At 51.6% G+C, this 57671-nt stretch carries 55 protein-coding genes (2 of these 55 cut by a window edge); 22 read left to right on the top strand and 33 right to left on the bottom strand.

Features of this window, described 5'->3' with window-relative positions:
• From pdxB to BMY09_RS06685, 5 genes are all read left to right on the top strand, one after another.
• On the top strand, nucleotides 1-243 hold the final stretch of the coding sequence (gene pdxB, locus BMY09_RS06705) for a 4-phosphoerythronate dehydrogenase PdxB (protein ID WP_091355694.1). 903 nt of this gene lie to the left of the window's left edge; only the last 243 of its 1146 coding nucleotides appear in the window; the start codon falls outside the window, past its left edge; its stop codon occupies nucleotides 241-243.
• 107 nt (nucleotides 244-350) lie between these two features.
• Nucleotides 351-1073: a flagellar brake protein gene (locus BMY09_RS06700; protein WP_091355692.1), complete on the top strand. Its 723-nt coding sequence runs from the start codon at nucleotides 351-353 to the stop codon at nucleotides 1071-1073.
• Nucleotides 1074-2186, top strand: coding sequence for an ATP-NAD kinase family protein (locus tag BMY09_RS06695; RefSeq protein ID WP_091355689.1), 1113 nt, complete (start codon nucleotides 1074-1076; stop codon nucleotides 2184-2186). It begins immediately after the preceding gene.
• A gap of 96 nt (nucleotides 2187-2282) precedes the next feature.
• A complete protein-coding gene (locus BMY09_RS06690) occupies nucleotides 2283-2534 on the top strand; it encodes a hypothetical protein (RefSeq protein ID WP_091355686.1) in 252 nt (83 codons plus the stop codon).
• A gap of 185 nt (nucleotides 2535-2719) precedes the next feature.
• Nucleotides 2720-3286 (top strand): hypothetical protein, encoded by a 567-nt coding sequence (locus tag BMY09_RS06685; RefSeq protein WP_091355684.1) that lies wholly within the window; start codon nucleotides 2720-2722, stop codon nucleotides 3284-3286.
• Between the two features lie 240 nt (nucleotides 3287-3526).
• Here BMY09_RS06685 and BMY09_RS06680 read toward each other — a convergent pair whose 3' ends face one another.
• Nucleotides 3527-4111 (bottom strand): HupE/UreJ family protein, encoded by a 585-nt coding sequence (locus tag BMY09_RS06680; RefSeq protein ID WP_091355682.1) that lies wholly within the window; start codon nucleotides 4109-4111, stop codon nucleotides 3527-3529.
• A gap of 407 nt (nucleotides 4112-4518) precedes the next feature.
• On the opposite strand from BMY09_RS06680, the gene BMY09_RS06675 reads away from it, so the two are divergent.
• Nucleotides 4519-7254: a bifunctional acetate--CoA ligase family protein/GNAT family N-acetyltransferase gene (locus BMY09_RS06675; protein ID WP_091355679.1), complete on the top strand. Its 2736-nt coding sequence runs from the start codon at nucleotides 4519-4521 to the stop codon at nucleotides 7252-7254.
• Between the two features lie 124 nt (nucleotides 7255-7378).
• Here BMY09_RS06675 and BMY09_RS06670 read toward each other — a convergent pair whose 3' ends face one another.
• Complete coding sequence (locus tag BMY09_RS06670) at nucleotides 7379-7687, bottom strand: ArsR/SmtB family transcription factor (protein WP_091355677.1); 309 nt, start codon at nucleotides 7685-7687, stop codon at nucleotides 7379-7381.
• Between the two features lie 207 nt (nucleotides 7688-7894).
• Here BMY09_RS06670 and BMY09_RS06665 point away from each other — a divergent pair, with 207 nt between their 5' ends.
• The 3 genes from BMY09_RS06665 to BMY09_RS06655 are packed head-to-tail and all read left to right on the top strand — an operon-like array spanning nucleotide 7895 to nucleotide 12628.
• Entirely contained in the window at nucleotides 7895-10453 is a 2559-nt protein-coding gene (locus BMY09_RS06665) for an efflux RND transporter permease subunit (protein ID WP_091355675.1), read from the top strand.
• Nucleotides 10446-11252, top strand: coding sequence for an outer membrane lipoprotein-sorting protein (locus tag BMY09_RS06660; RefSeq protein ID WP_091355671.1), 807 nt, complete (start codon nucleotides 10446-10448; stop codon nucleotides 11250-11252). Before BMY09_RS06665 ends, BMY09_RS06660 begins: the two co-directional genes overlap by 8 nt.
• Before the next feature lie 38 nt (nucleotides 11253-11290).
• Nucleotides 11291-12628, top strand: coding sequence for a DUF1302 family protein (locus BMY09_RS06655; protein ID WP_245756517.1), 1338 nt, complete (start codon nucleotides 11291-11293; stop codon nucleotides 12626-12628).
• 67 nt (nucleotides 12629-12695) lie between these two features.
• Here the strand turns inward: BMY09_RS06655 and BMY09_RS06650 are convergent, their stop codons facing one another.
• From BMY09_RS06650 to BMY09_RS06640, 3 genes are all read right to left on the bottom strand, one after another.
• Complete coding sequence (locus BMY09_RS06650) at nucleotides 12696-13253, bottom strand: DUF5610 domain-containing protein (protein ID WP_091355669.1); 558 nt, start codon at nucleotides 13251-13253, stop codon at nucleotides 12696-12698.
• A gap of 117 nt (nucleotides 13254-13370) precedes the next feature.
• On the bottom strand, nucleotides 13371-14648 hold the full coding sequence (locus tag BMY09_RS06645) for a GGDEF domain-containing protein (protein WP_091355667.1): 1278 nt from the start codon (nucleotides 14646-14648) through the stop codon (nucleotides 13371-13373).
• A gap of 192 nt (nucleotides 14649-14840) precedes the next feature.
• Nucleotides 14841-15245: a YgaP family membrane protein gene (locus BMY09_RS06640; protein WP_091355662.1), complete on the bottom strand. Its 405-nt coding sequence runs from the start codon at nucleotides 15243-15245 to the stop codon at nucleotides 14841-14843.
• 239 nt (nucleotides 15246-15484) lie between these two features.
• On the opposite strand from BMY09_RS06640, the gene BMY09_RS06635 reads away from it, so the two are divergent.
• Nucleotides 15485-16420: a universal stress protein gene (locus BMY09_RS06635; protein ID WP_091355659.1), complete on the top strand. Its 936-nt coding sequence runs from the start codon at nucleotides 15485-15487 to the stop codon at nucleotides 16418-16420.
• 107 nt (nucleotides 16421-16527) lie between these two features.
• Here BMY09_RS06635 and xthA read toward each other — a convergent pair whose 3' ends face one another.
• Nucleotides 16528-17337, bottom strand: coding sequence for an exodeoxyribonuclease III (xthA, locus tag BMY09_RS06630; protein ID WP_091355656.1), 810 nt, complete (start codon nucleotides 17335-17337; stop codon nucleotides 16528-16530).
• 230 nt (nucleotides 17338-17567) lie between these two features.
• On the opposite strand from xthA, the gene gorA reads away from it, so the two are divergent.
• The gene (gene gorA / locus BMY09_RS06625) at nucleotides 17568-18923 is read left to right on the top strand and encodes a glutathione-disulfide reductase (RefSeq protein ID WP_091355654.1); all 1356 of its coding nucleotides are present in this window, start codon (nucleotides 17568-17570) and stop codon (nucleotides 18921-18923) included.
• A gap of 60 nt (nucleotides 18924-18983) precedes the next feature.
• Here gorA and BMY09_RS06620 read toward each other — a convergent pair whose 3' ends face one another.
• Complete coding sequence (locus BMY09_RS06620) at nucleotides 18984-19997, bottom strand: GGDEF domain-containing protein (RefSeq protein ID WP_091355651.1); 1014 nt, start codon at nucleotides 19995-19997, stop codon at nucleotides 18984-18986.
• A 252-nt stretch (nucleotides 19998-20249) separates the two neighbouring features.
• Here BMY09_RS06620 and BMY09_RS06615 point away from each other — a divergent pair, with 252 nt between their 5' ends.
• The gene (locus BMY09_RS06615) at nucleotides 20250-21908 is read left to right on the top strand and encodes a SulP family inorganic anion transporter (RefSeq protein ID WP_091355648.1); all 1659 of its coding nucleotides are present in this window, start codon (nucleotides 20250-20252) and stop codon (nucleotides 21906-21908) included.
• Here BMY09_RS06615 and BMY09_RS06610 read toward each other — a convergent pair.
• Nucleotides 21901-22503 carry a YigZ family protein gene (locus BMY09_RS06610; protein ID WP_091355645.1) on the bottom strand — a complete coding sequence of 201 codons (603 nt, stop codon included), beginning with the start codon at nucleotides 22501-22503 and terminating at the stop codon, nucleotides 21901-21903. The genes BMY09_RS06615 and BMY09_RS06610 overlap by 8 nt on opposite strands.
• A gap of 15 nt (nucleotides 22504-22518) precedes the next feature.
• Complete coding sequence (locus tag BMY09_RS06605; RefSeq protein ID WP_091355642.1) at nucleotides 22519-23682, bottom strand: cation diffusion facilitator family transporter; 1164 nt, start codon at nucleotides 23680-23682, stop codon at nucleotides 22519-22521.
• 416 nt (nucleotides 23683-24098) lie between these two features.
• Here BMY09_RS06605 and BMY09_RS06600 point away from each other — a divergent pair, with 416 nt between their 5' ends.
• On the top strand, nucleotides 24099-25004 hold the full coding sequence (locus tag BMY09_RS06600) for a bile acid:sodium symporter family protein (RefSeq protein WP_091355638.1): 906 nt from the start codon (nucleotides 24099-24101) through the stop codon (nucleotides 25002-25004).
• Here the strand turns inward: BMY09_RS06600 and queE are convergent.
• The 14 genes from queE to ccoN form a co-directional block, all read right to left on the bottom strand.
• Nucleotides 24987-25628 (bottom strand): 7-carboxy-7-deazaguanine synthase, encoded by a 642-nt coding sequence (queE, locus tag BMY09_RS06595; protein WP_091356242.1) that lies wholly within the window; start codon nucleotides 25626-25628, stop codon nucleotides 24987-24989. The two genes, BMY09_RS06600 and queE, sit on opposite strands and share 18 nt — an antisense overlap.
• Before the next feature lie 140 nt (nucleotides 25629-25768).
• A complete protein-coding gene (rdgC, locus tag BMY09_RS06590; protein ID WP_091355636.1) occupies nucleotides 25769-26683 on the bottom strand; it encodes a recombination-associated protein RdgC in 915 nt (304 codons plus the stop codon).
• Nucleotides 26684-26856: 173 nt separating this feature from the next.
• Complete coding sequence (locus BMY09_RS06585; RefSeq protein WP_091355633.1) at nucleotides 26857-27399, bottom strand: adenine phosphoribosyltransferase; 543 nt, start codon at nucleotides 27397-27399, stop codon at nucleotides 26857-26859.
• Between the two features lie 78 nt (nucleotides 27400-27477).
• The gene (gene fnr / locus BMY09_RS06580) at nucleotides 27478-28257 is read right to left on the bottom strand and encodes a fumarate/nitrate reduction transcriptional regulator Fnr (RefSeq protein ID WP_091355632.1); all 780 of its coding nucleotides are present in this window, start codon (nucleotides 28255-28257) and stop codon (nucleotides 27478-27480) included.
• Between the two features lie 87 nt (nucleotides 28258-28344).
• Complete coding sequence (hemN, locus tag BMY09_RS06575) at nucleotides 28345-29736, bottom strand: oxygen-independent coproporphyrinogen III oxidase (RefSeq protein WP_091355629.1); 1392 nt, start codon at nucleotides 29734-29736, stop codon at nucleotides 28345-28347.
• A gap of 67 nt (nucleotides 29737-29803) precedes the next feature.
• Nucleotides 29804-30478 (bottom strand): sulfite exporter TauE/SafE family protein, encoded by a 675-nt coding sequence (locus BMY09_RS06570; protein WP_091355628.1) that lies wholly within the window; start codon nucleotides 30476-30478, stop codon nucleotides 29804-29806.
• Entirely contained in the window at nucleotides 30475-30669 is a 195-nt protein-coding gene (gene ccoS / locus BMY09_RS06565; protein ID WP_091355625.1) for a cbb3-type cytochrome oxidase assembly protein CcoS, read from the bottom strand. The genes BMY09_RS06570 and ccoS overlap by 4 nt, the downstream gene beginning before the upstream one ends.
• 28 nt (nucleotides 30670-30697) lie before the next feature.
• Nucleotides 30698-33169, bottom strand: a complete 2472-nt coding sequence (locus tag BMY09_RS06560) for a heavy metal translocating P-type ATPase (RefSeq protein WP_091355623.1) — start codon at nucleotides 33167-33169, stop codon at nucleotides 30698-30700.
• A 6-nt stretch (nucleotides 33170-33175) separates the two neighbouring features.
• Nucleotides 33176-33682: a FixH family protein gene (locus BMY09_RS06555; protein ID WP_091355620.1), complete on the bottom strand. Its 507-nt coding sequence runs from the start codon at nucleotides 33680-33682 to the stop codon at nucleotides 33176-33178.
• A gap of 85 nt (nucleotides 33683-33767) precedes the next feature.
• Nucleotides 33768-35183, bottom strand: a complete 1416-nt coding sequence (gene ccoG / locus BMY09_RS06550; protein ID WP_091355617.1) for a cytochrome c oxidase accessory protein CcoG — start codon at nucleotides 35181-35183, stop codon at nucleotides 33768-33770.
• A gap of 166 nt (nucleotides 35184-35349) precedes the next feature.
• The gene (ccoP, locus tag BMY09_RS06545; RefSeq protein WP_091355614.1) at nucleotides 35350-36234 is read right to left on the bottom strand and encodes a cytochrome-c oxidase, cbb3-type subunit III; all 885 of its coding nucleotides are present in this window, start codon (nucleotides 36232-36234) and stop codon (nucleotides 35350-35352) included.
• On the bottom strand, nucleotides 36231-36419 hold the full coding sequence (locus BMY09_RS06540) for a cbb3-type cytochrome oxidase subunit 3 (protein ID WP_091355610.1): 189 nt from the start codon (nucleotides 36417-36419) through the stop codon (nucleotides 36231-36233). Before BMY09_RS06540 ends, ccoP begins: the two co-directional genes overlap by 4 nt.
• A gap of 5 nt (nucleotides 36420-36424) precedes the next feature.
• On the bottom strand, nucleotides 36425-37045 hold the full coding sequence (ccoO, locus tag BMY09_RS06535; protein ID WP_091355607.1) for a cytochrome-c oxidase, cbb3-type subunit II: 621 nt from the start codon (nucleotides 37043-37045) through the stop codon (nucleotides 36425-36427).
• 20 nt (nucleotides 37046-37065) lie between these two features.
• Nucleotides 37066-38496, bottom strand: coding sequence for a cytochrome-c oxidase, cbb3-type subunit I (ccoN, locus tag BMY09_RS06530; RefSeq protein ID WP_091355604.1), 1431 nt, complete (start codon nucleotides 38494-38496; stop codon nucleotides 37066-37068).
• Nucleotides 38497-38871: 375 nt separating this feature from the next.
• Between ccoN and BMY09_RS06525 the strand changes: the two genes are divergently transcribed.
• Both BMY09_RS06525 and rlmM read left to right on the top strand, forming a co-directional pair.
• Nucleotides 38872-39483: an alpha/beta fold hydrolase gene (locus BMY09_RS06525; RefSeq protein ID WP_091355601.1), complete on the top strand. Its 612-nt coding sequence runs from the start codon at nucleotides 38872-38874 to the stop codon at nucleotides 39481-39483.
• Nucleotides 39484-39494: 11 nt separating this feature from the next.
• Nucleotides 39495-40562 (top strand): 23S rRNA (cytidine(2498)-2'-O)-methyltransferase RlmM, encoded by a 1068-nt coding sequence (gene rlmM, locus BMY09_RS06520; RefSeq protein WP_091355598.1) that lies wholly within the window; start codon nucleotides 39495-39497, stop codon nucleotides 40560-40562.
• 92 nt (nucleotides 40563-40654) lie between these two features.
• Here the strand turns inward: rlmM and BMY09_RS06515 are convergent, their stop codons facing one another.
• A complete protein-coding gene (locus tag BMY09_RS06515; RefSeq protein ID WP_091355595.1) occupies nucleotides 40655-40936 on the bottom strand; it encodes an antibiotic biosynthesis monooxygenase family protein in 282 nt (93 codons plus the stop codon).
• Nucleotides 40937-41090: 154 nt separating this feature from the next.
• On the opposite strand from BMY09_RS06515, the gene tusA reads away from it, so the two are divergent.
• Both tusA and BMY09_RS06505 read left to right on the top strand, forming a co-directional pair.
• Nucleotides 41091-41330 (top strand): sulfurtransferase TusA, encoded by a 240-nt coding sequence (gene tusA / locus BMY09_RS06510; RefSeq protein WP_091355593.1) that lies wholly within the window; start codon nucleotides 41091-41093, stop codon nucleotides 41328-41330.
• Between the two features lie 76 nt (nucleotides 41331-41406).
• On the top strand, nucleotides 41407-41856 hold the full coding sequence (locus BMY09_RS06505; protein WP_091355590.1) for a ProQ/FINO family protein: 450 nt from the start codon (nucleotides 41407-41409) through the stop codon (nucleotides 41854-41856).
• A 65-nt stretch (nucleotides 41857-41921) separates the two neighbouring features.
• On the opposite strand, the gene BMY09_RS06500 is transcribed toward BMY09_RS06505, so the two are convergent.
• The 5 genes from BMY09_RS06500 to BMY09_RS06480 all read right to left on the bottom strand — a co-directional run bounded on the left by BMY09_RS06500 (nucleotide 41922) and on the right by BMY09_RS06480 (nucleotide 48937).
• Nucleotides 41922-43859 (bottom strand): bifunctional diguanylate cyclase/phosphodiesterase, encoded by a 1938-nt coding sequence (locus BMY09_RS06500; RefSeq protein WP_091355587.1) that lies wholly within the window; start codon nucleotides 43857-43859, stop codon nucleotides 41922-41924.
• Nucleotides 43860-43890: 31 nt separating this feature from the next.
• On the bottom strand, nucleotides 43891-44463 hold the full coding sequence (locus BMY09_RS06495; RefSeq protein WP_091356239.1) for a transglutaminase-like cysteine peptidase: 573 nt from the start codon (nucleotides 44461-44463) through the stop codon (nucleotides 43891-43893).
• Nucleotides 44464-44690: 227 nt separating this feature from the next.
• Nucleotides 44691-45770, bottom strand: a complete 1080-nt coding sequence (locus tag BMY09_RS06490; RefSeq protein WP_091355585.1) for a DUF3080 family protein — start codon at nucleotides 45768-45770, stop codon at nucleotides 44691-44693.
• Nucleotides 45746-47113, bottom strand: a complete 1368-nt coding sequence (locus BMY09_RS06485; RefSeq protein WP_245756515.1) for an MATE family efflux transporter — start codon at nucleotides 47111-47113, stop codon at nucleotides 45746-45748. Before BMY09_RS06485 ends, BMY09_RS06490 begins: the two co-directional genes overlap by 25 nt.
• 81 nt (nucleotides 47114-47194) lie before the next feature.
• Nucleotides 47195-48937 carry a PHA/PHB synthase family protein gene (locus BMY09_RS06480; protein ID WP_091355582.1) on the bottom strand — a complete coding sequence of 581 codons (1743 nt, stop codon included), beginning with the start codon at nucleotides 48935-48937 and terminating at the stop codon, nucleotides 47195-47197.
• Nucleotides 48938-49372: 435 nt separating this feature from the next.
• On the opposite strand from BMY09_RS06480, the gene BMY09_RS06475 reads away from it, so the two are divergent.
• Nucleotides 49373-49615: a glutaredoxin family protein gene (locus BMY09_RS06475; protein WP_091355581.1), complete on the top strand. Its 243-nt coding sequence runs from the start codon at nucleotides 49373-49375 to the stop codon at nucleotides 49613-49615.
• Here the strand turns inward: BMY09_RS06475 and BMY09_RS06470 are convergent.
• Complete coding sequence (locus BMY09_RS06470) at nucleotides 49612-50427, bottom strand: TatD family hydrolase (RefSeq protein WP_091355579.1); 816 nt, start codon at nucleotides 50425-50427, stop codon at nucleotides 49612-49614. The genes BMY09_RS06475 and BMY09_RS06470 overlap by 4 nt on opposite strands.
• A gap of 14 nt (nucleotides 50428-50441) precedes the next feature.
• Nucleotides 50442-52481, bottom strand: coding sequence for a transglycosylase SLT domain-containing protein (locus BMY09_RS06465; RefSeq protein ID WP_175483457.1), 2040 nt, complete (start codon nucleotides 52479-52481; stop codon nucleotides 50442-50444).
• A 223-nt stretch (nucleotides 52482-52704) separates the two neighbouring features.
• Here BMY09_RS06465 and BMY09_RS06460 point away from each other — a divergent pair, with 223 nt between their 5' ends.
• Nucleotides 52705-54591 (top strand): ATP-binding cassette domain-containing protein, encoded by a 1887-nt coding sequence (locus BMY09_RS06460; RefSeq protein ID WP_091355575.1) that lies wholly within the window; start codon nucleotides 52705-52707, stop codon nucleotides 54589-54591.
• Between the two features lie 33 nt (nucleotides 54592-54624).
• Here the strand turns inward: BMY09_RS06460 and BMY09_RS06455 are convergent, their stop codons facing one another.
• Entirely contained in the window at nucleotides 54625-55065 is a 441-nt protein-coding gene (locus tag BMY09_RS06455; RefSeq protein WP_091355572.1) for a universal stress protein, read from the bottom strand.
• Between the two features lie 95 nt (nucleotides 55066-55160).
• Here BMY09_RS06455 and BMY09_RS06450 point away from each other — a divergent pair, with 95 nt between their 5' ends.
• Both BMY09_RS06450 and BMY09_RS06445 read left to right on the top strand, forming a co-directional pair.
• Nucleotides 55161-55667, top strand: coding sequence for a hypothetical protein (locus BMY09_RS06450; protein WP_091355570.1), 507 nt, complete (start codon nucleotides 55161-55163; stop codon nucleotides 55665-55667).
• 18 nt (nucleotides 55668-55685) lie between these two features.
• Nucleotides 55686-55904, top strand: coding sequence for a DUF1653 domain-containing protein (locus tag BMY09_RS06445; RefSeq protein WP_091355568.1), 219 nt, complete (start codon nucleotides 55686-55688; stop codon nucleotides 55902-55904).
• 3 nt (nucleotides 55905-55907) lie between these two features.
• Here the strand turns inward: BMY09_RS06445 and BMY09_RS06440 are convergent, their stop codons facing one another.
• Nucleotides 55908-56639 (bottom strand): hypothetical protein, encoded by a 732-nt coding sequence (locus tag BMY09_RS06440; protein ID WP_091355565.1) that lies wholly within the window; start codon nucleotides 56637-56639, stop codon nucleotides 55908-55910.
• A 204-nt stretch (nucleotides 56640-56843) separates the two neighbouring features.
• Between BMY09_RS06440 and topA the strand changes: the two genes are divergently transcribed.
• A protein-coding gene (topA, locus tag BMY09_RS06435) for a type I DNA topoisomerase (protein ID WP_091355560.1) crosses the window boundary here: on the top strand, nucleotides 56844-57671 show its 5' end (the start). 1827 nt of this gene lie beyond the right edge of the window; only the first 828 of its 2655 coding nucleotides appear in the window; the start codon lies at nucleotides 56844-56846; the stop codon falls past the right edge of the window.

The raw sequence follows: 57671 nt of genomic DNA, 5'->3' as shown, positions 1-57671 counted from the left end.
GACATTCAGCTGGATGGATCGGAGACGCTGACCGATATCGTTCACGCTATCTATCAGCCAGAGGCCGATTTTCAGCGCTTTATGGACTCGCTGGTGGATACTGACCTGCAACCGCAGGCGTTTGATCTGCTAAGGAAAAACTACCCGGTGCGCCGGGAGTTTGTCGCGGCAACGTTGTCTGGCGTCAAGCCCTCACCTGAGCTTGCAAAGCAGTTGACGGCGGTGGGGTTTTGTCCGGACTGAGCAGTCTGCTGAGAAAACTTTCATTTATAAGCGTTGATGGGTTAGTTTAGCAAGCTGACTGATCTGTATAATATTTTCTTAATAATCCGCAACACGATAAGGCTCTGATGGCGCTGAAACTGGAACCCATTCAAACGGACAAAAAACTGGCTGATCTGCGTTTGCAGGTGGGCGAGCCGGTTCGGGTAGAGATCCGTGTTCCCCGGGTAAAATATACCGCTAAACTGCTGGGCTATGCAGAGAACGGTGGGGTTATGATCTCAGCGCCACCGCCGAAAAGTGGTGTGCCGACACTGATAAATGAGGGCAATCTCGCCAGTCTGCGTCTGATCAGTGGTAACCGCATCTGCAACTTCACCAGTAAGATACTGAAACAATACGATCAGCCGTTCAGTTACTGGCTGCTGGAATACCCCGCAACCATTGAGCTGAGACGGATCAGGGAGCACAGCCGGATTCCCGTGAGTCTCAGTTGCTCTATTGATGATTACGATGAGATGGCGGAGAGTGACGGCCTTCCGGTAAATGCGCTCTGTGTTGATATCAGCCGCGAGGGCGTCTGTCTGCAGTTGCCCTACGCCCTGGGCAGTGTGGGAGATCGCTTTTATCTGACGACACGCTTACAGATCGGTGATATCGATCAGGTTTTACTGGTGCCGGTTGAGTTAAGAAATATGCACAGCAGTGCGGCTGAGACGAGCAGTGTGCTCAATCATGGTTTTAAGTTTCTCGATCTGGATGAAGATACCCGTTTGATTATTACCGCATTTGTTTATCAGCAGTTTCTGGTTGAGACGGGCAATCTCGATCAGACCGGACAGGAGTTGTAGATGTTTCGTCTTGGCTTGATTGTGAATCCGCTGGCAGGTGTGGGGGGCAGCGTAGGCCTTAAAGGCAGTGATGGTGAAGCGACCGCATTGAAAGCGCTGGCACTGGGGGCCGAACCAAAAGCCAATCTGCGCACCCAGCAGGCACTGGAACCCCTGGCAGGGCTGGAGATTGAACTGATTACCTATCCCGGCGAGATGGGCGAGGACAGCGCTCGTATCGCTGGTTTTAAGCCACGGGTGATCGGAACTATTACTGCGGGTCACACCTGTGCTGAAGATACCGAGCGTGCGGCCCGGGAGATGGCGAAGCAGGGGGTTGATCTGATTCTGTTTGCCGGCGGTGATGGCACTGCCCGCAATATCTGTCACGCGATTGGCGATGCTACCCCGGTGCTGGGGATTCCGGCTGGCGTCAAAATTCACTCCGGGGTGTACGCGGTGACCCCGAAAGCGGCCGGGGATGTCGTCGCCATGCTGGTGCGGGGTGAGCTGGTGACACTGGCGGATCAGGAGGTGCGGGATATCGACGAAGAGGCGTTTCGCGCGGGCCGGGTCCGGGCTAAGTATTACGGCGAGCTGCTGGTACCGGAGGAGGGGCGCTTTCTTCAGCATGTCAAAAATGGCGGTCGTGAAGTTGAAGAGCTGGTGCTGGATGATATCGCCGCCGACTTCACTGAAAACATGCAGGATAACGTGCGCTATATCATGGGGTCTGGCTCCACTGTTCAGGCGATTATGGATCATCTGGGGCTGGACAATACCCTGCTGGGCGTGGATCTGATCGAGAACGGTCAACTGATCGGCAGCGATCTGACCGCGCAGCAACTGCTGGAGCTGACCGATGGATACGATACCCGGCTGGTGATCACCGTGATTGGTGGTCAGGGGCATATTATCGGTCGGGGTAATCAGCAGCTCAGTGTCGAGCTGCTCAAGCGTATCGGCCGTGAAAATATTATGGTGGTGGCAACCAAGAGCAAGATTAAAGAGCTGGAAGGCCGCCCCCTGATCGTTGACAGTGGTGATGCTGAGCTTAACCATCAGCTTGCCGGATTGATCCGTATTGTTACAGGTTATCGGGACGCGATTCTCTACCGGGTAGCCGATTACTGATATAAACCTCACTGTATTGCACAGCGTGATCCGCCGGACGGGCAAAATTCAGATTCTTTGATAAGCTTAAAGGATTGCTTTGAAGGGAGTACCACTATGGGGTTTGAATTAATATGGTTCTATCTGCGCCTGATGCTACCGGAATGGATGCACGTCAAATACCCCGATAGCAGCCATTTCTTCCGGCGAAAGTTCACGGCAGCCTATAAAGCCCGATTGCGCTGGGTGTATCGTATCTGGCTCGGTTCCGGGCTGTTGATGCTGGCCATTCCCGCCCCGCCGGTGGTAATTGGACTGGGGCTGTTTACCACTTTTATCTCCTTTTCATTGCTGGATGAAGCTGAGTGAAAGTGCTCAGCAGAGAAGATACACCGCCGATTCAGTCAGCCTGACAGAGGCTGGCTTCACCGTTGTCATCAAATAGCAATAACCCGGCAACCTGATTGTCATTTTTCCTGTTTACCCTTCGGGTGGAATATTTTCAGTCTGACGATAGATCGGTTCAGGCTATCCATATTAAACCGGGAGAAAACATGTCCTTTCTGAAACGAGCCGCTGTCGCCGCAGCGATTGCAGGTGTAACACTGTCACTGACTGCATGCCAGTCCAATGAAGTTAAACAGGAGATGGTTAAGGCACCAGTTCTGAATAACCAGGACCTGTATGAAGTTGATCATGAAGGCCGGCATTATGTTTTTGATGACTTTGCGGTTTATCAGGACTTCCTGAAAGTGGGCGAAACCTCTTTCCGCAAAGTATTTATCGGTGCCGGGCCGCACGGTGAATCTCTGGTATTTGGTCTGCGCAGCGAAGACAAGAAGAAGCTTGACGGTCTGGCTGGCGTTGATATGTACAATGGTAAGCTGCCTGCAGCAAAAGATTTTTACGGTGAAATGCGTGCAGAAGATGGTCGTTTGTATGTGTTTAATACCCTGGAAGATATGCAGGAGGTTCGTCAGAACGGTGAAGCCGCTTTCCGTCTGACTCAGATCGGTACCGGCCCAGAAGGGCAGACGGTTGTTTTCGTTCTGAATGACAGTAACAAGAAACAGTACCCTGCTGAGCTGGTTGCCCGTTTCAAAGAGATGAACGCGCTGTAAACCAGTCTGGTTGATGGTACAAGCTTAAACCCGCTAACCGCGGGTTTTCTTTTATCTGAGTAAAAAAAAGCCGGACAGAGCCCGGCTGTGAAGAGTGCTTTGAGCTGTTTTGGGTGATCAAAACAGTACAGCGGAGGTCTTACGGGGACGCGTAAGACATATCAGGCTGACGGGCAATGAGAAACCGGACAGCAGGATCAGGTGTGTGATCTGTAAGTGAGTATTGCAGCGGCCAGTCAATCAGATCGTTAACAACAGATAGCTGCCGACACTGGCGATCGCTGCACCCGCGATATGAGCCAGTCGCGGGGTTAATGTCCGGCTTGCTTTAAATATTCCCATCCCTGTCAGATGAAGGATGGCGGAGCTGCTCATAAAGCCGGCGGCAAACAGCAGCACTGACGCTCCTGATACTTCAGCGCCGTGGGCCTGGCCATGGGCACAGGCAAACAGGGCTGTCAGGGTCAGCGTTGCGATGGCAGGCAGCCGCACGGCGGTCGCAATGATCAGGCCGCAAACCAGTACAGAGGCTGCGATAGTGTGCTCAACCAGGGGCAGCACCACGCCGCCGGTTGCCATAAAAAAGCCAACGGCGAGAAACAGGATAAAGGTGACAGGGATGCTGATCCGCTGCGCTCTGTTCTGCATCGCAGCCCAGAAACCGATTGCCAGCATCGCCAGCAGATGGTCAAGACCTGAGAACGGGTGTATCAGACCGGACTGAAGACCTGACCCGGCACTGTGACCGGTATGGGCCATTGCTGGCACAGAGGTTATCAGCGTGATAAATGCTGCACTGGACATGATCATAGGGCGGAGTTTCATCTGTGCTACCTTTTATTCTATTAATTCACGTTTATCGGCTAATGATTGCCCACCCGCCAGAGGGGGATCAGGCTCTATACAGTTTTATATAGCAAATGTGGGGCCAGAACAGCTATTGCCTCTTATGATTATTAAGCTTTGCTGTTACTCCCGTGGTTGCAGGCTGTCAGCTGTGAAGTGTTGCCGGTGCTGCAGACGTTGCTAGACTGAACTGGTAACTTACTTACCAGTTGGCAGCATTATTGGTTTGAACATGTGTTTTTACCCACTTTGGCAGGGCTTTATGACTTTAATCACGGTTATTCGCGCAATAATGTTTGTGCTGCACCTGCGTAATATGGAAGATATAGATTCAGTCATTCGATCAGATTAACGGGTCAGTCCTGAAGGTCTGCGGAGTAAGTCTCTTGAGTACAAAATATCTCAAACGTTTTTTTAAGCCTAAATCGATTGCGGTGTTCGGAGCCTCTGAGAAAGAGAACAGCATGGGTGGTGTGGTGCTGCAAAACCTGCTGGATAGCGGGTTTCAGGGTAAGCTTATGGCGGTTAACAAGCGTGGCTATGAGACCGTTTATGGTGTCACCTGTTACAGCGGATTAACCAAGCTGCCAGAGATGCCGGACCTGGCGATCATCTGTTCGCCACCGGAGAGTGTCGCTGAACTGATCCGTAAACTGGGTGCTAATATGGTGAAGGCCGCTATGATTCTGACAGGCGGTCTGTCTATTGCCAGCGAACCTCTGGGTAAAAGTATGCGGGATGAGATTATGGAGGCCGCCAGGCCCTATGGTATCCGTATACTGGGACCCGACTGCATGGGGATGCTGGTGTCTGGCCATAAGATGAATGCCAGCTATTCTCATCTGAATATCCGCAAGGGTAAAGTGAGTTATGTCGGGCAGTCCGGTCTGTTGGGCACAGCAATGATTGACTGGGCTAACGGACAGGAGATCGGCTTTTCCCACTTTCTCACGCTCGGCGAAGGGGTTGATATCGACCTGCCGTCGATTATCGATTACTTTGCTCAGGACCCCTACACCCAGTCGATTCTGATTCAACTGGATCATCTGGTTGGCTCCTCCCGTAATCTGCTCAGCTCTTTGCGGGCGGCCTCGCGTAACAAACTGGTGCTGGTGCTCAAATCCAATATGATCTTCGATGAAGATAAGGACAGTCAGCCAGCGCTGGGCATTAAAGATGAAGATCTGGTCTACGATGCGGCGCTGCGCCGTGCCGGTGTTGTTCGGGTGGACACTGTCGATCAGCTCTATAATGCTCTGGAAACGCTGTCGCGGATGAAGCCGATGCGGGGTGAGCGGCTGGCGCTGGTCTGTAATGGTATGGGCCCCAATGCTCTGGCGACGGATCAGCTGTTGCGTAGAGGGGGAGAGCTGTCGCAGCTGTGTGACGAGACGGTGACCGCGTTACGGGAGATAATGCCGGACCACTGGAATCTGAAAAACCCGATCGATCTGCACTCGGATGCGACGCCGGAGCGTTTCGCCCGGGTAACTCAGTTATTAACCAAAGACCCCAATGTGGATGCCGTACTGGTGATTCATGCCCCCACGCGGATGGCCCCCGGTGTGGCAACTGCTGAAGAGATTATTAAGGTGTCCCGTAATACACCGCGCAATATTCTCACCTGCTGGATGGGGCGAAGTACGGCGATTGAGTCACGTAACCATTTTAACGCTGCCGGAGTGACCACATTTATCACCCCCGAAGAAGCGGTCGATGCATTCATGCATATGGTGGAGTTTCGCCGTAATCAGGAAGTGATGAAGCAGACTCCCGCGCCTTTTGAAGATCCCAATGAGCGGAACCATCAGCGGGCCAAAGCCCTGATTGCTGATGCAATGGCACAGGGGCGTGACTACCTGACGCATAACGAAGCAACAGATCTGCTGGATCAGTATGATATTCCGGTCTCCCATACCCAGTATGCTGATGATGTAGATGGGGTGGTCGATATTGCTAAAAAACTGGGGGGTGCCGTCGCCTTAAAAGTGATGCATCGGGAAAATATCTATCCGTTTAACTACGACAATAAAAATCACCCCCGCTGGAAAGATCAGGCGATGGATCTGTTCTCCTCTAATGAGGTCAGGCAGGCCGCTACACAGCTGGCCTACCGGGTGAGAGAACGCTTTCCTGACGATGAAGTTCTGGGGGTCTGTGTGCAGCAGATGAAGCGGGGCTTCCAGTCGCTGCAGATCAATATGGGGATCACCCGTGATCCGGTGTTCGGGCCGCTGCTGGTGTTTGGTAACGGAGGGTATTCCGTTGATGTTCTTGCGGACCGGCAAGTGATGCTACCGCCGCTGAATCTCAGTCTGGCCCGTCAATTGATCATGACGTCACATATCTATTCTGTGCTGAAAGAGAGCAGTGAACAGCTTGAGAGAGATCTGGAGCAGCTTAGTAATCTGCTGATTAAGCTATCACAGATGGTGGTTGAGCTGCCCAACCTTAAAGGTCTGGAGATTAACCCGATGCTGATTAACCGGCGGGGAGCATTGGCTGTTGATGTCGCGGTCTCTTTGGGCGAGCCATCCGTGCTGGCGATCTCACCCTATCCTGAGTATCTCAGTGAACATATTTCACTGCGTAAATCGGGGCGTAAGGCGATGGTCAGAGCGATACGGGGAGAGGATGAACCTAACCATCTGGAGTTTTATAACAAACTGAGTCCGGAATCGATCCGCCTGCGTTATTTCTATAGCCGTGGCATACCAACCCATCAGGAGCTGGCTAACTGGACGCAGATTGACTACGACCGGGAGATGGCCTTTATCGTGACAGCTCCCAGACAGGGGGCGCCGGGTTGGGAAACCCTGGGGGTTGTCCGGGCGGTGACCGATGCTGATAATGTACGTGCTGAGTTCTCGGTCGTCATCCGGGATGACCTGCAGGGAGAGGGGCTGGGCGCGGTACTGATGCAGAAAGCGATCGATTACTGTAAAGCACGGGGCACCTTGCTGCTGATGGGATCAACCCTGACCTCTAATAAAGGGATGCAGGGGCTGGCACAGAAGCTGGGCTTCAAAAATCACTACAACATGGAAGAAGATGTGGTGGAGATGGAGATGATGCTGAATGAGCCAACTGAAGACTGGCAGCGTTACCGACTGCAGAATTAAAACGGTATTGAACGAAAAAACCATCCGGTGACGGATGGTTTTTTTGTTAAGCGCTGATCTTCAGGGCTTTTGTTCCGGACTTATGTTCGGGCTTATGTTCCGGGCTTTACCTCAGTTTTTTACTTCAGACGGTAGGGCAGAACATCTCATGCAGTGTGTGAATAATCCGGGTGGCAGTATCGCCAGAGAGTGAGTAGTAGATTGTCTGAGACTCCCGTCGGGTGCTCACCAGGCCATCTTTACGCAGCACTGCCAGATGCTGTGACAAAGCTGACTGACTCAGATCCAGGCAGTGGTTGAGTTCGCTGACTGAAAGCTCTTTACCATCCAGGTAGCAAAGAATCAGCAAGCGACTCTCGTTCCCCAGCGCTTTCATCAGTTTAGCGGCTTTACTGGAGTTCACTTTCATCATGGCCAGTGTTTCCGGTGTCATCTGCTGGGATGCTGTATTCAATCTGTCCTCCGCTTTTTATTATTCTGCAGGTCATATAAAACGCTCTCATTGCCCTACAATGTAGGGGTTATTTTACTTTAGTGGCTATTAATTCGCAATTTACTAATGTAGTACTTTTAAATATTAGTATATGCTAATATACTAATCAAACAATAGCTTTAACTATAAGTAAAACAGGACTAACAGATGCTGCAAACGACACTGGTTAATCTATCAATGAATCGCCCCAGGTGGGTGTTCTTCGGGGTGTTACTGCTGACCGTGATAGCCGGTTTGCAGATTCCGTCTATCAAGGTGGATACGGATCCTGAGAATATGTTGCCCGCTGATAATGCTGCCCGGGTGTTTCATGATCATGTGAAAGAGCGTTTCGGACTGCACGACATGATTGTTGTCGGTGTGGTGAATGACTCGGCTGGGGGCATCTATAATCAGCAGAGTTTGTCTGAACTGCAGCAACTGTCAGATGCTATCGTACAGATGGATGGTGTTGTCAGCCAGGACCTGATGTCGCTGGACCGTGTCGATAATATCAGCCAGGAGGGGCCGGGGACGATCCGTTTCGAGTGGATGATGAAACAGGTGCCCACCGATCAGGCCGGTATCGATCAGATCCGCACCTCGGTTGAACGCTTACCCTTGCTGAACAACACGTTGGTCTCGGGTGACGGCAAGGCGGCGGGTATCTATATCCCGATTACGCAAAAATCTGAGAGTTATCGTATTTCCGGACTGATTCAGACAGAGATCAGCAAACTCAGCGGTAACAATCAGTATTACATCTCCGGTTTACCGGTCGCGGAAGATACCTTTGGCGTTGAGATGTTTATCCAGATGGCGATCTCTGCGCCGCTGGCGGGCCTGATGATCTTTATCCTGATGTGGGTATTTTTCCGCAGCTTTCTGCTGATCACCGCTCCAATGCTGGTGGCGATGGGATCGGTGATTATTACCATGGGGCTGCTGATCGGTCAGGGTTATACCGTCCATATTATGAGTTCGATGATTCCGATCTTCCTGATGCCGATTGCGGTGGTCGACTCAGTGCATATTTTGTCTGAGTTTGCGGACCGTTATCGTCCGGGGGAAGACCCCAAAGTAGCGTTGAAAGAGGTATTGGGGCATCTGTTTACGCCTATGCTATACACCTCTGTCACCTCTGCCGTGGGTTTCGCTTCGCTGGCCTTCACGCCGATCCCGCCGGTACAGATCTTCGGTCTGCATGTGGCATTCGGTATTATGCTGGCGTTTGTGCTTACTATTACGCTGGTGCCGGCGTATATCATCAGCCTGTCACCCAAGCGGATGGCGCAGATGAAGGACCATAATATTGATGAGGACGATAACTCGTTCCTGGGGCGTTTACTGATCTTCACAGGGCGTTTTTCAATCGCCCGGGCCAAAGGCCTGTTAGTCCTGTTTGTGCTGATTGTGGTGGGCAGTGCCTATGGTGTGGCGCAGATTCAGATTAACGATAACCCGGTACGCTGGTTTAAACCCGATCACCCTCTGCGTGTGGCTGACCGGGTGATGAACCATCATTTCCCCGGAACCTATAATGCTTTTCTGGTGTTGGATAAGACCGGTGATCTGCGCAGCGGACTGGAGCAATCCTTGCAGACCCGGGCTGCGAAAGAGGGGGTTGAGCTACAGCAAAAACTGGATAGCGTTACTGCTGAAAGCTTCATCGAATATACCAATGCACTGATCAACCTGTTCGATCAGCTCAGTTATGACGACAGTGATCATGAAACCCTGTGGCTTGATCTTCTGGATATGACTGAAAAGGCTCAGATAAACAGTAAGTATTTTCTGACACCTGATGCAATGACATATCTGGATGGACTGCAAACCTTCCTTGATGACTCTGAATATGTGGGTAAGAGTAATGGCCTGCCAACGTTGTTGAAAACGGTTTATCGTGAGCTTCAGGGCGGGGCGGCAGACCAGTATCGTCTGCCATCGACCGCTGCGGCGGCGGCACAGACCGTTTTGAGCTTCCAGGGGTCGCACCGTCCCAACGACCTGTGGCATATGGTGACACCGGATTATCGTTCGACCGTTTTGTGGTTGCAGTTAAGTAGTGGCGATAACCAGGATATGAACCGGGTGCTGAAATTGGTCGATGGCTATGTTGCGGATCATCCGTTGCCGGAAGGGGTTAAACTCAACTGGGCGGGCCTTACCTACATTAACGTTGTCTGGCAGGATGAAATGGTGAATGGCATGTTAAACAGCCTGATGGGGGCATTCTTCATGGTGCTGCTGATCATGATCCTGCTGTTCCGTTCAGTCAAAATAGGCCTGCTGTCGATGTTGCCGCTGACGGTGACGATTCTCTTTATCTACGGTCTGATCGGGCTGTCAGGTAAGGACTATGATATGCCGATTGCGGTGTTGTCGGCACTGACCCTGGGGTTGTCGGTGGATTTTGCGATCCACTTTCTGGAACGTACCCGGGCGATCTATCGTGAGTGTGGCAGTTGGGAGCAGACCGTCGCGGAGGTTTATAAAGGGCCTTCCCGGGCGATCAGCCGTAACGCGGTGGTGGTCGCTATTGGCTTCACCCCTTTGCTGTTTGCCCCGCTGGTTCCTTACATTACCGTCGGTTTCTTCCTGGCAACCATCATGGCCGTGTCCGCTGTTGTCACCGTCATGTTGCTGCCAGCGGTGATGGAAATGATTAAAGACAAAGATAGTTTGTTTGGCGTCAAGCCAGGCATAAAGGAGAGTATCCATGATTAAGCAACTGTTTACCTCACTGGTAGTAGGCCTGACCCTGAGCGTTTCAGCACCGTTGTATGCAGCAGATCTGAGCGACGTTAATGAGATAGTCAATCAGGCAAACCTGGCGGCTTATTATCAGGGTGCAGATGGTCGTTCAGAAGCACGGATGCTGATTGAGGACTCTCAGGGACGGCAACAACAACGGCAGTTTACTATCCTCCGAAGAGATCATGAAGATGGTGGGGATCAGCAGTTTCTGGTTGCCTTCAGCCGGCCAGCGGATGTCCGGGGTACGGTTTTCCTGGTAGAGAAACATGCCGGTACCGATGATGATCGCTGGCTCTATCTTCCCGGTCTGGATCTGGTAAAGCGGATCTCTGCTGGCGACAAACGCACCAGCTTTGTCGGCTCTAACTATTTTTATGAAGATGTGTCCGGCCGCAATCCCGAGGAGGATAATCATCAACTGCTTGAAACCACCGCCGAGTTCTATGTGCTGGACAATACCCCTAAGGACCCTGGTTCGGTTGAGTTCAGTCATTATCGGGTGTGGATCGATAAGGTCAGCATGCTGCCGATGAAAATTGAGTATTACGATACCAGTGATAAGCTGTATCGTCGTGTTGAGGTTCTGGCAACTGAACAGGTTCAGGGGTTTCCTACGGTGACTAAATCACGGGTCAGCGATCTGGTGAGTGGTGCCAGTACCACAATGGAGTTTCGTTTTATCCGTTATGATCTGGGTATGGATAGCTCGGTCTTTACTGAACGCTCTCTGCGCAATCCGCCACGTCAGTGGCTTAAGCGTCCAGAGTAACAACGAGGGTGGTGATTAACGTGCAGGATAATTCAGTTTTGAAACCAACGGTACTGATGATCGCTCTGCTGGCTGCGGCACCTGTTGTCGCGGCCCAGCAGGAGACTTCTCCGGCAGCCAGTGATAGTGAACAGGGCTGGGGTAACGATAGCTGGAGTGATGATAGCTGGGCTGAACCGAAAAACACCCGTAACTGGCATGGTTTCATTGAGGGTGGGTTGGGCAACCGGCTGAGTTATGACCCCGCCCTCAATGACCGTTTTGCACCCGTCGATGATGCGACATTAGCGGATCTGCGTTTACGCCTGGAAACCACCGGTTATGTGGGCAATGATCGTTATACGTTGAAAGCGGATCTGTATGCTGATGGTGTTGATCAGGGACTGAGGGGGGATCTGCGTGAGGCGTCCTATACCCTGACTCCGATTGATCGCACCGACCTGAAACTGGGACAGCAGGTGCTCACCTGGGGAACCGGTGATCTGTTGTTTCTCAATGATCTGTTTCCGAAGGACTGGCAGTCATTTTTCTCTGGTCGGGATACCGAGTATCTGAAAGCCCCGGTGCTGGCAGCGAAAGCCAGCTATTATGGCGAGTCTGCCAGCCTTGATCTGGTATGGATGCCGGACTATACCTCGGACCGCTATATTAACGGTGAGCGTTTCTCATGGTTCTCGCCGCAGGCCGGACAGAACGTCGCAGCGCCGGTGGGACGAATTGATGCCGATGAACCCGCTAACAGTTTTAATAATGGCGAGTTTGCTGCCCGGCTGTCGGGCTCTGTCGATAGTACCGAGTGGGCGCTGTATGGCTATCGGGGATTTCAGAAGCAACCCAATGCTCTGGACAGCTCAGGAAATCCTGTATTTACCCGTCTGAATGTCCTCGGCGCCAGCGTGAGGGGGAACCTCGGTTCCGGGTTAGCCAATGCGGAGGTGGCTCTGCACCTGGCCGAGGATAGTGATGGCAGCGATCCCTATAAACCCAATAGTCAGTTTCGACTGTTACTCGGGTATGAGCGGGAAATGCTGCCGAAACTGACGCTGGGATTGCAGTATTATCTGGAACAAACCCTCGATTATGATGCACTTGTGGCGGCATCCCCATCGCCCTATAACCCGGAAGAGTATCGTTATCTTTATACCACCCGGCTGAGCTATCGGATGTGGCAGGATAATCTGGTCTGGTCGATGTTTGTTTTCTACTCCCCCAGTGATGACGACCACTATGTCCGGCCATCGGTCAACTATCGCTATAGTGATACTCTGAGCTTTGATCTGGGGGCGAATATCTTCGGTGGCGAAAAGTCGCATACTTTTTTCGGCCAGTTTGATAACGCCAGTAATATTTATGGCCGGGTGCGATACGCTTTCTAACTGGACATAACGATAAAAAACCGGGCATTGCCCGGTTTTTTTAGCTTAACGCTGAATAGTGTTTCTATCAGCCGGGTTGCTCTGCGTCATCAGCTGCTGCCGGGTCCGGATTGAGCAGTGTATCCATCAATGTGCTCAGTTTCTCCTGCACCAGATCATAGGTGGTATCAATATTTGCAGCGATATCCCCCTGAAGCACTTGCAGGCCATCAAGAATTTCCCGGGCATCGGCAAATCCCTGATCGATACCGCCCGAAATCAGTTTAACGAAGCTTTTTACCTGAGTCTGGTAATCCATCTCCGGGTGCTGATCCTGATAGCTGCTGAAGAAGTTCGCGCTGAGCGCAACAATGCGTTCAGCGGTTGCCGCCGGGCTAACGTCCACACCTGAATCATAGGCCTGTTGAATGGCTGAAGGGCCAAGATCAGCTTCAAGCACTTTGTTTAACTCAGTAACCGCGGTGCGATACAGAAGTGCCAGTGAATCGTTTCCTGAAGAGATACTGACATCCAGAGAGGCCTGCAGAATGGCCTGATTCTGTACTGACTTCTGTGTTGCCGCGGTTTCTTCCGTCGGTTTATTGCGCTCAGCCGCCGACTGACCCTGTATAGAACTGATCTCCATATCATCTCCTTAGCTTGTGTTGCAGGAACTTACTTGACGAGCTTTAAGTTTAGTAATGCCCGTGTTTCATGCAAGGTTATCGGCTGCCAGCGGCGTTATATGCGTGAAAGTTTTTCATCAGGAAGAGGTTTTGCGTGCGCGCGGTTGTGCGATATGACTGGCAACCGAACGGTTACGCCCCTGTTGTTTTGCCAGGTAGAGTGCTTCGTCCGCCTGTTTAATAACCGCCTGACTGTCTTTGTGTTGAGGGGTCTTTTCGCACAGTCCGATACTGATGGTCACTTCGGTGGTACCCTCTGGCCGGTTGGAGCGGTTGCGTTGCTGACGGCCCTTTTTTTCATCTCCAGGGCGATTTTTATCCCGTATCCGCATCGGATAAGCGGCAATGGTATTGCGTACTTTCTCGGCAATCTCGATTGCGCTGACTTCATCCATCCCTTTAAAAACGATAGTGAACTCCTCGCCCCCATAGCGAAAGACGGATGCGCCCCGGGCCGCTTGCTTCATCTGACTGGCGACCATTCTCAATACCTGATCCCCCACATCATGACCATATGTGTCGTTGAATTTCTTGAAATGGTCGATATCAACCATTCCCAGGGTGTAACGACGGCCAGCACTGCGCAGGGTATTTTCCAGTGCCCGACGCCCAGGCAATCCGGTTAATTCATCGATGAATGCCATACTGTATGAGTTAAATAGTACGGTAAACAGGATCAGTATTAATCCCAGTGTGCAACTGAGCACTGAGACGGATGTTTCGCCGAACAGCGCCAGCATCGCGGCAATGGCCAGGGTGATGATGACCAGGCAGGCATCTGCCAGAGTAGCTCTGAACCACAGAATCACCAGCCCCAGCAGGGTGGTGACGGCGAACAGGTATACCGCCCACTGGCTGAGCAGATAGGGATCAGAAAACATCTGAATCAAACCCACCGGCAAGGCACTGAACCAGGCAGAAAGCAGATGGTTTTGTGCGGCTAACCAGAAAAACAGATAACCACTGATAATCACGGGCAGGTGTCTTAGCAGCCAGCGACTGCTTAACCCCCGCTCAGGAATAAAGTTGATAAAAAGCTGCAGCAGCGGGAACAGCAGGCTCAGACCACTGAATAAAACAAAATTAGCGGGCTGACTGAGGCTGGTTTGAAGCTGGTTCTGAATCAACAGGAACAGGCACAACAGGTTGATCGTTGTCAGTAGTAAACGTCCCTGATTGAAACTGATGCAGAGAATGATGGCCAGCCCGCCCAGCAATGGTGGCATGTAGTTGAGAAGCTGCTGCTGGATAATATTAAGGTCGTGAAGCTGACTATGAATCACCGGTGCAAGCAGCATTAAGAAGATGCCTGGCAGCATCAATTTAATCATTTTCTGCAGATTGTAACGCGGCACCCGGTGCTCTCCTTCAGATCAGTACCGCTATCCTATCATGGTGAGAGACAGATGAACTGCAACCCATTGCGTTGCAGTTACCGGTTTGGGTAATGAGTTTGTTGTTGCAGGGTTGAGCCGGGAGAGAAATAGCAGATATAAAAAATGCCGCGCTGGGCGGCATTTATTGCGATGCTTAGTCAGATCTGTGCTTTACACCGCTTTTTTAAATCCCAGCAGTGATGCAACAGTGAATGCGGGACACCAGCCGCTAAAGGCCGACTGCAGCAGGCTGGCACCGACCACTGCTGTGATGTACAGCACCCATTGTGGCGCGGCGAAAAACATAAAGGCACTAACGGTAATCAGCACCGCTGCGCCAGCGATAATATGGACTCCCTGATGAACACTCATCCCGGTGGCGCAGGTTTGCTCTTTCAGCTTTAACATGCGAAATACCGTTATTGCCGGGCACCACTTGGTGAAGCCTGACTGAAGCAGGTTAAGGCCGACAAAGCCGGTGAGGTAATACCAGGCCGGGTTAACATAGGTTCCCAGGGCCAGGCTGATAAGAATTACAGAACCCGCCAGCAGGCGCAGAGCAGCATTAAGAGTCATGGAGTTAGCCTCATTGTTAATTCATGTGTCATAGCGGAGCAAGACATTTTGTATATTATATATTAGTAATATCTAATATGAAAGTTCTCAACTGATAGATGGCCACTGAAGGTCACAGGTCAGTATTCGTAGTCTGGTGGGGACGTGGTATTGCATATTTGCGGCAGATCAAATTATTGTATTGGCAAAATAGCGAGGCTGGCTCATGCTTAAAGGGTCACCAGTGAGGAGGATCTGTTGTGGATATTGGCAAAATTCTGGTCAATCTTGAGCATGGTAAAGATAGCAGCCTGATTCTGGAAAAAGCGCTCCGGCTGGCGGAGGGGAGTGGTGCTAAAGTGGAACTGTTCTGCTGCTGTTATAACGCATCACTGCGTAACAGCTATCTGCTCGATAAGGAGTCGCTGCTCAGAGCGGAACATGGTTATATGCATCGGGTCGAAGCCGAGCTGGAACAGCTGACCGGGCCCTTTGAAGAGCTGAACATTGAGATCGATCTTGACCTCTGCTGGCAACGCCATAAAGCTGAGGCGGTGGTACGAAAGGTGTTACGCTTTCAGCCCGATATTGTGCTTCATCCGATAGAGCAACACAGCCGTCTGGGGCACTATATTTTTGATCAGAGCGACTGGCAGCTGATCCGCGAGTGTCCCGTTCCGTTGTTACTGGTTAAGCAGAAAGCCTGGTCTGATGGTGGGCATGTGGCGGCAGCGGTGGACCCATTTCATGAATGCGACACTCCTGGAGTGTTAGATGTATCTATACTGGAGTGGGCGCGGCGCATGGTGCAGACCCTGGAAGGGGATCTGAAAGTGATGCACAGTTTTAATGTATTGCCTCACTCCGCTATTTTTGATGAGCATCTGGTGACCGATTTTGAAGGGATGCAGCGCAAGGTCAGGGCCGAACATGTGGCGGCACTGGGGGCGTTGCTGGAACCTTACGGGCTGACGACAGATAGCCCTGCGGTGACCCTGAAAGAGAAAGAGACCCATCAGGCGATTCTTGAATACGTAGATGAAGCACATATCGATATTCTGGTAGTAGGGGCTGTGGCGAGGGGATTACTGGACCGGATACTGGTGGGCAGCACTATTGAGCGGATTCTGGATCAGCTACATGCTGACCTGCTGGTGGTTAAACCGCCAGAGTTTGTCAGCTCTATTACCGAGTAAATATTAAGTCTGCCGCTAGCGAGGTAAACCCAGGACGCAGATGGAGGCATGCTGGTCAGGGCATGCCTCTGTTCAGAAAGACCTATTCAAATTAAAGCCGGTTGCTGTTAACTGAACTCCGCCCAGATCGGCGCATGGTCAGAAGGTTTCTCCATACCCCGGATATCATAGTCAATATTGGCATCGGTGCAGCGAAGGTAGAGTGATTCGGTGGCGAGTACCGCGTCGATACGCAGTCCCCGTTTGGGCTCCGCTTCGAAGCCGCGGCTGCGATAGTCAAACCAGCTGAACAGGTTATCAGTGTCTGGGTGGATCTTACGAAAAGTATCTTTCAGTCCCCAGCCCAGCAGGCGGGCCAGCCACTGACGCTCCTCCGGCTGGAAACTGGTTTTACCTGTTTTTAGCCAGCGTTTGCGGTTCACTTCACCGATACCGATATCGATATCCTCCGGAGAGATATTCAGATCGCCCATCACTACCAGCGGCTGAGAGGGATCACACTGTTGTTCCAGATAGTTCTGCAGATCGTTATAGTATTTGCGTTTGGCCGGGTATTTGGTTTCGTGGGCAATATTTTCCCCCTGAGGGAAATAGCCATTGAGCACTTTAATCCGCACCCCTTCGATATCGTATTCGCCGATGATCATCCGCTTTTGCGCCTCATCGTCGTCGTCGGGAAACCCTTTTTCCAGTCTGACCGGCGGTAACTTTGAAATCAGGCAAACGCCGTAGTGACCTTTCTGTCCGTGGTATTCAACATGATAGCCCAGTGCGCGGATCATCTCTTCAGGAAACTCCTCATCATGAACCTTGGTTTCCTGAATACCGATAACATCGGGCTGGTGCTTATCTATCAGCGCTTTAATCTGGTGAGGGCGGGCGCGCAGGCCATTGGTGTTAAACGAGATCAGTTTCATGATAAACCTAAAGACTATCTGATAAAGAGGAGTAGTGAGGCGCTTAACTTAACCTTCGCCCGGGCAAAGTGCAAATGTGACTGATTGAAAAACCCTATTACCGGTTTTGCCTATCTTTATTGGCATCCTAAGAGCACAACAGGTAGATTATGGCGCATAGTTTTATCTGACCGATCAGGTTTTCGGTTCAGTCTGTTTAGTTAATTGTTATCAGTGTTAAGGGGAATCCTGTGGCAGAGTTTGATTTTGACCTGTTTGTAATCGGTGCCGGTTCCGGTGGTGTGCGGGCTGGACGCATGGCAGCAGCAATGGGTGTCCGGGTGGGAATGGCCGAAGACCGTTATCTGGGCGGCACCTGTGTCAATGTTGGCTGCGTGCCAAAGAAACTGTTTGTCTATGGCTCCCATTTCAGTGAAGAGTTTGAAAATGCCGCAGGGTTTGGCTGGACGGTTGGGAAGTCCTCCTTTGACTGGCCAACCCTGAGAGATAATAAAACCAAAGAGATTGAACGGCTTAACGGAATTTACCGCAATATGTTGGTGAATTCCGGCGTCAATCTGCTGGATGGCCGGGCGCGAATCACCGGACCCAATACTGTTGAAGTGTCTGGCACACAGTACAGTGCTGAGCGTATTCTCATTGCTACCGGTGGCTGGCCCTATGTGCCGGAGTTTCCTGGCAACGAGCATGTGATCAGTTCCAATGAGGTATTCTATCTTGATCAGTTCCCCAAGCGGGCTATCGTGGTCGGCGGTGGTTATATCGCGGTTGAATTTGCCGGAATATTCGCCGGTCTTGGCGCTGAAACCTCGCTGATCTATCGTGGTGATCTGTTCCTGCGGGGCTTCGATCAGGAAGTCAGGGAGTTTACCGCCGACGAGGTGGCGAAGAAGAATATCAGTCTGCGCTTTAATAACAACATCGAAAAGATTGAGAAGCAGGCCGATGGCTCATTGCTGGCGTATCTGACCGATGGTTCAACGCTGGAAGCAGATACCATTATGTATGCCACTGGCCGGGTGCCTAATGTGATGGATCTGGGGCTGGAAAATATCAGTGTGGAACAGAAATCTAATGGGGCGATTGTTGTTAACGATCAGTTCCAGACCGCTGAACCGTCAGTCTATGCAATCGGTGACGTGATCGATCGGGTGCAGCTGACCCCTGTGGCACTGGCAGAAGGGATGGCGTTGGTGCGTAACCTGTATGCGGGTAAAAATCAGCAGGTTGATTATGATCTGATCGCCACAGCCGTGTTCTGTCAGCCCAATATTGGCACCGTTGGCTTATCCGAAGAAAAAAGTCGTGAACTCTATGACAATGTCGATGTCTATAAGTCTACGTTCAGAGCAATGAAGCATACGATTAGCGGCAGTGACGAAAAAACCTTTATGAAAATGCTGGTTGATCGTGACACCGATAAGGTGCTGGGGGTGCATATGGTTGGCCCCGATGCTGGCGAGATTATTCAGGGCATAGCTGTTGCTCTGAAAGCTGGCGCCACTAAAGCGGTGTTTGATTCCACTATTGGTATCCATCCGACTGCTGCCGAAGAGTTTGTAACAATGCGCGAACCAGCGAGTTAAGTGACCTTCATCGACTATTGCCCCGGCTGCTTGCAGACCGGGGATTTTTTTGTCTGCGAATTAATTTGCCAGTTGGACGTTATTGCGGCCCGCTTCCTTGGCCCGGTAAAGCGCGGCGTCAGCCCGGGCAATCAGATTTTCCGGTGTCTCGTCTGCCGCTAACCGGGCAACCCCAAAGGAGGCAGTAACCGAGCTGATAATCTCACCACTTTTCTTCTGTTTGATGCGGATGGCGGCAACTTTCTTACGTACTTTCTCTGCCAGTTTACAGGCATCAGGTTCTTTGATGCCGGGGAGTAGCATGGAAAACTCTTCACCGCCAAAGCGTACCGGAAGCAGAGGCTCTGAACACTCCTCTTTGATCAGTCTGGCCACATACTGCAGCACCTTATCACCCATCTGGTGGCCGTAGGTATCGTTAAACTTCTTGAAAAAATCGATATCCACCATAATCAGAGAAACATCTGGATGGGGTAGGGCTGCCAGTTGGCTGATCTCTGTATCAAATACTCTGCGGTTATACAGGCCGGTGAGCGGGTCGACCGTGGCCTCCTGTCGGGACTCGTGCAACTCTTTTTTCAGTTTGCTGATCTCGGCCTGGGCCTCATCAATTTTTTTCTGGAACTGGCGGGTGCTTTCGCTGATGGTTTCGGTATTGATGGTCAGGTTCTGGATGATTGTCTCCAGCCCCTCATCATCGTTTCTGTCTTTGAGTGCCGCCAGACTCTCCTGCAGTACTTCGTTATAGGCTTCGGTATCCTGAACGGTTGAAGAGGCTGAGCTTTCCAGATCCCCCATAACCGATAGCAGCGCCTGCTGAAACGTTGCGGCGTTATCAGCCTCATCCTTGATCAGAAAATCGCGGAACAACAGTTCACTGATTCTGTTTGGGCAGCAGCCATAGATCTCCAGCATTTTATCCATCTGCTGGTTGAGCGCCGGGATCGCTCCGGAAACATAAGCGTACCAGAGTGCGTAGTTTAAGGGAGTAGGGGGGGTGCTACTCTTGACCATCAGTGGAATCGCCTGGCGAAGATACTCTGTGGCTTGCTGGGGGTTATCTGCGAACTTCATAGAACCTTTTTCCTATTTCGCGAGACTGGATTCGAACGCGACAAAGAATAACATTATTTTTTCTATGGGTAGACCATTTGCTGTTCAACTTTATGCTGATTTGGAACAATTGTTTGAAAATAATGCTACACGCTGATTTATATGACTAATTGTTCATTGATTCAAGCCCGCAACTGGTGGATTGTTATAAGGTAGTTATGTATACCGATCTATCCAGACACGAATAAATATAAAACCTAGTCAGGATTTGAGATGTCGCTGATTCATGGATTGCACTTTCATAACATCAAAGGCGATCTGCTGGGGGGGCTAACTGCCGCAGTTGTCGCTTTGCCACTGGCGCTGGCATTTGGTGTCTCTTCAGGTGCCGGAGCTATTGCGGGTCTTTACGGGGCCATTTTTGTGGGGCTGTTTGCCGCACTGTTTGGCGGGACGCCCAGCCAGGTGTCGGGTCCTACCGGCCCGATGACCGTTGTTATGGCCTCGGTGTTCACCCAGTTTGTTGCGCTGGACCCCCAGAGTGGGCCGCTTTATGCCTTTACCGTGGTGATTCTGGGAGGGCTGCTGCAGACGTCGTTTGGTCTGTTGAAACTGGGTAAATATGTCACGCTGGTACCCTTCCCGGTGATCTCCGGGTTTATGACCGGTATCGGAATAATCATTATCCTGCTGCAACTGGGGCCGATGTTTGGGTTCCCGGCATCGGCCAGTGCCGGCGAGTCATTGCAGCAGATTCCCCATTATCTGACCCATGCTGATCCTGCTGCGCTGCTATTGGGTGGGGTGACGTTGGCGGTGGTGATCTTTTGTCCTAAAAAACTGGCGGCTGTGGTGCCACCAACCCTGCTTGCGCTGGTGCTTGGCACGGTTATCTATCAGCTGTTTCATGGTGATACCGATCTGGCCATTATTGGTCATATACCCACCGGGTTACCTGAGTTACTGCTGCCGCGGTTTTCGATGGATATTCTCAGCGATATGCTGTTTGCCGCACTGATGCTCGCGGTGCTGGGCTCGATCGATTCCCTGTTAACCTCGCTGGTGGCCGATAATATGACCAAAACCCAGCATGATTCTGATCGTGAGCTGATCGGCCAGGGGATCGGTAATATGGTGGCCGGACTGTTTGGTGGTTTACCCGGTGCCGGGGCGACGATGCGTACGGTGGTCAATATCAAAGCCGGCGGTAAAACACCCATTGCTGGCAGTGTTCATGCGGTTGTACTGGTGTTCGTGATACTCGGTGCCGCGCCCCTGGCGGAAAACATTCCCCATGCGGTACTGGCAGGCATCCTCATCAAAGTGGGGCTGGATATTATCGACTGGCGTTTTCTGATGCGGTTGCATCGGGCACCGCTGTTTGTTGCCAGTCTGATGCTGCTGGTACTGGTACTGACGGTGATGGTGGATCTGGTGACGGCGGTTTTTGCCGGGGTATTTATTGCTAACGTGGTGACGGTTAAGCGTCTGGCTGACCATCAGTTGGATAGCATCCGGGTGATTGACAGCCACGCAGGTAATGATGAGGGGTTGAGTAAACGGGAGCGCAAGCTACTAACTGAAACCCAGGGGCGCGTTATTCTCTATCAGTTTGATGGCCCGGTCAGCTATGCGGCGGCAAAAGGGTTATCTGGCAAACTGCAGGGGAGACACCCCCATGATGCTCTGCTGCTGGACTTTTCCAGAGTGCCATTGATCGACGTATCCACGGCGCTGGCGATTGAGGATATGATTATCGAGGCTCAGGAACTGGGGCGCGATGTTCATATGATCGGTCTGAACCCTATTGTGAAGGATATATTGAGCCGGCTGAAGATTCTCGGGCTGATTCCGGTGAGTTTTTGTCATGAGAGCCGCAGTAAAGCACTGGAAACCGCCTATGCGCTGGTGTTTCGGGATGAACTTAACTGATTGCCAGCGTGATCAGGTGTTGTAACGGAGTCAGGGCCTGTTGAAAGGCGGTCAACCGGTTGGCTTCTAGTTTGGCAATAACTTGCATCTCGGAAGCAAAGTGCCTCTGGCAGTCACTCAGGTTAAACTGGCTGATCAGTTGCTCCAGTTCTCCGGTCAGGTTGTAAGGGGCGGTCAGTGTGATGGTTAGGGTGGCGATCACCGCTTCGGTGGGTAGCGTTTGTAAGGCTTCCTGAACGCTTTGAGAGTAAGCCCGTGCCAGGCCACCGGTACCCAGCTTTACGCCACCAAAATAGCGCGTGACCACCGCACAGATATTGCCCAGATGACTATGGCGCAACACATTGAGCATCGGCTGCCCGGCAGTGCCTTTGGGTTCACCATCGTCACTGCAGTTCCATTGATGAGGGTCATCGGGAACCCCGGCAATATAGCTCCAGCAGTGGTGGTTGGCTTTCGGGTGACCGGCTCGTATCGACTCGATAAAGCGTAGTGCTTCCTCCCGGTCACCGACCGGCTGGATATCACAGATAAAGCGGCTTTTCCGGATCTCAAGTTCAGCGCTGTGGTGAGCGGCCGGGCGCAAGTAGTCCATCGGTCAGTCGGTTCGCTACAGTTTTGGAGGTTGGTATCCCTGCCACAGACGGATACTTCTGAACCATCTGTATTGCCGGAACAGCCTGTCCAGTTCTGTTTCCAGCTGCTTCATATCGATCTGCTGGTTAGTGGGGGTATCAAGCAGCATCAGTTCGATCTCAACTGAATCTCTGCGGTAATAGAGCGCCAGACGGCTGATCCCCAGTTGCGGGTGACCCGTTTGCTCAAGCAGTTCCCATAGGATGCCACTGATCTCGGTTCTGACGGGCAGGCTGGTTGAGTTATCAAACTCCTCTTCGTCATCGTAGGTATCGATATGGAAGATGATATGGCCGATATCTTCAAACTTTTTCATCAGCCTTAGCACCGCTTTATCACCGATATAGTGTCCTTCTGAGGCACTCAGGTGAGGGGCAACCTGCAGATGCATCTCCAGCAGGCTCTGGCTGCCCATACTGCGGCTTTTGAAACTGTGGACGCTGAGTATCCCCTCAACCCCCATAATGACGTCGGTATAGGCTTGCGTTTGTTCTTCCGGCAGGGCGGTATCCACCAGTTCCAGAATGCTTTTCCAGGTCAGGTCCCAGCCAACTTTCGCGATAATCAATGCTACTCCGATGGCGGCAACAGAATCCAGCCAGGCGAGGCCTGCCATCGCCCCGGCAACGCCGAAAAATACCACAATAGAGGAGAAAGCATCGGTTCGGCTATGCCAGGCATTGGCGATAATCAGGTCGGATTTGATCCGCTTACCGACGGTGAGTGTGTAGCGAAATATCGCCTCCTTCGCCAATACCGAGATTGCGGCGATCACCAGTGCGGGCCACTCTGGCAGCTGAACTACTTCGGCGCGGATCAGTGTCAGCAGGCTCTCATAGGCCATTGCACCGGCAACGGCGATCAGAATGCAGCCGAGAATTACGGTACCGATAGTTTCGAATCGTGCATGTCCCCAGGGATGCTCATCGTCTGGTTCCTGGTGGGAATACCTGATGATCCAGACCACCAGAAAATCGGTTAGCAGGTCTGAAAGCGAATGGATGCCGTCGGCGATCAGCGCACTGGAGTGAGACAGCATGCCGAAGACGATTTTAAGCACTCCGAGAACAGTATCGATAACTGAACCAATAATGGTAATGCGCTGGGCCTGTGACTGATTACTGCGGGTTTCTGACATGGTTCAAAAGAGTCCGGTTCTTTACGAGGTCGATATGTTAAGGGGAACCGATCGAATAGGCCAGTTGCAAGGCACTTTTTATAAATATTTTTTTCAAAAAACAGGTTGACTTTTATCAGTCACAGTAACGACGCGGAATTGAAACACTTCTTGGATAAGTTGGATAAATTATTAATTTGATTCAGATCAAAAGTTTATAAGTAATTGATAAATAACAATAAAAACATCTGTTCAAAAAATAACCATATTATAGGGATCGGTGAAAAACCGGGTCATCCGGAGGGGTAATGTGAGGGTACCCACAATGTTATCCACAACTTATGTGGGTAGATTGAGACAGCCCTTTAGTTCTCTGTTATCCGGCAGTTGTGTTAGGTGGTTCTGCACCCTACTATAGCCCTTTCTGAAACTATCTGATGGAGTCTTCCTGCATGGAGGGTGGCAATGCACTTTCGCTATTATTACCTATCGCGCTATTTATTATTATGCTGGGTATGGGGCTGACTCTCAGACCGGGTGACTTTTTTTCGCTGCGGCATCGGCCAGTGGCAATTATTACCGGCGTTGTGTTGCAGCTTCTGTTTCTGCCTTTACTCGCCTGGCTGGTGGTGACGGCTTTACACCTGCCTGCGATGCTGGCTGCGGGCCTGCTGATTGTCTCTTTTGCCCCCGGTGGGGCGACCTCGAATATGATTACCTACCTCTGTCGTGCTGATACTGCCCTGTCTATTTCGCTTACTGCGATCACCAGCCTTATCATCCCTTTTACGCTGCCGTGGTTTACCTGGATCACTCTGGAGCACTTTCTGGGCAGTGGCGTAATGGTACAGCTACCGCTGGTCAGCACCATTATGAAACTGGTGATGGTAACTCTGTTACCGGTTGCGATAGGGGTTGGTGTAAACCACCGCTGGCCACGGTTGTGCTATCAGCTTCAGCGGCCGATGAAAGTGGTCGCACTGGTCTTTATGTGTGTAGTGGTGCTGATGATAAGCTGGGCAAACCGTACAGCACTACCACAGCTAATGCCGTTGCTCAGTCCTGCAATTCTGTTGCTGGCCAGCAGTGCAATGGTGTTTGCGGTGCTGATCGCCCGTTATCTGTTGCGACTGAACACGGAAACTGCTTTGACGCTGGGTATTGAAACCGGGATCCAGAATGCCGGAACCGCATTGATGGTAACTGGTGCGATTTTACAACAACCGGAGATGTCACTGGCGGTACTGCTGTATGGCATCCTGATGCAGGTGCCGGCGGTTATGTTGGTTGTCTGGCGCAACAGCCCAGCGAGGCTGCGGGCTGTGTTAGTCAATGCCAAGTAATTTGTGGGTCTGAAGACTGAGTTTCCACTGGGGATTGGCGAGACAGTAACGAATACAGTCCTGGGTGTGGATGCGTTGCATGGGGCCGTCCATCGGTTGCAGATAGAAGTGTTTAAACGGCAGGTGTATAAACTGTTCTGGCTGTGCGAGGGGTTGCGGGTACACCAGTTTCAGCTCATCGCCACTCTGTTGAATAAGTGCAGCATCTGCTTTCGGACTGACGCAGATCCAGTCGACCGCTTCGGGGACCGGCAGGGTCCCATTGGTTTCTACCGCAACCTCGAAACCCTGTTGATGTAGCGCATCGATCAGCGGCTGGTCTAACTGCAGCAGGGGCTCACCGCCGGTACACACAACGTATGGACGCCCCTGGGTGGTTTCCTTACCCGTGGGCCAGAAACCTCTTATCGCGGCTACCAGGGCCTCAGCTGATTGAAATTTACCGCCATTCTGACCATCAGTGCCAATAAAGTCGGTATCGCAGAAATCACACACCGCTTTACTCCGGTCCTGCTCACGGCCAGACCAGAGGTTGCAGCCGGTGAAACGACAAAATACGGCTGGCCGTCCCGCCTGGGCACCTTCACCCTGAAGGGTATAGAACATCTCTTTGACACTGTAAATCTTACTCACTGAAGGGTCCTGATCTGCTGTATGGAGGGAGTCTGAGGGCTTCCCGGGTTTAAATTGTAATGTATCTGATTCAGCTGAGGGTAACGCCACTGCTTTCAGGGCAGTGGCGCTGGTTTTTCTCAGACGGTTGTTCAGGGACGCTGAGCTTCACCGCCAAACGCATCTATCAGAGCCGGAACAAGGCGGGTCAGCTCCAGTGACATCTGAACAAACTCTGCATCAAACTGGGCAAACGCCTCATCAGGGCTGTCCTGATCGAGTTTCTCTTTCAACTGGTCGGACAGTTTAATACGTTTAATGCACAGGTCATCCTGGAGTATAAAGTTGAGGCTTTCCTGCCATTCCAGTGCCAGTTTTACGACCCGCTTACCGGCCTCCAGGTGATGGCGAATTTCATCGCTGTCAAGATCCTGCCCTTTACAGCGAATGATACCGGTTTCTACTGCACTGTCCCGCAGTTCACACTCATCCAGTGGGGTAAGCCCGGTGTAACGCTCCTCAGGCTTCTCCAGCCAGTGAGACATGATGGCAGAGGGGGATTGGTTTACATCAGGCAGAACAACCGGCAGAGAGCCCAGCAGGCTGCGCAGATGGCTCAGCAGCTCTTCCGCCCGTTTATGGCTGCTGGCATCCACAATCAGCAGATTCTGCTGTGGTGCGATCAGCGCCCAGGTTGTCTGAAATTTACTGAACGCACGGGGTAGCAAGTCCAGCACAATCTCATCTTTAAGCTGGTCCTTTTCCTTCTTATAAACTTTCCGGGCCTGTTCATCTTCGATCAGTTTTACCCGGTTATCCAGTTGCTGACGGATAACCTGGGTGGGAATGATCTTGTCCTCTTTCTGCGCCGCGATCAGCATAAATCCGTTGCCGGCATGTACCAGCATGTCGGACAGCCCACTACTGGGGCTGACCCAGCCAAAACGGCTGAGTTCCTGGCTGCCGCAGGGGGTAAAGGCTTTTTCGCTGAGTTTCTCTTCAAGGGCTTCGGGGGTATAGCTGAACGGCTGTGTGAAACGGTAAACGATGGCATTTTTGAACCACATAAGATGAGCCCTTAATAACAGATAAAAAAAGAGAGGCTATTGTAAAGAGATATACGACGTGCGAACAGGATTGATCTGAAGTTATTCGTTGTCAGCGCAGCCAGGGGGAACCGGTTGTGTGACCAGCTCTGTTGTCAGCCGGGGACCCTGTTTGCAGAGTCCCCGACGGGAGATCACAGGCCTTCGTAGGCCAGCAGGGTGTATACCGGGATGCCTGCTTGTTGAATCAGTTCTGAGCCTTTGAGGTCGGGCAGATCGATCAGTGCAGCAGCTTCATAGACCTCGGCACCAAGCTCTTTAATAATCGTGCTGGCCGCAAGGATGGTGCCGCCGGTTGCGATCAGATCATCAAAGATCAGCACTTTATCGCCTTTGCTGACTGCATCAACCTGCATCTCCACTGCGGCAGTACCGTATTCAAGGGCGTATTCCCGATGAATAGTCTTGCCGGGAAGTTTGCCTTTCTTACGTACCAGTACCAGCGGAATATTCAGCTGGTAAGCCATAATGGAGCCGAACAGGAAGCCGCGGGCATCAATACTGGCGATATGCGTCACTTCGGTGTCGATGTAGCGCTGAATGAATGAGTCCGCAATCATCCGTAACGCTTTCGGGTCTTTAAACAGCGGGGTGATATCTCTGAACATTACTCCGGGTTCTGGCCAGTCCGGAATGGTGCGCATAACGGACTTGATATAACATTCATCGAAACTCATCAGGGGTTCCTTAAAACACTGGGACTATAAAAATAATACCCGCGCAGTGGGCGGGTATTTTTCAACTCAAACATAAGATCAGGATTGCGGGCAGGACTTGTCGTCGCAATATTCGGCATCCTCAGATTCGCCGGACAGGTTGTAGATCTCTTCCAGATTGCTCAGTTCGATCTCTTTACCATCAACCCGTACTAACTCCATTTTCTGGAAACGGGTAAAGATACGGCTGACCGTCTCAACCGCCAGACCAAGGTAGTTACCGATCTCATTACGTGACATCGACAGACGGAAATGGGTGGCTGAGTAACCGCGCGCTTTAAAGCGGGTGGATAGCTTGACCAGGAACGTCGCGACCCGCTGCTCTGCATTCTTCTTACTCAGGAGCAGCATCATCTGCTGATCATCACGGATCTCTTTACTCAGTGTCCGCAATATCTGACGGCGCAGTTCTGGCATCTGTCCGGACAGTTCATCGAGTCGTTCGAATGGAATTTCACAAACGGTTGTGGTTTCCAGCATTTTTGCTGAAACAGGATACTGTTCGCTATCAAAGCCACTCATGCCCACCATTTCACCGGGGAAGTAGAAGCCGGTAATCTGCTCCTCTCCCTCATTGGTGAGGGTGTATGTTTTTATCGTACCGGCACGAATCGCGTAGACAGAGGAGAAGGGCTCACCCTGATGGAATAGGTGCTCACCTTTTTTCAGCGGCCTGCTCTTATCGATAATATCGTCCAGCCGGTCCATCTCTGTCATATTCAGGGACACGGGTAAACATAATGAACTCAGGCTGCACGTGGAGCAATGAACCTGCCTCAAACTATGTAATTTCCCTTCAGATGCCTTATGGTTGCCCATAACTATGTCCTGTTTTCGTTATGTTGTTTGACTTTGCTTGTCAGTGATTATCTACTAAATCGTCAACAGGGTGAAGTATTTCCCGTATCAAATGATACGGGAATACCCTTTAGTCGGTGCCTGCTTGGGAATATAGGCGTCAAATGCCATGCAGATACGACGGATCAGCAGACGTCCGGCAGGGGTGACTTTGATACTGTTTTCAGTAAGTTGAATCAGACCGTCGCCAGTAAACCGCTCCAGTTCCTGTAACTCTTCGGCAAAATATTCAGAGAAACGGATATCAAACTGTTGCTCAATATCCGCCATATGCAGCTGGAAATGACAGATCAACTGGGTGATAACCGCCCGGCGGATGCGATCATCGCGGGTCAGGGTTACGCCGCGTTTGATGGCGTAGTGGTGATCTTCAACGGCTGCGGTGTAGGCCCCCATATCATGTTCATTCTGATAGTAAACATCACCAATCTGACTGATGGAAGAGACACCCATCGCCACCAGATCGCAATCACTGTGGGTTGTGTATCCCTGGAAATTACGGTGAAGCTTTCCGTTTTGTTGCGCCAGAGCCAGCTCATCGTCAGGTTTGGCAAAGTGATCCATACCGATATAAACATAGCCGGCACCACAGAGCTTGCTGATGGTGGTTTCCAGGATTGCCAGTTTGGTTTCCGGGCTGGGCAGGTCTTCAGCTTTGATATGACTCTGGGAACGGAAGCGATCCGGCATATGGGCATAGTTGAAGACAGAGAGCCGGTCAGGGCTCAGCTCGATAATAGTGTCCAGCGTTTTGACAAAGCTTTCCAGTGTCTGGTGCGGCAGGCCGTAGATCAGATCAATATTGATCGAACGGAACCCCAGCCGACGGGCTTCATGCAGCACATCGGCGATCTCTTCAACGGGCTGGACCCGGTTAACTGCCTGCTGAACCTTCAGCTCGATATCCTGAACCCCGAAACTGACCCGGTTAAAGCCGATCTCGCGTAGTACTTTAAGCATTTCATGATCAACTTCGCGGGGATCGATCTCGATAGAGTAGTCTCCGGAATCGTCATCCAGCAATTTGAAGTTCTGCCGCAGTTGCTGCATCACTTCAATCATCTGCTCGTTGCTGATAAAGGTCGGCGTGCCACCCCCGAAGTGAAGCTGTTCAACGGTACGGTCGTTGGCATACCACCCGGACAGTTGCGCCATCTCTTTATACAGGGTGTCGAGGTAGGGCTGAGCCTTTTTGCGGTTGCGGGTGATTACCTTGTTACAGGCGCAGTAATAGCAGACATGGGCGCAGAAGGGGATATGGACATACAGCGATAGCGGTGCACTGTTATCCGCAGTCTGCTGGCCTGTGTGTACCAGATCGGTCGCTGAAAGCTCTGGATCAAACTGGATTGCAGTCGGGTAAGAGGTATATCGGGGGCCGGACAGATCATAGCGGCGGATCAGATCGAGATCCCATTTAATCAGATTATTCTGCGTCACAACTTTTCTCACTTTAACTGCAAAGGTCCGATTATAGTGATTTTAACCGAACCGGTATTGATGTTTATCAAGCCAGACCTGATACCAGTCCCCGCCAGGGGATAGTGTACAGGCCGAAGGCTATAATCAGTAGCCCGGCGATTGTCTGAGCTTTACGGTTCCTCAATAACGTCTGAACCTGATTTGCCAGCAGCCCGGTGGCCAGCATCGCCGGAACCGTGCCCAGACCAAAACATGCCATCAACAGGGCTGAGGTTTTCCAGTCGCTGGCGGTGGCACTCCAGATCAGTGTGCTGTAAACCAGGCCGCAGGGTAGCCAGCCCCAGAGGGCTCCCAGTGCCAGAGACTGCAATGGATTGCTGACCGGTAATAACTTGCGGCTCAGGGGCTGGATATGCCGCCACAGCAGGTTTCCCTGTTTTTCTAAATAGGCCAGAGCCTTCCAGATCTGCGCGACGTAGAGTCCCATAAATATCAGGATGCTTCCCGCCAGAGTGCGCAAAATAAGTGATACCTCGGGCGAGCGGATTAACCAGCCAATGCTGCCAAGCAGAGCGCCAGCCAGCGAGTAGCTGGCGATACGACCAGCGTTGAAACCAAGCAGTAACAGCAGTGGCTGTTGGTTTTTCCGGTCGATACCCATTGCGACCGCGCTGGATATGCCGCCACACATACCCAGACAGTGGGCACTGCCCAGCAGCCCCAGAAGAAGTGCCGTGAAAGCAGAGAGCGACTCGGTCATTCAGGTTTTTCTGCCGGTTTAGGCGGCTTGGCGTCGTCGGGAATCAGATGCTCATCGTCGTCATACAGAATGCTGTGGGCGGGTGATTCAAGATCATCTAACTGACCATTGTTGACCGACCAGAAAAAGCCCCAGATCGCAATTCCCGCAAGGATGATAGCGATAGGGATAAGCAGGTAGATAATTGACATAGCAATACTTCATTCAGGTTTAATATGACTATTCTAACCGATCAGCCCGGTCAAGTTTAGTCAGGCGCAGGGCATTACCTACCACTACGAGTGAACTGACGGACATTCCGATTGCCGCCATCCATGGGGCGATCATCCCGGCGGCAGCCAGCGGCAGGGCGATCAGATTATAGAGAATCGCCCAGCCAAGGTTCTGGCGGATATTCGCGCGGGTGCGCCTGGCCAGCCGTAGCGCCTGTGGCAGGCGCACCAGTTCACTGGAGATCAGCACCGCATCGGCATTGGTTTTAGCCAGGTCGGTGGCTGAGCCCATGGCGATCGACGTCTGGGCTCCGGCCAGCACCGGGATATCGTTGATTCCGTCACCCACCATGATCAGTTGAGCACCATTATCCTGCAGCTGCTGAATATGCTGTAGTTTCTGTTCCGGGCTGACTCCGGAGATCACGGCATCGATTTTAAGTTGTCGGGCGATATGCTTAACGGCAGCGGAGCTGTCGCCTGTCAGCATCTGCACCTCAAGGCCCATGCTTTGTAACTGTTGCACCATGTTAGCCGCTTGTTTGCGGGCTGGGTCATTGAGGCCAAACCAGGCTAGCGGTTCGGTTTCACTGGCGAGCAGAAGCCACTGTCCCTCGGTGTCCGGTGCATCGGTGAAATCCAGCTGCTGGCTGCATAGCTGCGTAGCGAAAGCGGGTTTCCCGATAAAATAGCGTTTTCCGGCAATACTGCCTTCCAGCCCCTGGCCCACATGATTTTTGAGTTGATCGGCGGCAATCACCTGGTGTTTCTGGCTGAGACGGTGGAACGCTTTGGCGATCGGGTGCTCAGAGTGAACCTCCAGGGCGGCGGCAATATCCAGGCACTCCTGTGCAGTCATTTTTGCAAGGGGGGTGGTGTTATGCAGCGACAGATTGCCCTCGGTCAGGGTGCCGGTTTTATCGAACACAATATGGGTTGCCCTGGCAAGACTTTCGAGCACATGGCCCCGGGTGATGAGTAAGCCGTGCTGTCGCAGTGTGCCGGTGGCTGCCGTTAAGGCTGTCGGTGTTGCCAGTGACAGTGCGCATGGACAGGTAATAACCAGCACTGAGAGCGTGACCCAAAAAGCATGGTCTGGGTTTATCTGCCACCAGACCAGTCCGACGGTGGCAGCAACGATCAGTACAGCGGTGACAAAATATCCCGATACGGTATCTGCCAGTCGGGCAACCCTGGGTTTCTCTTCATGGGCCCGTTCCAGTAGTCGAACAATGGAGGAGAGCTGAGAACTGGCTCCGACCTGAGTCACCTCCAGATCGATCGGGTTTTCGACATTGATAGTGCCGCCCACCACTTTATCACCCTCGCGCTTGGTCAGGGGGAGATACTCCCCGGTCAGGGCTGATTCATCGATACTGCTACTGCCCTTAACAATTACGCCATCGGCGGGGATGGTATGTCCCGGCTTGACCAGAATACGGTTGCCCTGTTGCAGTTCATTGGCGGCAACAATTTTCTCGCCACCGTCGTCGGTATAGAGAATGGCACTGGCGGGCAGCAGGTTGAGCAGTGCGTTGCCTGCTTTTCCGGTTCGGTGGCGTGCTTTCATCTCGAGAAAACGGCCGATCAGCAGAAAAAAGGTGAACATACTGACAGAGTCATAGTAGACCTCGCCGCTGGCGGTGACGGTTGCCCAGATGCTGGCAATGTAGGCACCGCCGATGGCGATAGAAACCGGCAGATCCATTGTCAGGTGGCGGGTGCGGAGGTCTCGCAGAGCCGCCTGAAAGAATGGTCTTGAGGCATAAAAAACCACCGGGGTGGCTAATACCAGGCTGGCCCAGCGGATGAAGTTTTCATAATCGGTTTCCAGGCTGGCACCGGCACCAGTGTAGAGTGCAACGGCGAGCATCATTATCTGCATAGTGAAGACACCGGCAATGCCCAGCCTGCGCATGGCTCGCTTGGTCTCCTGCTCCAGCAGTTGCTCCTCTTTGTCCGGGTGATAGGGGTGTCCCTGATAGCCGATACTGTGCATCGCGATAAAGATGTCACTGAGATGGATCTTCTGTTCATCCCACTGCACCCGGGCGCGGTGGTTTGTCAGGTTGACGCTGGCCGCTATAACGCCCTCGAGTGAACTGATATGGTGCTCAAGCAGCCAGACACAGGCAGCGCAGGTTATCCCTTCGATTACCAGTGTTGCCTGCCGGCTGCCGTCGGCCAGCTCGGCAACAAAGTGGCTCTGCACACTGTGGTGGTCATACAGCTCGAACTCGGCCCGTAACTGTTCACTGGCGCTGATGGATTCTGGGGATGCTGCTTCAGAGGTGCGGTGCTTATAGTAGTTTTCCAGACCTCCGTCCGCTATCACCTGCGCGACCGCCTGACAGCCCGGACAACACATCTGCCGCGGCTGGCCACCGATAACCGTATAAAACTCGCTGCCCGCCGGAATATCCAGGCCGCAGTGAAAACAGCCACTTTCCTGGTGCAGACTACCTTCAGAGGCATTCATCACAGGTTACTGAGTACCCAATATGAAAATTTGTTGATCGTACGGGGGTTCAGCCTCATTGATCAGTTGCCAGTCTTTGCTCTCAGGACTGATGATCAGCTTTCTGTTGCCTTTGAGAGTGTTGTTCAGCTCACCGGCATAATGGCCCGGTTTAAGTTGATGCAGGGGGATAATAATATCCAGGCTGGCCTTGGTTGGGTGACCAATGGTCAGCAGCAACTGCTCAGGCAGGGGCTTATTTTGTGCGCTGATCAGCTCCAGATTGATGTCGTTGGTCAGTGTGTCGAATTTAAGCTTGCCACTCAGACCCAACAGGCGCGCAGCTTCTTTAAGACGGTTATCCTCATGGAACGATTTGGCCTTTTTGGTATATTCCTCAAGCACAACACCATCATTAGTGACGATCGATGCGGTGATGTAGATGGCGGAGTAGAGCACAGTAGCAATCAGCGGGGCCAGAATAAACCACAGCCAGGGTTGCTTAAACCAGGGTCCGATTTGTTGATCAGTCATATGTTTCCTTAAAAAAGAAATAGCTGCTCGGAAGTGAATCCGGCAGCTATTCTAACTCAGTCAAATGGGGGAGGGTAGGCTTAGCTTAGCGTTTCACTGGGCCAATAAAGCGATTATCCTCTTCCACCAAAATGCTCTTATCATCCAGCGCCTGAACTTTGAAGGTAATATCGTAGTTCGGACGTTCAAGGAAGCGAGGGTCTGCCTGCAGACTGATTGGATGGTCCAGCAGTTCGCCTGAACGGATCAGCACTTCGCTGTCACCCGCCATTTTGATCCCCTCTACACCTGTCACTTCGATACTGAAGCGATGGTCGATCTGCGATTTATTGGCGAGTTTGAGAGTATAAACGTTTTCAATCATGCCGTTTGACGCTTCGACGTAGAGTTGACCCCGGTCACGAATTATATCAACTTCAAGCGGTACCCTGCTGTACAGGGTGTAGCTGAAAGCAATAAACATAGCGCAGATGGCGATAAAATAACCGATCAGGCGTGGCCGGAGAATATGCGTTTTGCCTCCCTTGAGCGCATGTTCTGTCGTATAACGAATCAGGCCCCGCTCATATCCCATACGGTCCATGATATCGTCGCAGACATCAACACAGGCGCCACAGGCAACACACTCATATTGCAGTCCATCACGGATATCGATCCCCACCGGGCAGACATGAACACAGTTATCACAATCGATACAGTCACCCAGTCCCTGAGATTTGTAGTCAACGCCTTTTTTCCGTTTGCCGCGATTTTCACCGCGGATGTCATCATAGGATATGATCAGAGTGTCCTGATCAAACATAACGCTCTGGAAGCGGGCGTAAGGGCACATGTAGATACACACCTGCTCACGCATCCAGCCCGCATTGGCGTAAGTGGCGACAGTCAGGAAGCCGATCCACCAGGTTTCCCAGGGGCCAAGGTGCCAGGAGATAACGGAGGGAACCAGTTCGCGAATCGGAGTGAAATAGCCGACAAACGCGATAGCAGACGCGGCAGCGATGATCAGCCATATCGCATGCTTAGCTGCTTTGCGGGCGATCTTTTCTCCGCTCCAGCCAGCTTTATCCATACGCATTCTCTGGTTGCGATCACCCTCTGTGACCCGCTCAGCCCAGATAAAAAACCAGGTCCAGACAAATTGGGGGCAGGCATAGCCGCACCAGAGCCGGCCGGCAAACACGGTGACAAAGAACAGAGTGAAGGCAAGAATTATCAGCAGCCAGGAGAGAAGCATGAAATCCTGGGGCCAGAAGGTGAAACCAAATACATGGAATTGACGGCTTGGCAGATCAAATAGAACAGCCTGATGGCCATCCCATTGAATCCAGGAGAAACCGTAAAACATTACCAGCATCATAAAGCCGGAGATAGTTCGAAAGTTCTTAAAGAACCCTTTGTAGTACTTTACATAGATATGCTCACGTTTAGCATACAGGTCGTAATTTTCATCGCCTTTATTGCCTTTTGGAGTCACATCCTTAACTGGTATTTGATTCATACCATTCCTCACCATCAAGTAGTCGAAATACCAACACCAAAACCGTCTGAACTATGGTTTATTAGTGAATTTGAATATTATACCCGGTTTAATGCAGTATTTAAGCGGTAGTACAAAAAAAGGCGATATGATTTGCATCATATCGCCTTTTTTATTGATCTGAACCTTACTTGTTAGAGAGGCTGTATACGTAAGCGGCGATCAGAGTGATCTTGTCATCGCTTAGCAGATCTTTGTGTGCTGGCATAACACCGTTACGACCGGTACGGATTGTGTGGCTGATCTGCTCGAAAGAGCCGCCATACAACCAGGTGTTGTCGGTCAGGTTTGGTGCGCCCAGAGCCTGGGTTCCCTTACCATCAGCGCCGTGACATGCAGTACACAGAGCCTGGAACTGTTGCTTACCGCGCGCAGCCATATCAGCATCGTGCTCTGCACCGCTCAGTGACAATACGTAGCTTGTCACATCACGTACACCCTCTTCACCCAGTACCGGACCCCAGGCTGGCATAGCCCCCTGGCGACCGTTGGTGATAGTCTGCTTGATAGTGGCAGGAGCGCCACCGTACAGCCAGTCACTGTCGGTCAGGTTAGGGAAGCCGTGAGCACCGGCACCGGTAGCGCCGTGACACAGAGAGCAGTTGTTAGCAAACATCCGCTGACCAATTTTCAGGCCGTCAGGCTGGTTCTGCAGGTCTTCAACAGACATGGCAGCGTATTTAGCAAAAACAGGCTTGTAAACCTCTTCAGCGTGCGCCATCTCTTCTTCATATTGACCTATAGAAGTCCAGCCGTAAAAACCTTTTACGTTAGCCAGGCCGTAAAGACCCAGATAGGCAATACCGAAGATAACAGTGGCCACAAACATCTGAAACCACCAGCCCGGAAGTGGGTTGTCATACTCTTCGATACCGTCGAAAGAATGCCCCAGAGTTTCCTCTGTAGCTTCCTTGTGTGGTTCGCTCTTACGCGTGGCAAGCAGCAACCAGGAACAACCCAGAATCACTGCCAGGGTAATTGCCCATACCCATGCGTTCCAAAAAGCACTCATTTTTCATTTCTCCCGTCATTGGTCTCATCTGCATTTGCAGGCCCCTCATCCTCATCGGCAAAGGGCAGTTGTGATGCCTCATCAAATCGCTTGCGGTTACCCGGTAAAAGCACCCAGATAAACAGCGCGATAAAGGTGATAATCATCACTGCGGGCAGATATGGACCATAAACTTCGTAGCTCACTCGAATTACCGCTTATTGGTATATTGAGAGTGGGTTTTACCAAGTGCCTGTAGGTATGAAACCAGGGCGTCGATCTCTGCCTTGCCTTCAACCTGTTCCCGTGCTTTGCTAGCATCTTCCTCGGTGTATGGAACACCCAGTTTAGCGAGAACTCGCATCTTGGCAGCCGTATCTTCACCAGACAGTTTGTTTTCAAACAGCCATGGATAAGCGGGCATCTTGGACTCAGGTACCACATCCCGTGGGTTGAACAGGTGTGCACGGTGCCAGTCATTACTGTAACGACCACCTACACGGGCCAGGTCCGGACCGGTACGCTTAGAACCCCACAGGAACGGATGCTCCCATACGAATTCATTAGCCGTTGAGTAGTGACCGTAACGCTCAGTCTCTGCCCGGAAAGGACGGATCTGCTGTGAGTGACATACATAGCAGCCTTCACGGATAAAGATATCACGGCCTTCAAGTTCAAGAGGAGTATACGTACGCAGGCCTTCAATCGGCTTGGTAGTCGCATTCGCAAAGAACAGAGGTACGATTTCAGCAAGACCACCACCACTGATTACCAGGATAATCAGCAGGATCATCAGGCCAATGTTCTTTTCAATCGTTTCATGCTTGATCATTTTATGTGCTCCTCTGATCCTTAAGCTGTCTGCGCAGATGCGTCAGCTGCAGGAGCTGTGCTGCCTTTACGAACAGTCTGCCAGACGTTGAATGCCATCAGCAGCATGCCGGTCAGGAAGAATGCACCACCCAGCGCACGGACGAAGAAACCAGGATGGCTCGCCTCGAGTGCTTCTACGAAGCTGTAAGTCAGGGTGCCGTCTTCGTTAACTGCGCGCCACATCAGACCTTGCAGGATACCGTTTACCCACATAGAGCAGATATACAGAACAGTACCGATAGTAGCCAGCCAGAAGTGGGTGTTTACCAGAGCGATACTTGCCATCTGAGCTTTACCCCAGAGTTTAGGAATCATGTGGTAAACCGCACCGATAGAGATCATCGCAACCCAGCCCAGAGCACCCGCATGTACGTGACCGATAGTCCAGTCAGTGTAGTGGGACAGAGCGTTTACGGTCTTGATAGACATCATCGGACCTTCGAAGGTAGACATACCGTAGAAAGACAGAGATACAACCAGGAAGCGCAGTACCGGATCGGTACGCAGCTTATGCCATGCACCAGACAGGGTCATCATACCGTTGATCATACCACCCCAGGAAGGCGCCAGCAGGATCAGGGACATCACCATACCCAGAGTCTGAGCGAAGTCAGGCAGGGAGGTATAGTGCAGGTGGTGACCACCAGCCCACATGTAGGTTGCGATCAGAGCCCAGAAGTGAACGACAGACAGACGGTAAGAGTAGATTGGACGCTCAGCCTGCTTCGGTACGAAGTAGTACATCATGCCCAGGAAGCCCGCAGTCAGGAAGAAACCTACCGCGTTGTGGCCATACCACCACTGAACCATCGCATCAACAGCACCTGGATATACAGAGTAGGACTTGAACAGAGAAACAGGCATCGCTGCGCTGTTAACAATGTGCAGTACTGCCACTGTCAGGATAAATGCCATGTAAAACCAGTTACCCACGTAGATGTGAGATGTCTTACGCATCTTCACTGTACCCAGGAACACGATAGCGTAGGCCACCCAGACGACAGTGATCAGCAGATCAATTGGCCATTCCAGCTCGGCATACTCTTTAGATTGAGTAAAGCCCAGTGGCAGGGTGATCGCTGCACTCAGAATAACCAGCTGCCAGCCCCAGAAAGTAAAGGCCGCCAGTTTGTCAGAGATCAGACGGGTTTGGCTCGTACGCTGTACGACGTAGTAAGAGGTTGCGAACAGTGCGCAGCCTCCGAATGCAAAGATAACTGCGTTGGTATGCAACGGACGCAAGCGACCGTATGTCAGCCAGGCAGTATCAAAGTTTAGTGCAGGCCATACTAACTGGGATGCGATTAACACGCCCACGGCCATTCCGACGATGCCCCATACCACTGTCATGATGGCGAATTGACGCACCACCTTGTAATTGTAGGTTGGGTGTTCAGCTGCTGTGCTCATATCAGGCTCTCATCAACAAGCTATTAGAAAGGTTTAGAAAGTAAATTTCCGCTGGCTATTATGTGGAAACAACGGTCACATTTCAATGCGTCAACGGTATTAGTTGCGACATAGTGCCGCAGTGCAAAACGTGTAAATCTCATCATATTAAAATATTTATTTGTTTTGATGTTATTTTTAAGTTATTGAATATAAAGAATATATTGGTTTTTGTTGTACGTTTGGGTGTATGAGGAGATCATCGTTTAGTACTGTTTTTGTCAAAGGTTGATATAGATCAAGCCAGTATCAAAAGTTACTAATTTGGCTTTTCTTGATATGGATCAAGCCGGATTTGTCGCATAATTAACGGTATTTCTGATCTGAGGGCGACGAATGATTATTGAGGGCAGGGCTGAGAAAGCCCGGATATTGCTGGCCCATGGTGCCGGTGCGCCAATGGACAGCCTGTTTATGACTCAGTTGGCAGCAGCGCTTGCGACAGATGGTGTTGAGGTTATCCGGTTTGAATTCCCCTATATGCAGAAGCGCCGTATTGATGGCAAGAAGCGTCCTCCGGACCGGCAGGGAGTATTGCTGGAATATTTCACCCGACTGATAGAGCAGTTTAGTCATGATGGTCTGCCGCTCTGGCTGGCAGGGAAATCTATGGGCGGGCGGATGGCTACCATGCTGGCGGATCATCCCGCTGTCACGGGGTGTTTTGTCTATGGCTATCCGTTTTATCCACCCGGAAAACAGGATCGTCCCAGAATTGAGCACCTTTTCTCTGTCTCTAAGCCGATACATATATTTCAGGGGTGCCGGGATAATCTGGGGCGAAAAGAGGTGGTAGATGAGTATCGGCTTTCAGGCTCAGTGGCTTTGCACTGGCTTGTAGATGGAGACCACGATTTAAAACCGAGAAAAATAACCGGAATTACTCAGGACGAACATATCGCTGATGCAGTAGAATCCACCCTGAAAATTATCAACCGCCATCATTGAGGTACACCGTTGTGAATCACCTTTTACTCTATTGCCGTCCGGGCTTCGAAAAAGAGTGCGCGGCCGAGGTGCGGGAGTTGTGTGAGCAACAGGGTATCTACGGTTATTGTAAGCTTGAAGAGAACAGCGGTTACGCCCTGTTTGTCAGCCATCAGCCCGATGGCGCTTCACTGGCGGTTGAGACGCTACAGTTTCATGATCTGATCTTTGTGCGTCAGTGGATAGCTTGTCTGCCACTACTTGAGAGTATTAATACGGAAGACCGCATCGGTTCGCTGATGCCGCATGTGAGTGGTTTGCCGCAATGCAACGAGTTATGGGTAGAACCTGCTGATACTACTGATGGTCGTGAGATGCAGCGGTTCTGCAATAGCTTTGGTTCGGCATTCAGTCAGGTTTTGCGCAAACAGGGAGTTCTGCAGCGCAAGGCGGCTAACCGGATGCATATTTTTGCCCTGTCCGGCAGTAGTTTCTATATCGGCTATGTCCCGGTTGCCAACTCAGCCCCCTGGCCGATGGGGATTATGCGCCTGAAATTTCCCAATCAGGCTCCCAGCCGCTCGACCCTGAAGCTGGAAGAAGCGTGGCACTGGTTTATTCCTGAACAGCAGTGGCATCACTATATCAGTAGTGGTAAACGGGCGGTCGATCTGGGTGCCGCACCAGGCGGCTGGACCTGGCAGTTGGTGAACCAGAATATGTTCGTCACCGCCATTGATAATGGCCCGATGGCGGAGTCTCTTATGCAGACCGGACAGGTTAAACATCTGACTGAAGATGCCTTCACCTATCAGCCGCACAAGCCCTGTGACTGGATGGTATGCGATATCGTTGATAAGCCGACCCGGGTGATAAAGCTGATGACCCGGTGGCTGGTTGAAGGCTGGTGCCGGGAAACCATTTTCAATCTCAAGTTACCGATGAAGCAGCGTTACCCTGAGGTGAAGCACTGTCTGGGGTATCTGCAGCAGGAGATGGATAGCGCGGGTATTCACTACCGTATTGCGGCCAAGCATCTGTATCATGATCGTGAAGAGATAACGGTGCATGTGCGACGGTCAGATCACTACGGTCAGTAGGACGGGGCGCACAGCAGCCGTTATCAGGGTAACACGCTGCCTCTGGCGCAGATAACCACAGCAGGCCGTTTTGTAACAGGCCTGCTTATTTGTCAGTGTTCCAGAATGGTGATTTTCTCTTCTGTTTCCAGCATCGGCATAATCGCCTCCATGATCTGCTTACGCTCTTCAGAAGAGAACCAGCGTTGCCAGTCCTGAATGGTGCGAAATGTCGCCATTACAACCCGGTGATTCGGATCAAAACTGTTTTTTAATGACTCCCCGGAGATAAAACCATGCGCCTGCGTCGCTACCTGCAGGGTATTGCGGGCGGCTTTTTCGTAGTGTTCAGCCAGGTCGTCGGCAATATGGCGCTCAATCAGTACTCGAATCATCTTTGCTCTCCGTTAACTGAAGAAAATTATTTTCATTTATTTCAATATAATAGCACTGTTGAAGCAGGTAAAATGTTATCAGTTAAAAAGATGGGTTTTTCTATACCGCTGAATTTGCGACAATATGTCTCCCGATGTAGTCGAGGTGGAGTAGATGGTGGAAGTTAAAGCGGATCAGGTTATGGATGCAACCGGCCTGTTCTGTCCGGAACCGGTAATGCTGTTGCACAATAAAGTACGTGAAATGGCTATAGGTGAGGTGTTGCAGTTAACAGCAACGGATCCGTCAACTCAGCGTGATGTGCCAAAATTCTGTACCTTTCTGGGGCATGAACTGCTGGACCAGAAAATGGAAGATGATCGTTTTTTTTACCTGATCCGCAAAGGCGAGTGACTTGCTCACCTGGCGTCAGGGCAAATGTAAATTAAGGCCCGCAGGGTCAATGATAAATGGTTGAGAGAAACTTACTGTGACAGCAACAGAGACAACGGATAAATCTAAATCCCGTACCCGTTCCAAAAACCGGGCTGCTAACCAGGCCGCTTTACAGCTGCTATGCGATGCATATCCTGATGTTTTCAATCGGGAAAATATGCGGCCATTGAAAATAGGGATTCAGGAAGATCTGATTGCTGATGAGAAGTTAGCGAAAAACAAGATTAAACGGGCGCTGGCGTCATATGTTCGTTCTCCCTACTATTTTCGCAGCCTGAAAGAGGGCGCTGACCGTATCGGTCTGGATGGCCAGCCCGCCGGTCAGGTCAGCGAGTCTGAAGCTGAGCATGCTAAACAGCAGTTGAAAGAGATCAATAAGCTGCGTCAGCAAAAACAGCAGGAAGAGAAAGCCAGACAGAAGGTTAAGGAGAAGGAAGATCGCCTTAACAATAAGCTGGAGATGTTGCTGACCAAGCGTGGTTAATAATATTCCGTTATAAAAAACCGCCTTTATGGCGGTTTTTTTGTAGCTGTTGTCAGAGTCTGGGTTCAGAGCTCGGCAGGCTTGCCGTGGATCCAGCCCTGCGCGCCGTCCACTTCCAGCTGGTGCAACGCGCTTAGCTGAGTGTCCCGCTCAACATGTTCAGCATAGGCTTGTATATCGAGACTGTGAGCGACCGTGACCAGGCTTTTGACAAAGAACCGGTCTTCTGCGCTGCTGTCCAGCTCCCGGATCAGAGAGCCATCGATCTTAATGTAGTCAGGATGGACGGTATACAGATAGCTGAAGCCCGCAGGGTTGATGCCGAAATTGTCCACCCCAAAGCGCACGCCGGCCTGCTTGAGCTGGTCGCGAAACAGCGCCACGCGACTCAGGTTGTTGAGAACTGATGTCTCGTTGATTTCGATACACAGCTGTTCTGGTCTGGGCAACCTGCTCAGATTACTGATAAGCCAGTCACAAAATGTTGTGTCGCGAACCGATTCATTGCTCAGGTTGACGCCCAGGGCCTGCTCTGGCTGCTGTTCAAGGCGATCAATAGCGGCATTGAGCACTGATCGGTCCAGCGCGGTGAGTAGATTCAACTGTTTCACAACGCTGATAAACTCACCGGCCATGCAGGGCAGATTTTCCTGATTGAGAATCCGGGCGTAAATCTCGTTATGAATCACCGTCGGGCTATCAGAAATCGATTTAACGGGCTGGGCCTGAAGAAATATATCACCGTTGACAATCCGGCTGCTGACATGCTGATGCCAGCTGTTTTGTTGCTCTGTGTTAGTGGCGCTGCTGCAGAATATAGTGGCGTTGTCCTGACGGGCCTTTCCGGTAGCCTGTCGGGCGTTAACCAGCAGCTCTTTGGAACTGCCCTGTTCAGAATAGGCGGCAACGCCGATAAAGAAAGGGGCGTCCCCTCTACGATTGTCATTCAGCTGCTGATAGGTGTCTTTAAGGCTGTCAGCCAGTTTATTCAGCTCTCTTTCCAACTGGTCCTGATTGGTCATGTCTGTGAGCAGGATAAGCTCTGAAATGCTGATTCGGCCGATGACCGGGCCTTCGGTTAACCGCGCCAGTTCATTCAGCTGTCCGGCACAGGCACGGATAAAGTTATTGGCTTTCTCTATCCCCAGCTGATTATTCAGTTCCTGCAGATCGGCCAGTTGCAGGTGGATGAGGTGACCATGGCCGAAGTCCCTGCGGTAATCGATACGCTCATTCAGCTGAGTGAAGGTCGCCCGCTGATTGGCAAGGCCTGTCAGGTCGTCCTGATAGGCAGTGCGGCGTATCTCTTCAATATTTTTCGCTTGTTCATCAAACATAGTGCGAACCCGGTGTACCATCATATTCATCGCCAGAACCACCTGCTTCAGCTCCCGGGTTCCGGGAATGCGGCTCTGTTCGATATATTTTTGCTGGGACAGCGCCTGGGCCTGCTCTTCGACCCCTTTCAGTGGGTTCAGTATGTAGCGCATCAGCAGGCTGATAAAGACCATGCTGAAGAGAGAGAGCACCACGAACCAGATAAACGTTTGCTCGGTTCCGCGCCACAGCTGCTCATAGGCATAGCCAGCGCGGCTCTGAACAAAGATTGAGCCTGCTTTCTGCCACTGATTGGTTATCTCCCGTGTCATCTCAGGAGGGGTTATCTCCACCAGGTGGACAAACCATTCGGGTACACTATCGCTGATATGGGCATCGGTGCTTTTGACGAAAAGAGGCTGGTTGTCGGCATCCACTACCCGGATCTGCTGATAGAAACCGCTGTCGAAAATTGCATTAACGGTGGTTTCGATGGCAGCGGTATCATGGGCGGCCATATAGGGGGCCAGGTAGAGACCTAAGTGGGTGGCGGTATCCTGACCATGAGACTCAAGCTGATGGATCAGCATCTCCTTGGAACTATCCGACATCAGATATACTGTGCCTGAAGCCAATCCGATCAGTACGGCTAACACGGCGGCCATTAACTGATTAACGATAGACATTGTTGATTCCTCATCTGCTCATTGATCAGGATTAGTAATCCTGATTTTCCATTCGTGATTGTAGTTGTACCCAGGGTTTCAGCTGATCAGAGGTACCCACCAGTGTGCTGCGCCGGCCTTTTTTTGACAGCCAGAGGTTGTCACCGTTAAAACTGTATACGTGTTGCAGGTCGGGCCGCCGGTTGGCCGGTCTTATCTCGGGTATCAGATTATCCAGTATCAGTGGTGTTGATTTTGGTGTGGCGTAATAGGTTAACACCATGTGCGCCTGATTCAGTCTGAGTGCTTTAACATAGGCGATGCTGAGTTTTTCTATCGGGATGCCGACCTGACGCAGGGTGTAGTATTTAGCGATAGAGAAGTCTTCACAATCGCCCCCGTTGGTTATCAGAAACTCCACCGGGCTGGCCCAGTAATCTTTCTGGTGCCAGTGGATAATATCATCGACAAACTCCATCTGATTGAAAAAACGGTTTACCCGGAAGAGTTTTTCATCTTCATCTAGGTCTGCTATCTCTTTGATCAGATTCTGCCAGCTCTGTAGCCGTCGTTCGGCCATCTCTCCATACTTTTGGCCCAGTTTTTTGATCTGGGCGTCTGACATCAGTACGCTGAATTCAGGAGCGGCGAAGAGCGTATAGGTAAGTGATAGCAGAATCAGGCCTGCAAGCAATCCCAGGCTGGAAAACCGGCCTGCAGAACTGTTTCTGGGTCTGTACTGTAGATCTCTGGACACGGTTAACCGCTTAAAAAATAAAGAGTAACTTTATTGTTTCACAGGGAAGATCACAACACCTGTATTATTTACTCAAAATGGTGTTTGTCAGGCGATTAACTACCCGGCATCAGATTGCACTGGCTGAGTAGCTGTTGCCAGGCCTTAGTATGGCGATCTCTCGCCGCTATATAGTTCTGCCACAGAGGGGCATCCGCATCGATAACCTGACTCTGATAGCGTTGCATCGCGGGGGGGATATGGTTGAAATTACTCAGCAGGCGGCGGTTCAGCTGCAGCCACTCCCTGCCTTCGCGATCAATTCTGGACATGTAGGGTTGTAGCTCGCCAGCATAGTATTTGCTGAAAACGTTTTTCACGATTAATGCTTTCGGAGTCGCGTTTTTGTTAAAGCAGAGGGGCCTTCTTCTGAGTCTGGCTTCTATCACGCCAGCGGTGTGTTCGAGGGTGTGGGTGATCAGATAGACCGATCGCAACCAGCGGCTGCCGAAACGCAGAGTAGAGAGGGCCTGGTAGTGAGGTTCAAGCTGATCAAGGTAATCCGGTTCAGTCCATTCTGTCTGCGCTGCATCGATTGTGCTGTTCAGGGTAGCAACCTGATTCAGTATGAGTAATGCCTGGCGGCTCTGACTGAAACCGTCGTCATCGTTCAGGGGCAGGGCTGGTTCAGAGCGGGAAAAGTTTCGTTCCATCGCTTCGCTGGTAAAAATGCCGTTCCAGAGCGCTGCTTCGAAGTCGTGTTTTTTTATTTGATAAAGTTTTTCAACCTGATGGATCAGTTGTGGATCTGCTGTCTGAGACCGCTGCAAAGTTTGTCGGCAACTTCCCAGACCGGAGAGCAGGCGTACCTCATAGACCAGCTGCCGGGAGGGGGGCATCACTTTTCCCAGAGAGCTGTTGCGCTCAGCGATCAGGTTGAGGAGCTGGCAGTGGCGCAGGTTGAGCACTTCAATCAGCCCCTGGCGCAGGTCTGTTACCGGCCGTATCCGTTCTCGGCGGCGAGGGTAGGCAGGCAGTGGCAGCTGAATATCCAGGTCAAGCCTGGTGTCACTGTCCAGGCTGTTGGCCACCCGGTCGCTGTAGCGCTCCAGCATTGTTTCGACGGGGCGCTGATCACAGCCCTGGAGCAGGACCGTGGCGATCAGGATTATCAGGAACCTGTGGGACGTTTGCATCTTGGTTTAATGGTCTGATAGCGCAATAGTAACAGTATAGCGCCAACAGACAGTCCAGCGATCATACCCAGCCAGAAACCCCGGGCTCCGGTTGCCGGAACGATAAGATCAGTAAGTCCCAGAAGGTATCCCAAAGGCAGACCAATCAGCCAGTAAGCGGTAAATACGATCATCAGTGGCACGGCGGTATCTTTGTGACCTCTTAAGATGCCTGCGCTGGCCACCTGAATCGCATCCGGTATCTGAAAAATTGCGGCGATCAGCAGCAGGCTGCTGGCCAGCTGGATGATATCGCTATTGTCGCTGTACATAGCTGCTATCTGCATCGACAGCAGAGCGATCAGTGTGCAGCTGATAACCGAGCTGCAGCACACCAGGGCGTAGCCATTACGGGCCGTGATAGCGGCGCTAAGCGGGTCTTTACGGCCATTAAACTGTCCAATTCTGATTGTCAGGGCCATGGCGATGCTGAGGGGGATCATAAACACCATGCCGGTAAAGCTGAGGGTGATCTGATGCGCGGCGATGACAATCTCCCCCAACCGGGCAATCAGCAGGGCGATAACCGTAAACATGCTGACCTCGATCAGCAGTGTAAATCCGATCGGTATCCCGATGCGCAATATGGTCAGCAGGTAGTTTGCTCTGGGCCGGGGCAGGGTGATCAGATAGAGAGAGCGAAAATGGCGGGAGTAGCGAAGGTAACAGCCGCTTGAGAGTGCCATAATCCACATTACTATGGTGGTTGCCCAGCCGCAGCCAACACCCCCCAGCTCGGGAAAACCCAGTTTGCCGTAGATCAGCAGGTAGTTGAGTGGAATGTTGCACAGCAGGGCGAACAGAGCGATCTTCATCAGTGGCTGGGTTTTACCCAGCCCCTCTGAGTAGCTGCGAGCCCCCTGATAGAGCATCATCCCCGGTATTCCCCAGGAAAGGGCATCCAGATAACCCAGGGTTTTTATTTTCAGGCTACCGGTTACCTGCATCAGATCGAGAACCACCTCCATGTTGCGGAGTATCAGCCAGGCGAATGCTCCGGCGAAAAGCGCAATCAGCACCCCCTGATGGAATATCAGCCGGGTTCTGCGCAACTGATCACTGCCCGCATGGTTGGCAACCATGGGGGTGATCGCCATCAGCAGACCGCCCAGCGAGATAAGCACAGGCAGCCAGATGCCGGAACCCAGAGCGACGGCAGCCAGATCTTCTGCGCCATAGCGGGCCGCCATCAGGGTATCAATAAATCCCATGGCGGCTTGTGACAGTTCAGCAATCAGGATAGGAACAGCCAGGGCGAGAATCTGACGGCTTTCCTGTAAAGAGAGTGTGGCAAGTGGTTTCAAAGGGTGTCAGTCGCAGGTCTGAGAAGCAGGAATAAAAAAACCGGGGCGCAGGCCCCGGTTTATTATCGGTGGTTTCGCTGATTAGTCAACGCGACTGGCAACATAACGGCCGGGAGCCGCTTCAATCGCTTTAAACTCTGCGTTACCGTAATCTTTCGGCGCATCAACCTTCTTGCCCGCCTTGGGTTTAAGCCACTTGGCCCAGTTTGGCCACCAGCTGCCCTCCTGACGTTCAGCGGTTTCCAGCCAGTGATCAGGGCCCTGACCCAGCTCGCCGCCGGTCCAGTAGTTACGGCGGTTCTTGGAAGCCGGGTTAATAACCCCTGCTACGTGTCCGCTGGCGCCCAGTACAAACTCAATCTTACCCTGCATCATCTCGGTACCTTTGAAGGTACCTTTCCAGGGGGCGATGTGATCCTCAATAGTGGAAAGGAAGTAAACCGGAATCTTGATATCGCGCAGGTCAATGGATTCGCCACAAATCGTCAGACCACCCGGTTGAGCCAGTTTGTTGTTGATATACATCTCGTTGATATAGAAGTTGTACATCTTAGCTGGCAGGTTGGTCGAGTCTGAGTTCCAGTAAAGGATATCGAATGGAGCCGGGTTCTGGCCTTTGAGATAGTTGTTAACAACATAGGACCATACCAGATCGTTAGAACGCAGCATGTTGAATGCGGTTGCCAGGTTGCGGCCGTTGAGCAGACCTTCATCATCGACTTTCTGAGTCAGCTGCTTAACCTGCTGTTCATCGATGAAGACACTCAGATCACCCGGATCGGTAAAGTCGGTCAGGGTGGTCAGGAATGTGGCTGAAGCTATGGATTCATCTTTGCGCTTGGCCATGACGGCCAGCGTGGAGGCCAGAATAGTGCCGCCGATACACCATGACACGCAGTTGATTTTATCCTGCTCAGTGATCTTCTTGACCGCCTCAACCGCTTTCAGGGTGCCATTTTCAACATAATCATCCCAGGAGATACCACGCTGTTCCACTGTTGGGTTGACCCAGGAGATAAGGAAAACTGTCATGCCCTGATCGACGCAGTATTTAACGTAGGAGTTATGCTCCTGCAGATCCAGTATGTAAAACTTGTTGATGCAGGGTGGGACGATCAACGTCGGGCGGCTATATACCTGTTCAGTAGAAGGCTTATATTGAATCAGCTGCAGCATTTCGTTTTCAAAAACAACGGCACCCTCTGATGTAGCAATGTTCTCACCCAGAGTGAATGCGGCTTCATCGGTCATGGTAATACGACCTTTTTCCACATCGCCCAGCAGATTTTGCAGGCCATCAATTAAGCTTTGTCCTTTGGTTTCCAATGCCTGTTGCAGCACTTCAGGGTTGGTCAGTGCAAAGTTGGTCGGTGACATGGCATCGGTATATTGCTGAGTATAGAACTCAAGCTTTTTCTGCTCGCTATCGCTTAGTTTAGCGTTGGCCGCCATATCATTGAGCAGGTTTGATGTCAGCAGATAGGATTGCTTTATGTAAGAGAAAACCGGGTTTTGGCTCCACTCTTCAGCGGCGAAACGGCGATCGCCTTTCTGTGGCTCAGCAACGGGCTTCTCCACCGACTTTCCGGTCAGGATATTCTGCCACAGGTTGATCTGTGCTTGCTGATAGTCTGTAATCGCCCGAACCCATACTGAAGGGTCTTCGAAAGAGCGGGCTGCCAGTTCGGTCCAGGACTGCGTAAACTGCTTAAACATATCTTCGCTTTTCCCCTGAGAATAGATCTCCAGAACTTTTTTGCTTTCCTGATTAAGATAGTTGATAAACTCTTGCGGGTTGGAGAGGATGTTGCTGTTATTTTCCATAAAACTGCCTTCTTTCTGGAGCCTGCCTTGAGTATGCGGTGCCAACTTCTATGGTGGGCTATCGCGAGTTGGTAACGGGCTAAAATTGTATAACTGTCTGACGGGCCGGCAGGTTATGCACTTGACTAGATTGCTCCGGCTATTTTTCAAACAGAGACCCTGAGCATAGACAACTTGATGCGGCGCAGCAAGCTTCTATTGCCCTACTTTAGTCAGATTGATTGGGTTCTTTGTGCTATGCCGCCGAAAATATATCACCGGAATGTTGCAGTTTTCTTTAATCTGTATCGATATGGCCGACGGTATCCGGTTGTGGCTGGCTAGGGGAGAGATCTCCGTAAAAGATCCTTCAATTACGATATAATCAACCCGGTGAGCAGTACAACCAAAGTGTCCGGTACCAAAAAGCAGAATCGAAGAGGATAGAGAGACTTAATGCGACAGTTTTTACTTATGAGCAGTGTGGGGTGTCATCTGTGCGATGAAGCCGCCGACATTCTCATCCATTCTATGGATCCGCAGTTGCATCAGCTGGATGAGGTGGATATCGCCTATGACGATGCGCTGTTGGAAAAATACGCGCTGCTCATTCCCGTGCTGGTGGATGAGGTCAGTGGTGAAGAGTTGCGCTGGCCCTTTGATCACCAGGACGTCGGCCGTTTTATCGCCCGTCTTTAAGTATCTGTCTGATTAAACCGGAAGAGTCTCTCGCAATTGATCTCAGTCTGTTGCGCCAGCTGTTGTGGGTCGCAGTCTCTCTGCCGGGCGACCTGTTCGAGAATATGTGTCAGGTATAACGGCAGATTACGGCGGCTTTTAGGCCGGGGTTTCAGGTCACGCGGCAGCAGGTAGGGGGCGTCGGTTTCCAGCATCAGGCGGTCAGCAGGGATCTCTTTGACCAGGCGTAATAGCTCGCTTCCCCGGCGCTCATCGCAGATCCAGCCGGTAATACCGATATAGAGATCAAGGTCGAGGTAGTGATAGAGCTCTTCGCGGTTGCCGGTAAAGCAGTGGGCAACACCTCCATAGAGCTGATCTCTGGCGTCCCTGAGCATCTCAACCTGACGGCTGTGAGCATCCCGTTCATGCAGAAATAGTGGCAGGCCCGATTCGGCAGCCAGCTCCAGCTGTTGCTCAAAGGCCCGGATCTGTTGTTCTGGCGGGGAGAAATTGCGGTTGAAATCCAGCCCTGTTTCACCCACCGCGCGAACTTCCGGCTGTTTGAGCAAGTCTGTCAGGGTTTCCCGGGTGGTCGATGTGAACTCTTTACTGTAATGAGGGTGAACCCCGGCAGTGCAAAACAGCTGATCGGGATATTGCCGGCAAAGACTGATCGCCTGCTCACTACTGGCGGCAGTGGTGCCGGTGATCAGCATCCGTTTGACTCCAACCGCTTCAGCCTCCTGAATCACCGTTTCACGGTCGGCATCAAAGGCGCTATCGGTAAGATTAATACCGATATCTGTGAGAGAGAAGTGGGCTTTATTCATTGAGACTGCCGTTGTTAACGGGTTGTGGTGTTATCACTGTTAATCCTGATAAAGTCTCTGAGCTGTTCCGCCTGGGTCGCTCCGGTTGAATTTTGCAGCGCAACACGGAAGGCTGTTTGTCCTTCCAGTATATGTGAGGGTTGACCTGCCAGGGTCCTGTATACCGCGTGATAGGCCATTACGTTCATCACATAGCGACGGGTTTCGTTAAACGGAATGGTTTCTATCCAGATATCAACTGGCAGCGATCCCCGCTCTTTTAACCAGCGTTTCACCCGGTGAGGGCCTGCGTTATAGGCTGCGGTGGCATAGATCTGATTGTTGTCGAATTTTTCCTGCATGTCGGCCAGGTAGGCAACCCCGAGCGCTATGTTGGTTTCTGGTTGATACAGATCGCTGCTGTTGCTGTAGGGAACATTGTGGTGCTTCGCCGTTGTTTTAGCTGTTTTGGGCATCAGCTGCATTAGCCCCCGGGCCCCGACGCGGGAGCGGGCGTGAGGCTGATAAGCGCTCTCCTGACGGGCGATGGCTCGAGCCCAGTTGGTGTCGATGCGGTATTTGCCTGCCAGCCTGGAAAAGGTTTCAGAGTAGGGCATTGGGAAGCGCAGGCTTATGTCGTCCCAGTATTTTGCCTGAGCGACACCGATGATCGCCATATTGTGCCAGCCCCAGCGGTGCAATACGGTGGCTGCGATACGAAGTTGATCAGCATCGTAGTCGCGGGTCATCTGATTCCACTCTCTGCGGGCCAGGTAGCGCTCATCCAGTTGATACAGCTCGTGGATACGCTGCATCGCCGGGAGATCTTGCTGTTGAGCAACCGTTGTTTCAGGGACCCGGTCCTGTTGTGGGTTGAGACGAAAACCGGTTTGCAGGGTGCGGGCCGCCAGTAAACCGTAATAGCTGCGCTCTCTGCTGAGATTGACAAAGGCATCCGAGTAGCTGGGTTTGAGCCCCTCAATATGACTGGCGGAAAGCGTTTTCCAATAGACCCAGCGCTCATCCTGCTGACTTTCGACAGGTAATTGACTAATCAACTGGTGGACCTTTTTCCAGTTGAGATCGGTCAGTGCCAGCATGATGCGGCGCTCCTGAATCTCATCGTCATGGGGATGGTTTAGCTGACTCAGCAGCTTGTCTGTTTGTTTGTCCGGGCGGTAGGTCAGGCGTCGTGCAAGGTTGCGCGATAGTGTTTGCTGATCATCCGGGCTGAAGGAAAGCTTCGGGCGAACCTTTAACCATACCTGTGTGGCAGCCTGCGGGCTTTTTCTCGATAGTCGGTCGATACCATACAGATAGGTTGTCTGGCTAGCGAGATTATCGCCTGGCAGATAGGCAGGATCCTGTACCAGTGAGGGAGTTTTGCGAACGGCGAAGAACCGCTCGGTCGCCTGTTTCTGTTGTTTCTGTTTGATAAACCGCGTCAGATACTGGGCCAGCCTGAAGTTATCATGGTCAACCGCTTTCCAGAACCGCTGGTATGCCAGCTTGCTGGAGGGGGCGTGATACTGAGTCATCCACTGTTTAAACACCGGGTCGCATGCGTTAGAGATGGAGTGACCGGTATTCCATAAGCTCTCAATCTCTTTCACGGCCAGGCGGGGCTGACCGGTTTGCAATAACGCATAGCGATAGTTGCACTCATACTGCTCACTATTAACCCCGGCGCTCTGATATGCAGTGATATAGGGTTTCCAGCGTTTGTTTTCCGCCAGATAGCTGAGCCATTTCTGCTGCAGCGGGTACACCGTGGGAACCCCTTCGTACTGTTTAGCGTAGAGGTTTATATGGTGCTGAGCGACAGTGTCGAAGTTATGAATCAGCTCCTGCTGCTCCAGATAGGGGTACAGAGGGTAGTCGGTTAAGCGGGATTTAAGCTGGTAAAACGTTTCCAGGTCATCTCCCTCCAGCATCTTGAGGGCCTGCAGATAAAGCTGTTGTGGTTCACTGGTTGTTTGCGCAGTTGAATCGGCATAGGTAAGGCAGGGTACACTGGTCATGACTGAACAGAGAAAAGCGCTGCAGATAATCCGGGACAGTTTAGTGGCGCTCATAATATAAAACATATATCCATATTTCGGTGATCACTGTTACCCAATCATAGCGGCAATGGTGGCGTAAACTCGAGAGAAATATATCCCGGTTTGGTGAAATTTTTACAGTGTCAGCGGTATCTCCCTGTTCTTTAAGGATAACTATAAATATATTTTCTTTGCGTATCACGCTGCTAAGGTTTTTCTGTAGAATATGCGGCCAACGATTTTGGTGGATTTAAGCATGGCTCTGATCAGACTGGATAAGGTCTCTGTCGCGTTTGGCGATAAACAACTACTCGATCATATCGACTTTCAACTCGATAAAGGTGAACGGGTTGCTCTGGTGGGCATTAATGGCGCGGGTAAATCAACGTTGCTGAAAGTGCTGGCCCGGCATCAGCCAACAGATGATGGTGATATCTGGCAGGATGGTGGTGCCCGTGTTGCCGAGTTGTCTCAGATGTTGCCAGCCGCTGATGAGCGCCGGGTCAGCGATGTGGTTGCCTCAGGTTGCGCTGAAACCGTAGATCTGCTGAATCGCTATCAAACCCTGGCTATGAGCCACAGCGATGCAGATATGGCCGAACTGGAACGGTTGCAACATCAGATTGAACAGGTCGATGGCTGGCATCTGGAACAGAAGATTCAGCAGGTTCTGGAACGTCTTGAGCTGGATGGTGAGCAGCAGATGTCTGCACTTTCGGGAGGCTGGCGCCGTCGGGCCGCGCTGGGGGCTGCTCTGGTACAGTCGCCGGATATATTGCTGCTGGATGAGCCCACCAACCACCTGGATATCGAAACTATAGAGTGGCTTGAAAAGCAGATTATGGAGTTTCGTGGGGGTGTGCTATTTATCTCCCACGACCGCTCGCTGGTAGAACGACTGGCGACCCGTATTGTTGAGCTTGATCGTGGTCATCTGACCTCCTTCCCCGGCAATTATTCTGCCTATCTGACGCAAAAAGAAAAGCTGCTGGAAGAGGAGGAACGTCATAACGCGCTGTTTGATAAGCGTCTGGCTGAAGAAGAAAAGTGGATTCGTCAGGGCATAAAAGCGCGAAGGACCCGTAATGAGGGACGTGTCAGAGCGCTGAAGGATCTGCGTGTAGAGCGTTCACAGCGGCGTGAGCTACAGGGTAAAGCGAAGTTTCAGGTCGAGCAGGCGGATCGTTCCGGTAAGATCGTTATCGAAGTAGATCATGTCAGCCATCACTACAACAATGAGCCGGTAATCAGCGATCTGACGCTCTCTGTCCAGCGGGGGGATCGTATCGGCCTGATCGGGCCTAACGGTATTGGTAAGAGTACCCTGTTAAAGGTGCTGCTGGGACAGTTGGTGCCTGATCAGGGGACGGTTAAGCTGGGTACCAGCCTGAATATTGCCTACTTTGATCAGCTGAGAGGTAAGTTGAACCCTGAGAAAACCATTATCGATAACATTTCCGAAGGGCGGGAAAGTATTACCATCAATGGAAAATCTCGCCATATCATCAGTTATCTGAGTGATTTTCTGTTCTCTCCTGAGCGGGCCCGTACCCCGGTTAAAGCGCTGTCTGGTGGTGAGTGTAACCGGGTGATGCTGGCGAAACTGTTCAGTCAGCCATCAAATCTGCTGGTGCTGGATGAGCCGACCAACGATCTGGATATTGAAACGCTGGAACTGTTGGAGGAGATTCTGCTGGAATACAAAGGCACCCTGTTGCTGGTAAGCCACGACCGTGCATTTCTGGATAACGTGGTCACTTCGACCCTGGTGTTTGAGGGCGAAGGGCGGATTCAGGAGTATGTTGGTGGATATGAAGACTGGCTGCGACAGCGCTCAGAGACTGTTGCTCCCCCTGTATCCAAAGCTGACAACAGACCTGAGACGGTGGTCGAACAGACGGTTGCCAGTACGCCGGTAAAGAAAAAGCTCAGCTACAAACTACAACGGGAGCTGGACCTCCTTCCCGGGCAGATAGAGCAGCTGGAAGGGGAGATTGAACAACTGCATCTGGAGACCAGTGCGCCGGATTTTTACACCGGAGACCACCAACAGGTATCCACCAGGCTGGCTGAGTTGCAGAGTAAAGAAACCCAGCTTGAAGAGCTCATGGAGCGCTGGGTTGAATTAGAGGCGATGCTGTAACTGTCAGTCGTTAGCGCATGGGAGTAGTAAATACTACTCCTTAGCTTTAACCCGGATAGCCAGTACGTCGCACTTGGCACCGTGAAGTATACCGTTCGCGGTGGAGCCTAATAGCAGCGCCAGACCATGGCGGCCATGGCTTCCGACTAAAATCAGATCGCATCCCTGTTCTTCTGCAACCCGGTGAACCTCAGTTTCGGTGTGTCCTGAGACCACATGGCACTGCTTAACCTGATAATCCAGCTGTTTGCAGTAACGGGTCATTTTGCTCTGGGCATGCTCATCCAGTTGCGCCTGAATAGTTGTCAGATCCATTGGCACATCACCGCCATAAGCGAAGCTCAGGGGCTCAATCACGTGGATCAGAGACAGCTCTGCGCTGGTGCATTCAGCCAGCTGTTTTACTTTGCCGATCAGCTGATCAGACTCTTCAGACAGGTCGGTCGCCACTAGTATATGTTTATATAGGGACATGGGGTTATCTCCTTTTGCTTTCTATTTAAGAGAGTAGCATACAGTTCCTGGTTTTAATTCTGACCAGGGTCAAATGAGTTTGTTGAGGATCAAATATGAAGTGGGCCATTATCGTTTTGATTATGATGTCATTACTGGGGTCGATGATGTGGGTTATGCCGAGTCCCCGGCAGCGTTTTTTGGCAAAACTCAGACAACAGGCCTCCCGTCAGGGATTTCAGGTGCAGATAGTACGCGTTACACCACCCCGGGCAGCGGGGCAGGTAAAGCCGGAGGTACTGAACGCCACTGCTTATCGCTTACCCCGTTATAACCTGGAAAAAAAGCACAGAGAAAACTTTACCGAATGGCAGATCTTCCGTCAGACCGCTGTGGCAAATGAAGGCTTGCCCGAAGGCTGGTGCTGGGGAACAGGGGAGCGCAGTCTTAATGAGCAGCAGTTGGTGTTCCTTAATCAGCTAATCGATAAGCTACCGGCGGGGGTTTCGTCGATTGAATCGACTCCGGTTCATATATCACTGTACTGGGACGAAAAGGGCGATGAAGATACTTTGCAACAGTTAAAGGATTTACTGCAGCCGTTTATTGATCAGCAATTCTGACCTGACAGAGGAGGTTTTATGACAGTTAAACCCGGTTTATATCAGCATTATAAGGGCGCGGAATATCAGGTATTACATCTTGCCAGACATTCTGAGACAGAGGAGTGGCTGGTGGTTTACCAGCCCTGTTATGGCGAACGGGATATATGGGTGCGGCCGTTATCGATGTTCACTGAAAATGTGACGGTTACCGATGGTTCGGTGGTCCCCAGATTTCGTTTTCTGCGGCCAGCTTAAGCCCTAGCCCTGCTCCTCTTTGCCCTCTTTAGCGGTCAGCTCTGCAAGTGATGCCGCCAGATTTCCCGCCGCCATGGCGCTGCTGGGGCGTGCCTGGTTAAGCAGGTCTCTGATGGTATCGATATAATCCTGTTTCTGTTTTTGCGGTACATTGGCCCGTGCAATCATCGCTTTGGCATGTTTGTAGTGGGACATGGCCAGTAACTTATCATCCCGTTGTAGGTAGTAGTTGCCCTGATGAATGTGGGCATCGACAAAGACAGACACATGCAGCCAGTAGAGGTCATGCTGAAACTGCTTTGCCCGTGAAACACTGAGTTTTCCTGCCTGGGCCATCTCAATACAGAGTTTTTCTGCATGCTGAATATGGATCTGGGCTTTTTTTAGTGCCCGGTCGTTGTTAAAGCCCCCGGGCGCCGGGTTGACGCGGTCGGTGCTCTCCTTCTGGGCGCTGATATCCTGCAGCAGATCAGAGTCGGGAGCCAGCATGGAGATCTCTCCAATCATGCTGACCACGTAGCCGCTTAATGCATCAATAATCTCAGAGCGGCAGTTTGCCTCCCTGAGGATGGCAAGGGTTTCCAGCGCTTCTCCAGAAGCCTTATTCAGCTCTCTCAATCGCTTTGTACGATATTCCTGTTGCTGCTCTCTGGTGGAAAAAAAATTATTAACCAGTAGCGCAACAAATCCTATGCCGATCAAAGAAAAAAGAAAAATCAGGTTGTCTTGCAACATATTCTCAGGTAGTTGTAATTAAGTAACAGGCTCATAATGGCGGCAGCATACTGTATTTAAGCTACCAGAAACATACCTTTATTAGCCAATATTGTTGATCAATTTGCGTGTTTTTTTTGGCGGAAGCTTGACCCTGCTGGTTACAGCCCTTATATATGCACGCTGTTTTGTATTGTCACCTTGTCCTTTAAGGATTGTATTTATATGGGAAAGTCCCTAGTTATTGTTGAGTCACCTGCCAAAGCGAAAACCATAAACAAGTATCTGGGTAACCAGTTTGTGGTTAAATCGAGTGTGGGCCACATTCGTGATCTGCCCACCAGTGGCTCGGGTAACGGGGCCGGCTCAGACCCTAAAGAGCGTGCTCGTCAGGCCGCGTTAACCCGCAAAATGTCTCCCGAAGAGAAGCTCCTGCACAAAGCCGAGAAAAGTAAAAAACAGCTGATCGCCCGTATGGGGGTTGATCCCGAACATGGCTGGGATGCCCGCTATGAAATTCTGCCGGGTAAAGAAAAAGTTGTTGATGAGTTAAGGCGACTGGCAAAAGATGCAGACACTATCTATCTCGCAACCGATTTGGACCGCGAGGGTGAGGCGATTGCCTGGCATCTGCGGGAAGCCATCGGCGGCGAAGACGGTCGTTACAAACGAGTGGTATTTAACGAGATAACCAAGAAAGCGATTCAGGAAGCGTTTAAGCAGCCCGGTGAGCTGGATCTCAATCGGGTCAATGCCCAGCAGGCCCGGCGCTTCCTTGATCGGGTGGTTGGTTACATGGTTTCACCGCTGCTGTGGGAGAAAGTTGCCCGGGGGCTGTCCGCAGGACGGGTTCAGTCGGTTGCGGTTCGCTTGCTGGTCGAGCGAGAAAAAGAGATTCGCAGTTTTATTCCTGAAGAGTTCTGGGAGCTGCATGCCGACGTTGAGTCTGAAAAGCAGGAAGCGCTGCGCCTGCAGGTAGATAAGTTTCAGAATCAGAGCTTCCGTCCGGTCAGCGCAGCAGAGACCGATGCACACCTGGAACAACTGAAACAG

It is taken from the genome of Amphritea atlantica (assembly GCF_900111095.1).
Lineage (GTDB): Bacteria > Pseudomonadota > Gammaproteobacteria > Pseudomonadales > Balneatricaceae > Amphritea > Amphritea atlantica.
Note: the sequence above shows the minus strand (reverse complement) of the source record. Positions and strands in the feature narration are given on the sequence as shown.

Coding starts and splice junctions, on each gene's coding strand:
- BMY09_RS06700 (WP_091355692.1), top strand. CDS start 351: ATGGCGCTGAAACTGGAACCCATTCAAACGGACAAAAAACTGGCTGAT.
- BMY09_RS06695 (WP_091355689.1), top strand. CDS start 1,074: ATGTTTCGTCTTGGCTTGATTGTGAATCCGCTGGCAGGTGTGGGGGGC.
- BMY09_RS06690 (WP_091355686.1), top strand. CDS start 2,283: ATGGGGTTTGAATTAATATGGTTCTATCTGCGCCTGATGCTACCGGAA.
- BMY09_RS06685 (WP_091355684.1), top strand. CDS start 2,720: ATGTCCTTTCTGAAACGAGCCGCTGTCGCCGCAGCGATTGCAGGTGTA.
- BMY09_RS06680 (WP_091355682.1), bottom strand. CDS start 4,111: ATGAAACTCCGCCCTATGATCATGTCCAGTGCAGCATTTATCACGCTG.
- BMY09_RS06670 (WP_091355677.1), bottom strand. CDS start 7,687: ATGACACCGGAAACACTGGCCATGATGAAAGTGAACTCCAGTAAAGCC.
- BMY09_RS06665 (WP_091355675.1), top strand. CDS start 7,895: ATGCTGCAAACGACACTGGTTAATCTATCAATGAATCGCCCCAGGTGG.
- BMY09_RS06660 (WP_091355671.1), top strand. CDS start 10,446: ATGATTAAGCAACTGTTTACCTCACTGGTAGTAGGCCTGACCCTGAGC.
- BMY09_RS06650 (WP_091355669.1), bottom strand. CDS start 13,253: ATGGAGATCAGTTCTATACAGGGTCAGTCGGCGGCTGAGCGCAATAAA.
- BMY09_RS06640 (WP_091355662.1), bottom strand. CDS start 15,245: ATGACTCTTAATGCTGCTCTGCGCCTGCTGGCGGGTTCTGTAATTCTT.
- xthA (WP_091355656.1), bottom strand. CDS start 17,337: ATGAAACTGATCTCGTTTAACACCAATGGCCTGCGCGCCCGCCCTCAC.
- BMY09_RS06620 (WP_091355651.1), bottom strand. CDS start 19,997: ATGAAGTTCGCAGATAACCCCCAGCAAGCCACAGAGTATCTTCGCCAG.
- BMY09_RS06615 (WP_091355648.1), top strand. CDS start 20,250: ATGTCGCTGATTCATGGATTGCACTTTCATAACATCAAAGGCGATCTG.
- BMY09_RS06610 (WP_091355645.1), bottom strand. CDS start 22,503: ATGGACTACTTGCGCCCGGCCGCTCACCACAGCGCTGAACTTGAGATC.
- BMY09_RS06605 (WP_091355642.1), bottom strand. CDS start 23,682: ATGTCAGAAACCCGCAGTAATCAGTCACAGGCCCAGCGCATTACCATT.
- BMY09_RS06600 (WP_091355638.1), top strand. CDS start 24,099: ATGGAGTCTTCCTGCATGGAGGGTGGCAATGCACTTTCGCTATTATTA.
- rdgC (WP_091355636.1), bottom strand. CDS start 26,683: ATGTGGTTCAAAAATGCCATCGTTTACCGTTTCACACAGCCGTTCAGC.
- BMY09_RS06585 (WP_091355633.1), bottom strand. CDS start 27,399: ATGAGTTTCGATGAATGTTATATCAAGTCCGTTATGCGCACCATTCCG.
- fnr (WP_091355632.1), bottom strand. CDS start 28,257: ATGGGCAACCATAAGGCATCTGAAGGGAAATTACATAGTTTGAGGCAG.
- BMY09_RS06570 (WP_091355628.1), bottom strand. CDS start 30,478: ATGACCGAGTCGCTCTCTGCTTTCACGGCACTTCTTCTGGGGCTGCTG.
- ccoS (WP_091355625.1), bottom strand. CDS start 30,669: ATGTCAATTATCTACCTGCTTATCCCTATCGCTATCATCCTTGCGGGA.
- BMY09_RS06560 (WP_091355623.1), bottom strand. CDS start 33,169: ATGAATGCCTCTGAAGGTAGTCTGCACCAGGAAAGTGGCTGTTTTCAC.
- BMY09_RS06555 (WP_091355620.1), bottom strand. CDS start 33,682: ATGACTGATCAACAAATCGGACCCTGGTTTAAGCAACCCTGGCTGTGG.
- ccoG (WP_091355617.1), bottom strand. CDS start 35,183: ATGAATCAAATACCAGTTAAGGATGTGACTCCAAAAGGCAATAAAGGC.
- ccoP (WP_091355614.1), bottom strand. CDS start 36,234: ATGAGTGCTTTTTGGAACGCATGGGTATGGGCAATTACCCTGGCAGTG.
- ccoO (WP_091355607.1), bottom strand. CDS start 37,045: ATGATCAAGCATGAAACGATTGAAAAGAACATTGGCCTGATGATCCTG.
- ccoN (WP_091355604.1), bottom strand. CDS start 38,496: ATGAGCACAGCAGCTGAACACCCAACCTACAATTACAAGGTGGTGCGT.
- BMY09_RS06525 (WP_091355601.1), top strand. CDS start 38,872: ATGATTATTGAGGGCAGGGCTGAGAAAGCCCGGATATTGCTGGCCCAT.
- BMY09_RS06515 (WP_091355595.1), bottom strand. CDS start 40,936: ATGATTCGAGTACTGATTGAGCGCCATATTGCCGACGACCTGGCTGAA.
- tusA (WP_091355593.1), top strand. CDS start 41,091: ATGGTGGAAGTTAAAGCGGATCAGGTTATGGATGCAACCGGCCTGTTC.
- BMY09_RS06500 (WP_091355587.1), bottom strand. CDS start 43,859: ATGTCTATCGTTAATCAGTTAATGGCCGCCGTGTTAGCCGTACTGATC.
- BMY09_RS06495 (WP_091356239.1), bottom strand. CDS start 44,463: ATGTCAGACGCCCAGATCAAAAAACTGGGCCAAAAGTATGGAGAGATG.
- BMY09_RS06490 (WP_091355585.1), bottom strand. CDS start 45,770: ATGCAAACGTCCCACAGGTTCCTGATAATCCTGATCGCCACGGTCCTG.
- BMY09_RS06480 (WP_091355582.1), bottom strand. CDS start 48,937: ATGGAAAATAACAGCAACATCCTCTCCAACCCGCAAGAGTTTATCAAC.
- BMY09_RS06475 (WP_091355581.1), top strand. CDS start 49,373: ATGCGACAGTTTTTACTTATGAGCAGTGTGGGGTGTCATCTGTGCGAT.
- BMY09_RS06470 (WP_091355579.1), bottom strand. CDS start 50,427: ATGAATAAAGCCCACTTCTCTCTCACAGATATCGGTATTAATCTTACC.
- BMY09_RS06465 (WP_175483457.1), bottom strand. CDS start 52,481: ATGAGCGCCACTAAACTGTCCCGGATTATCTGCAGCGCTTTTCTCTGT.
- BMY09_RS06460 (WP_091355575.1), top strand. CDS start 52,705: ATGGCTCTGATCAGACTGGATAAGGTCTCTGTCGCGTTTGGCGATAAA.
- BMY09_RS06455 (WP_091355572.1), bottom strand. CDS start 55,065: ATGTCCCTATATAAACATATACTAGTGGCGACCGACCTGTCTGAAGAG.
- BMY09_RS06450 (WP_091355570.1), top strand. CDS start 55,161: ATGAAGTGGGCCATTATCGTTTTGATTATGATGTCATTACTGGGGTCG.
- BMY09_RS06445 (WP_091355568.1), top strand. CDS start 55,686: ATGACAGTTAAACCCGGTTTATATCAGCATTATAAGGGCGCGGAATAT.
- BMY09_RS06440 (WP_091355565.1), bottom strand. CDS start 56,639: ATGTTGCAAGACAACCTGATTTTTCTTTTTTCTTTGATCGGCATAGGA.